General features: G+C 30.0%; 45 protein-coding genes, 1 pseudogene, 1 riboswitch and 1 other annotated feature. Of the genes and pseudogenes, 8 read left to right on the top strand and 38 right to left on the bottom strand.

Annotated elements, in window-relative coordinates; translation table 11 throughout:
* Positions 1-97: 97 nt before the first annotated feature.
* Positions 98-340 (bottom strand) — a binding site (T-box leader).
* Between the two features lie 106 nt (positions 341-446).
* The 13 genes from nt5e to HMPREF3186_RS05220 form a co-directional block, all read right to left on the bottom strand.
* Positions 447-2675: a cell surface ecto-5'-nucleotidase Nt5e gene (gene nt5e / locus HMPREF3186_RS05275; protein WP_060914249.1), complete on the bottom strand. Its 2229-nt coding sequence runs from the start codon at positions 2673-2675 to the stop codon at positions 447-449.
* A gap of 202 nt (positions 2676-2877) precedes the next feature.
* Entirely contained in the window at positions 2878-3651 is a 774-nt protein-coding gene (locus HMPREF3186_RS05270; protein ID WP_060914248.1) for an SDR family NAD(P)-dependent oxidoreductase, read from the bottom strand.
* A 15-nt stretch (positions 3652-3666) separates the two neighbouring features.
* Complete coding sequence (locus tag HMPREF3186_RS05265; protein ID WP_060914247.1) at positions 3667-4101, bottom strand: CopY/TcrY family copper transport repressor; 435 nt, start codon at positions 4099-4101, stop codon at positions 3667-3669.
* Positions 4102-4206: 105 nt separating this feature from the next.
* Positions 4207-4698 (bottom strand): GyrI-like domain-containing protein, encoded by a 492-nt coding sequence (locus HMPREF3186_RS05260; protein ID WP_231724168.1) that lies wholly within the window; start codon positions 4696-4698, stop codon positions 4207-4209.
* Positions 4699-4837: 139 nt separating this feature from the next.
* Positions 4838-4996, bottom strand: a complete 159-nt coding sequence (locus HMPREF3186_RS09020; protein WP_197415024.1) for a hypothetical protein — start codon at positions 4994-4996, stop codon at positions 4838-4840.
* Position 4997: 1 nt separating this feature from the next.
* Positions 4998-5717, bottom strand: a complete 720-nt coding sequence (locus HMPREF3186_RS05255; RefSeq protein ID WP_060914246.1) for a class I SAM-dependent DNA methyltransferase — start codon at positions 5715-5717, stop codon at positions 4998-5000.
* 1 nt (position 5718) lies between these two features.
* Positions 5719-6057, bottom strand: coding sequence for a ribosome silencing factor (gene rsfS, locus HMPREF3186_RS05250; RefSeq protein WP_004264102.1), 339 nt, complete (start codon positions 6055-6057; stop codon positions 5719-5721).
* 20 nt (positions 6058-6077) lie between these two features.
* Positions 6078-6947, bottom strand: coding sequence for a bis(5'-nucleosyl)-tetraphosphatase (symmetrical) YqeK (gene yqeK / locus HMPREF3186_RS05245; RefSeq protein ID WP_060914245.1), 870 nt, complete (start codon positions 6945-6947; stop codon positions 6078-6080).
* Positions 6922-7530, bottom strand: a complete 609-nt coding sequence (nadD, locus tag HMPREF3186_RS05240; RefSeq protein WP_060914244.1) for a nicotinate (nicotinamide) nucleotide adenylyltransferase — start codon at positions 7528-7530, stop codon at positions 6922-6924. Before nadD ends, yqeK begins: the two co-directional genes overlap by 26 nt.
* A gap of 1 nt (position 7531) precedes the next feature.
* Positions 7532-7831, bottom strand: a complete 300-nt coding sequence (yhbY, locus tag HMPREF3186_RS05235; protein ID WP_004264083.1) for a ribosome assembly RNA-binding protein YhbY — start codon at positions 7829-7831, stop codon at positions 7532-7534.
* Positions 7832-7850: 19 nt separating this feature from the next.
* The gene (gene yqeH, locus HMPREF3186_RS05230; RefSeq protein WP_060914243.1) at positions 7851-8969 is read right to left on the bottom strand and encodes a ribosome biogenesis GTPase YqeH; all 1119 of its coding nucleotides are present in this window, start codon (positions 8967-8969) and stop codon (positions 7851-7853) included.
* Positions 8962-9534, bottom strand: a complete 573-nt coding sequence (locus HMPREF3186_RS05225) for a YqeG family HAD IIIA-type phosphatase (protein ID WP_060914242.1) — start codon at positions 9532-9534, stop codon at positions 8962-8964. The genes yqeH and HMPREF3186_RS05225 overlap by 8 nt, the downstream gene beginning before the upstream one ends.
* Before the next feature lie 21 nt (positions 9535-9555).
* Complete coding sequence (locus HMPREF3186_RS05220; RefSeq protein WP_060914241.1) at positions 9556-10332, bottom strand: phosphatidylserine decarboxylase; 777 nt, start codon at positions 10330-10332, stop codon at positions 9556-9558.
* Positions 10333-10729: 397 nt separating this feature from the next.
* On the opposite strand from HMPREF3186_RS05220, the pseudogene HMPREF3186_RS09625 reads away from it, so the two are divergent.
* Both HMPREF3186_RS09625 and HMPREF3186_RS05215 read left to right on the top strand, forming a co-directional pair.
* Positions 10730-10816, top strand: a pseudogene (locus HMPREF3186_RS09625) (TetR family transcriptional regulator); the annotation flags it as partial.
* Positions 10817-10828: 12 nt separating this feature from the next.
* Positions 10829-11278, top strand: a complete 450-nt coding sequence (locus HMPREF3186_RS05215) for an LmrA/YxaF family transcription factor (RefSeq protein WP_231724167.1) — start codon at positions 10829-10831, stop codon at positions 11276-11278.
* Between the two features lie 52 nt (positions 11279-11330).
* On the opposite strand, the gene HMPREF3186_RS05210 is transcribed toward HMPREF3186_RS05215, so the two are convergent.
* The 6 genes from HMPREF3186_RS05210 to HMPREF3186_RS05185 all read right to left on the bottom strand — a co-directional run bounded on the left by HMPREF3186_RS05210 (position 11331) and on the right by HMPREF3186_RS05185 (position 16933).
* Complete coding sequence (locus HMPREF3186_RS05210) at positions 11331-11690, bottom strand: truncated hemoglobin (RefSeq protein ID WP_060914240.1); 360 nt, start codon at positions 11688-11690, stop codon at positions 11331-11333.
* A 168-nt stretch (positions 11691-11858) separates the two neighbouring features.
* A complete protein-coding gene (metK, locus tag HMPREF3186_RS05205) occupies positions 11859-13040 on the bottom strand; it encodes a methionine adenosyltransferase (protein ID WP_060914239.1) in 1182 nt (393 codons plus the stop codon).
* 112 nt (positions 13041-13152) lie between these two features.
* Positions 13153-13255, bottom strand: a riboswitch (SAM riboswitch).
* A 547-nt stretch (positions 13256-13802) separates the two neighbouring features.
* A complete protein-coding gene (locus tag HMPREF3186_RS05200) occupies positions 13803-14294 on the bottom strand; it encodes a PH domain-containing protein (protein WP_060914238.1) in 492 nt (163 codons plus the stop codon).
* On the bottom strand, positions 14287-15792 hold the full coding sequence (locus HMPREF3186_RS05195; RefSeq protein ID WP_060914237.1) for a PH domain-containing protein: 1506 nt from the start codon (positions 15790-15792) through the stop codon (positions 14287-14289). The genes HMPREF3186_RS05200 and HMPREF3186_RS05195 overlap by 8 nt, the downstream gene beginning before the upstream one ends.
* Positions 15779-16282: a YdbT family protein gene (locus tag HMPREF3186_RS05190; protein ID WP_060914236.1), complete on the bottom strand. Its 504-nt coding sequence runs from the start codon at positions 16280-16282 to the stop codon at positions 15779-15781. The genes HMPREF3186_RS05195 and HMPREF3186_RS05190 overlap by 14 nt, the downstream gene beginning before the upstream one ends.
* 21 nt (positions 16283-16303) lie before the next feature.
* Positions 16304-16933 carry an MBL fold metallo-hydrolase gene (locus HMPREF3186_RS05185; RefSeq protein WP_060914235.1) on the bottom strand — a complete coding sequence of 210 codons (630 nt, stop codon included), beginning with the start codon at positions 16931-16933 and terminating at the stop codon, positions 16304-16306.
* Positions 16934-17306: 373 nt separating this feature from the next.
* Between HMPREF3186_RS05185 and HMPREF3186_RS05180 the strand changes: the two genes are divergently transcribed.
* Positions 17307-18455 carry an MFS transporter gene (locus HMPREF3186_RS05180; protein ID WP_060914234.1) on the top strand — a complete coding sequence of 383 codons (1149 nt, stop codon included), beginning with the start codon at positions 17307-17309 and terminating at the stop codon, positions 18453-18455.
* Between the two features lie 51 nt (positions 18456-18506).
* Here HMPREF3186_RS05180 and srtB read toward each other — a convergent pair whose 3' ends face one another.
* The 13 genes from srtB to HMPREF3186_RS05115 all read right to left on the bottom strand — a co-directional run bounded on the left by srtB (position 18507) and on the right by HMPREF3186_RS05115 (position 29750).
* The gene (gene srtB, locus HMPREF3186_RS05175; protein ID WP_060914233.1) at positions 18507-19367 is read right to left on the bottom strand and encodes a class B sortase, LPKTxAVK-specific; all 861 of its coding nucleotides are present in this window, start codon (positions 19365-19367) and stop codon (positions 18507-18509) included.
* Between the two features lie 233 nt (positions 19368-19600).
* On the bottom strand, positions 19601-20752 hold the full coding sequence (locus HMPREF3186_RS05170) for a pyruvate kinase (protein WP_060914232.1): 1152 nt from the start codon (positions 20750-20752) through the stop codon (positions 19601-19603).
* 305 nt (positions 20753-21057) lie between these two features.
* Complete coding sequence (gene dusB, locus HMPREF3186_RS05165; RefSeq protein ID WP_004263927.1) at positions 21058-22065, bottom strand: tRNA dihydrouridine synthase DusB; 1008 nt, start codon at positions 22063-22065, stop codon at positions 21058-21060.
* 16 nt (positions 22066-22081) lie between these two features.
* Positions 22082-22555 (bottom strand): 2-amino-4-hydroxy-6-hydroxymethyldihydropteridine diphosphokinase, encoded by a 474-nt coding sequence (gene folK / locus HMPREF3186_RS05160; protein WP_060914231.1) that lies wholly within the window; start codon positions 22553-22555, stop codon positions 22082-22084.
* Complete coding sequence (gene folB, locus HMPREF3186_RS05155; protein ID WP_060914230.1) at positions 22555-22935, bottom strand: dihydroneopterin aldolase; 381 nt, start codon at positions 22933-22935, stop codon at positions 22555-22557. The genes folK and folB overlap by 1 nt, the downstream gene beginning before the upstream one ends.
* Positions 22936-23116: 181 nt before the next feature.
* Entirely contained in the window at positions 23117-25357 is a 2241-nt protein-coding gene (locus tag HMPREF3186_RS05150; RefSeq protein ID WP_060914229.1) for an endonuclease/exonuclease/phosphatase family protein, read from the bottom strand.
* Positions 25358-25652: 295 nt separating this feature from the next.
* Complete coding sequence (locus tag HMPREF3186_RS05145; protein WP_060914228.1) at positions 25653-26837, bottom strand: MFS transporter; 1185 nt, start codon at positions 26835-26837, stop codon at positions 25653-25655.
* The gene (locus tag HMPREF3186_RS05140) at positions 26830-27096 is read right to left on the bottom strand and encodes a DUF2087 domain-containing protein (RefSeq protein WP_060914227.1); all 267 of its coding nucleotides are present in this window, start codon (positions 27094-27096) and stop codon (positions 26830-26832) included. The genes HMPREF3186_RS05145 and HMPREF3186_RS05140 overlap by 8 nt, the downstream gene beginning before the upstream one ends.
* Before the next feature lie 144 nt (positions 27097-27240).
* Complete coding sequence (locus tag HMPREF3186_RS05135) at positions 27241-27609, bottom strand: single-stranded DNA-binding protein (protein ID WP_004263834.1); 369 nt, start codon at positions 27607-27609, stop codon at positions 27241-27243.
* 105 nt (positions 27610-27714) lie between these two features.
* Entirely contained in the window at positions 27715-27999 is a 285-nt protein-coding gene (locus HMPREF3186_RS05130; protein WP_060914226.1) for a cupin domain-containing protein, read from the bottom strand.
* Positions 28000-28304: 305 nt separating this feature from the next.
* Positions 28305-28949: a Rossmann-fold NAD(P)-binding domain-containing protein gene (locus HMPREF3186_RS05125; RefSeq protein ID WP_060914225.1), complete on the bottom strand. Its 645-nt coding sequence runs from the start codon at positions 28947-28949 to the stop codon at positions 28305-28307.
* A gap of 12 nt (positions 28950-28961) precedes the next feature.
* Positions 28962-29321: a DUF1304 domain-containing protein gene (locus tag HMPREF3186_RS05120; protein WP_060914224.1), complete on the bottom strand. Its 360-nt coding sequence runs from the start codon at positions 29319-29321 to the stop codon at positions 28962-28964.
* A gap of 15 nt (positions 29322-29336) precedes the next feature.
* Positions 29337-29750, bottom strand: a complete 414-nt coding sequence (locus HMPREF3186_RS05115) for a MarR family winged helix-turn-helix transcriptional regulator (protein ID WP_060914223.1) — start codon at positions 29748-29750, stop codon at positions 29337-29339.
* Between the two features lie 323 nt (positions 29751-30073).
* Here HMPREF3186_RS05115 and pgtP point away from each other — a divergent pair, with 323 nt between their 5' ends.
* Entirely contained in the window at positions 30074-31411 is a 1338-nt protein-coding gene (gene pgtP / locus HMPREF3186_RS05110; RefSeq protein ID WP_060914222.1) for a phosphoglycerate transporter protein PgtP, read from the top strand.
* 120 nt (positions 31412-31531) lie between these two features.
* Here pgtP and HMPREF3186_RS05105 read toward each other — a convergent pair whose 3' ends face one another.
* From HMPREF3186_RS05105 to lepB, 6 genes are all read right to left on the bottom strand, one after another.
* Complete coding sequence (locus tag HMPREF3186_RS05105) at positions 31532-32149, bottom strand: response regulator transcription factor (RefSeq protein ID WP_060914221.1); 618 nt, start codon at positions 32147-32149, stop codon at positions 31532-31534.
* Positions 32130-33515, bottom strand: a complete 1386-nt coding sequence (locus tag HMPREF3186_RS05100) for a histidine kinase (protein WP_060914220.1) — start codon at positions 33513-33515, stop codon at positions 32130-32132. The genes HMPREF3186_RS05105 and HMPREF3186_RS05100 overlap by 20 nt, the downstream gene beginning before the upstream one ends.
* 3 nt (positions 33516-33518) lie before the next feature.
* A complete protein-coding gene (phnD, locus tag HMPREF3186_RS05095) occupies positions 33519-34418 on the bottom strand; it encodes a phosphate/phosphite/phosphonate ABC transporter substrate-binding protein (RefSeq protein ID WP_060914219.1) in 900 nt (299 codons plus the stop codon).
* A 278-nt stretch (positions 34419-34696) separates the two neighbouring features.
* Positions 34697-35353 carry a DNA alkylation repair protein gene (locus HMPREF3186_RS05090; RefSeq protein WP_060914218.1) on the bottom strand — a complete coding sequence of 219 codons (657 nt, stop codon included), beginning with the start codon at positions 35351-35353 and terminating at the stop codon, positions 34697-34699.
* A 15-nt stretch (positions 35354-35368) separates the two neighbouring features.
* On the bottom strand, positions 35369-36970 hold the full coding sequence (locus HMPREF3186_RS05085) for a CTP synthase (protein WP_060914217.1): 1602 nt from the start codon (positions 36968-36970) through the stop codon (positions 35369-35371).
* Between the two features lie 162 nt (positions 36971-37132).
* Positions 37133-37684, bottom strand: a complete 552-nt coding sequence (gene lepB, locus HMPREF3186_RS05080) for a signal peptidase I (RefSeq protein WP_060914216.1) — start codon at positions 37682-37684, stop codon at positions 37133-37135.
* 411 nt (positions 37685-38095) lie between these two features.
* Between lepB and HMPREF3186_RS05075 the strand changes: the two genes are divergently transcribed.
* From HMPREF3186_RS05075 to HMPREF3186_RS05060, 4 genes are read left to right on the top strand one after another with little or no spacing between them, the layout of a single operon-like run.
* On the top strand, positions 38096-38380 hold the full coding sequence (locus HMPREF3186_RS05075) for a thiamine-binding protein (protein WP_060914215.1): 285 nt from the start codon (positions 38096-38098) through the stop codon (positions 38378-38380).
* The gene (locus tag HMPREF3186_RS05070; RefSeq protein WP_060914214.1) at positions 38352-39137 is read left to right on the top strand and encodes an ABC transporter permease; all 786 of its coding nucleotides are present in this window, start codon (positions 38352-38354) and stop codon (positions 39135-39137) included. The genes HMPREF3186_RS05075 and HMPREF3186_RS05070 overlap by 29 nt, the downstream gene beginning before the upstream one ends.
* Entirely contained in the window at positions 39118-40113 is a 996-nt protein-coding gene (locus HMPREF3186_RS05065; RefSeq protein ID WP_060914213.1) for an ABC transporter substrate-binding protein, read from the top strand. The genes HMPREF3186_RS05070 and HMPREF3186_RS05065 overlap by 20 nt, the downstream gene beginning before the upstream one ends.
* Positions 40113-40832, top strand: coding sequence for an ABC transporter ATP-binding protein (locus HMPREF3186_RS05060; RefSeq protein ID WP_060914212.1), 720 nt, complete (start codon positions 40113-40115; stop codon positions 40830-40832). The genes HMPREF3186_RS05065 and HMPREF3186_RS05060 overlap by 1 nt, the downstream gene beginning before the upstream one ends.
* Positions 40833-40888 lie beyond the last annotated feature (56 nt).

The following is a 40888-nucleotide window of genomic DNA, read 5'->3' as shown; positions in this document are numbered from 1 at the left end:
AAATCACGATTTTTGAGTCACTCCCTCTTTATCATTTCTTAAAAGGAAACAATAACATTACACAAAGAAAAAAGCCCTTGTAGAAGCTATTAACTTCCACAAGGACGTATCTATAGACGTGTTACCACCTTGATTTATAGTATTTTCACAAATACTATCTCAAAAAGTACTAAAATACTATTTTAATACTCCTAGCTGTATCGGGCTATCCCGTAGTAGTTTAACTATTCAACTACTAACACGAAAAGACCATCTTCATAGTATCAAATTTGATCTCATTTCACCTACCGAGACTCTCTAAACAAATATCAACTACTACTCTTCTTTTCAAAGTGTAATTTTTTGTTGTGATTTAAGTATATCAAGATAAGAAACCCTTGTCAATGTTTTTTTATAATTTGACATTTATATTTACTTTTAAATTTTTTATACATTAATTAGCTTAATTATTTAGAAAGTTTACGTCTAACAGCAAGACCTACTAGAGCGATTAAACTTAATCCTAGAGCAGTTGTACTAGATGAGTTCATACCTGTGTTAGGTAATTTTCTCTCATTATTTGCAACACTTGCTTTCTCTTCTGATTTAACTCCAACTTTTTCCACACCATATACGTGGGTTGTAATTCCATCTTTTTTAGATGTTGAAACTGTATTATATCCTTTAAGAACTTTCGGTTCTTTATCTCCTAATTCTACTGGCGCAAGTTCATTTCCTGAAGCATCAATATGACGTGTTACTACTAATTCTTCTTTAGATAAGACTGGCGCATCTTGAGCAGTTTCACCTTTTGGTACTTCATTTCTTGGTGTTTCAGGTTTCTCAGTTTCAAATTTATATGTTTTTGAATCTACAGAAATTGTACGTGAGTTTGGATTTACTACTGCATATTTAGTTAAATCAGTTTTTTCTAAATAATTTTTGAATGCTTCATCCATAGATGGTCCTTCTTCACGAGCTCCACCTAACATTGTATATCCATCTCCACCTGCTGCTAAGAAGTCATTTGTAGTTAGGTAGTATGTTTTATTTAAATCTAATTTATCATATGCACCTGTATCATGGTTCTTAACTTCTACACGTAATACACGTTTTCCTGATGGTAAGTTTGTATCGTAGTATACTTTAGCTCCTGATACATGTAGGAAACCACCACTTGGTTCTAATAATGGTTGTCCATTTTCATCTAAGACAGTTTTACCAGCTTTATCAACTTGTAAAATAGATCCTAGAGATTTTTCAAACATAGCTAATACGTCTTTACCTGTAACACTAATTTGAGAAATTGTATTACCGAATGGAAGAACAGCAATTACACTACCTCTTGTGATAGGTTTGTCTTTAGCGATAGTTTCACGTAAACCACCACCGTTTGTTACTGCGATATCTGCTTTATTTTTGAATCCAGTTTGTCCATATTCATAAAGTGAGTCAGCTACTACATTTCCTAAGTTTGTTTCGCGTACACGAACATTTTCACGAGTACCACTTAACTCGACAGGGCTATTTTTCACTACAACAACAGCATTTTCTGCGTCGTATTTCGCTTTAATTTGATCTACTAATTTTTTCACTTCTGCGTTAGGCGTTACATTAGTAGTTTCTGATGCTTTAATTAGACTCGGAGTTCCTAATAAACTATTTGGTTTTAATGTAACTTTACCAATGTTATTTAAATAACTTCCTGTTTGGTTATAAGTAACGTTATCTCCATATGTTTTTGATTCTACTGTGTGAGAGTGACCATCGATTACTACTACACGTTTCCCTTTTAATAAAGGACTTTTAGATAGTTCGTCAGCAAGAGTAGATCCTCTCCATTCATTAGGTGTTGTTGTATCCACTCCAAGGTGAGCTAGAACAACATATGTTTTATAGTCATCACCAGTAGCTTTTGCTTTTGCTTGGATTTCTTTAACTACATTTAGTACCTCTGGGATAGGATCTTTGAATGTTACACCTTGAACATTTTTAGGGTGTGTTTTTGTAGCAGTTTCTGGTGTTGTTACCCCAATAACAACAACCTCATCACCTTTAACACTTTTATCTTTATCAATGATTGTAGAAGCTTCAAATAAACGTGCGCCATTAACATAAGTATTTGAGCTTAATAGAGGAAATTTTAAAATTTGTTTATACTTTTTAGCTTCATCTAACCCAAAGTCAAATTCGTGGTTTCCTACAGCCATAGCATCGTAATTCATTTTATTTAAAATTTCAGCACGTGCTTCTCCTTTTGTTGAGTTAGAGATAGGTAATCCTTGGAATGCATCCCCTGCATCTACAACTACTGTTGTTTGATCTTTTTTAGCACGTTCATTTTCAATTACTGTTGCTAATTTAGCATCACCAACAACTGATGTATTTTTATCACGACCTTTTTCCTCTACGATACGTCCGTGAACATCATTAGTGTGAACTAATACTAAATCTTTTTCAGTTGTTTTTGGCACTGATGCTGTAGATGGTTCTGTAGTATCAGTTGGTTTATCTGCTGGTTTTGCATCTCCTGTTTTTGGAGCTGCTGAAACCTCAGATGGCTCTGATGATGGTGCAGCTACTGGTGAATTTGCTGGAGCTGGTGTTGACTCATCCGCGAATGCAGCTCCTCCTGAAGTTGCTATTGCTAATCCTACGATTGTAGCCGACGCTAATGTATAATTTTTTTTCTTCATAATAACTTTTTTTCTCACTTTCTTATTTGTAATTTAATATTTACATAATATCACAATAATACGTGTTTTTCAACTGAAATTTAAATATTTTTCTATGATAACGGTTTAAAAACGTACTATTTTGGAGTTTGTGTTTATTAATATTATTTTGAAAATAAAGAAAAACCGAAATTAGATATAATCCAATCTCGATTTATTATATTTATTTAAACATTCTTAAAAGCATTCTGTCACTTAATCTTGGAAATAACTGGCTAATTTTAACAGCTAAAACTAGCTTGAATGGTAAATTAACTTCACGTTTTTTCTGTTCAATACCTTTTATTATCTTACTGACAACTAGTTTAGGCGTTAATGTTTTACCACCCATTGCTTTTTGATAACTCTTGTCTTCATCAGCAATATTAAAGAAATTTGTAGCCACAGGTCCAGGATTTACAGTCATAACATGGACATTATCTTTTTTTAGTTCTAAACGTAAAGAATTAAAATATCCAATTAGAGCAAATTTAGTTGCTGAATAGACAGAACTCTTTGGTGTAGCTATTTTTCCTGCTAGAGAAGCTATAGTTACGATAGTTCCAGATTTTTTTTCTCTCATTCTTTTAGCTATTTCAGTAGTTAATTGAATAGTTCCTATAACATTCGTATCAAACATATTCACAACATCATGATCGCTAAATTCACTAAAATCCTTCATAATCCCATAGCCTGCACCATTGATAAGTATATCTATATCTTTTACAGATGAAAGTAAGTGCTCTACCTGTTCTTGTGAACCAATATCCACACTATATACTCTAGTCTTGACATTTTCAAAAGCTTCACATTTTTTAGCCACCTTTTCAAGGGCTTCTTTTCGACGAGCTACCAATATTAACTCCACATTCCCTTTTTGTGCATATTGGTGCGCTAACTCACGACCTAGACCACTAGAAGCTCCCGTTATTAGTATTTTTTGTTTGCTATTTTCCATACAATAATCCCTCTCTTATCCGTGTTTCGCTGCACAGCTACATTGCCCTTTTAGGCACTTACACGTAATTACCTCTGGGGCTGTTTTTCTTTTTTCTTTCAGCAATTCAATAATTTCATCAATGTTACTTTTACTTAAATTATCAGTTTCAATTATGTTCTTAACAATAACGTGAGTTCTTCTTTCACAAATTCTCTCTAAAAAATTTTGTGTTAATATATCTAAACATTCATCTTCAACACATTTTGCTGAATATAAAAATTTATTCCCTTGTTTTCTAGTTTCTAAAAATCCTTTTTCTACTAACCTTGATAGTAGGGTTTTAATAGTAGAAGGTGTCCAAGACTTTTCTTCGCCTAGAGTATCAATTACAAACTTACTTGTAGTTTCTCTATTACTCCAAACTACTCGCATTACTTCCCATTCCGCTTCCGAAATATTAATTTCCATTTATTATCATCCTTTTTTATCAGTTACATCTGTAACTATAATACTATTTTAATCATATAATGTCAATTCATAAAAAACTTGATTCTAGCAAGACTAGAATCAAGTTTAAGATTTTTTCCTAATTGGATGTCTAATAACTGTTTTAAGCTTCTCAGGTGCAGTTTTTCTCACATCAGAAATATAAATTTCATGGTGAAATCTCATCTTATTAATGTCCAATTCATAGCCTTCAGAAATAATATATTCATGCATCTTAGCGACAGTTTCTGGCTCTTTATCATAAGGACCAATATGCATACATTGGACACATGTTCCTTCACAATAGCTAAAAAATTCAACCTTTGAGAAATCTTCTTTTTTCTTTTCAGTTACTTGCTTGATAGCCCACTCAAATACTTCTTTTGTAACAAAATCTGGCATACGTATTAACAAAATGAACTTAAAATTTTGTTTATTACTATAATCAACACCTTCTATTCCTTCTTGCCACCAAAACCCTTCTAACGGCGGAACAACAAAATCAAAGTAATTAGGAATTTTATATTCTCCTTTTTTACTCATCTTTATAGCATAAGCTACAGGATGGGAGTGACTCAAAAATCGTGATTTCGTAGAAATCGATTTTGTCGAGTCATCCCCGCACAGTTTATTAGATATCTAAAAAGCTTTTCTAAAGCGAAATTAGATATCAATAAACCACTGCGTCTATGAGTTCTCATATGAACTTTGTCAAATTTTAAGACTTTTGGGTCAACCCCTTATACTCGCTATTGTCATCATTCGGATCTCCACTCCCCCTAACTGCAATATAATTAGCATTCTCTATATTAACAATACTTGGTTTAGTCTTAGGGACATATAAATGTTTAAGAGTTTTTTTAAAATCAACTGCCATACTACTTCTCCAAAATAAAAATTATTCTATCTGATTCAGCATATTTTTTATTATTTTTATCAAAGTCACAAAAATAATTTTTAACTTTAAATCCAATATTTTGAATTTCAGCAAGGACACTTTCTATTTCATAAGTTCTTTGCGAATGAAACTGTTCTAGTTTTTTATATAAACCATTGTTTTCTTTAATAAAGAACGACAGTTCACTTTCCACTTCTAGAGAATTTTCTGTTTCATATGTAAACCATAAATAGCTTATTTCATCATCTTCATAACCGAAAACTTGTTTTTCTAACATATCTATAACTTTTTTGGGAGTGTGGATATCAAATACAAATTTTCCACCTTTTTTTAAAGATGAGTATACTTCTTTTAATCCTAGTTTAAACTCTTCAAAATCTGACAGATAATTAAATACATCAAATGCACTTAATACAAAATCAAATTCCATATTTAACGATGAGATTTCTAATAAATCCATCACAAAATAATTACAACCAGGAACTTTTTCACTAGCTATCACTAACATTTGTTCACTGTTATCTACTGCGAATACTTCACCATATTTTTTTAGAGTTGGTAGCATTGCACCACTACCACAACCTAAATCAAGAACTAGAAGATTTTCTCTATCTTCTAATTCTTGACTAATAATATTTTTATAAGCATCGTAGTCGACATCCATTAGTTTATCATAAACAATACTTAAATTTTCGTACATATTATACACCTTTTATAGGATATTTCTCAAATAGTGCATCTAATTCATAGTATTCTCTATCATCACGAGTCATGATATTTACTACTACATCACCTAAGTCCATAAGAATCCATTTAGCTTCTCTTAGACCTTCTGTACTGTGAATTTCTCCACCATTTTCTAATACTTGTTCTCTTACTTCTTGAGCAATTGCCTCTACTTGTCTATTTGTAGGTGCGTGACAAATTACAGAATAGTCATATAATACTCCTGCTTGAGTTAAATCATACGCAACGATATCATAACCGTGTTTATCATCACATGCATCTACAACAACCTTTAATAAGTTTTCTACTTCCATTTTCATCCTCTTTCTTTATTTTATTTTTTTATAATATGGAACATTACCACATAAAGTACATCATCTTCTGGGTATCTTTTAGCTAGTTTATCGATTAATTCATCTAGAGTAACACCATAATATTTAGCATAACGTTCTGTTAAAGTATCTCTTGTTACAGGTTTAACTAAATCAACTTCTAATGTAGCGAACACTGTATCAGGATCTTCATAAGTCGTAGCTTCTAATAAATCACCTTTTTTGAAATGAGCCTCACTCTTATTTCTAATCGTTATTGTTTTTTCATCAGTTAAAATTTTATCTTTATTTTTTTCTTTAAATCCGACACGATAGTTTTTAATATTATAATAGTTATAACAATCTAATAATGATGGATAAATTCTTTCGTCATTATCAATTAAATAAACTAACGTATACTTAGCTGCAAGTCTTACCGCTTCATCTAAGTCATACTGAGATACTTCTGTAACCTCTGCTAAATGTGGGTGTTTTCTTTGTGGATCAGTATAGTCAGCTATGAAGATTATTTTTTCTAATAATGTCATGTGCTTTCTACCGAATGTGTGGTTAGCAACCGCAAGTTTAACTTCTTCATCTGCTACACCAAATTCTTCCTCAATAAAAGCACTTGCTACAGGTCCGTGAAGAACCTCTACTGGATAGTCTAATAAATTAACATCTAAATTATGTAAGATTACGTATTTTTTCATTAATACTTCATCCATTGGTTTACAAACATCATGCACTAATGCCGCTAATGCTACTTTTTCTACGTTTGCTCCATGAATTTTCGCAAGATGTTTCGCTACTTCCACAACTCTTAATGTGTGCTCGTATCTTTTTTCTGGTAATATTTCTTTCACTCTATTTTGAATTTCTTGATATTCCATATAAACCCAACTCCTCTATATATGACCTACATTCATCTGTAATCATATACTTAATACTTTTCTTATTTTTTAAATTTTTCCTAATTAAACTAGAACTTATCTCAATTACTGGTGATTTCATTATCTCGTAATTAATAGATTTATAAAAAACATCCCCTTCTGCTACTTTATATAAATCCTCTTCATCACGAGCAACAAAAATAAAAGTTACAAGTTTTGCTAGTTCTCCTATATTATACCATTTTTTTAAATCTTTGGCTCTATCTGTTCCAATAATAAAATAGATTTTTTCATTTTTATACAATTCACTAAAATATTTAACAGTATTATAACTATAACTTACACCCTCATTTGATATTTCATAGTCACTTACTTCAAACTTTAAGTTGCCTTTAGTACTTAGTTTCGTCATCTCAAATCTATTTTTATCACTAGCTTCAAGTTCTCTACCTTTTAACGGTGTAATATACGAAGGAATAAAAATAACTTTCTCTAAATCATAAGTATCTAGTGCTGTTTCGGCAGTAATTAGATGACCTATATGAATCGGATCAAAACTACCACCATAAAGCGCAATTGACATCTTATTTCACCAACTCTATTTTTCTATACTTTTCCTTAGAGCTTTGTTTGTATAATACAATAGTGTGTCCAATTACTTGAACTAATTCAGATGAAGTACGTTCAGATAGAATTTGAGCAACCTCATCTTTATCTTCTTCACAGTTTTGTAAAATACTTACTTTTAATAATTCACGTTTTTCTAACGCATCTCTAATTCCTTGAATCATATCACTATTTACACCTGATTTCCCTACTTGGAAAATTGGTGATAAATGATGAGCTAATGCTCTTAATTGTCTTTTTTGTTTTCCTTTTAACATCTTATCCTCTTTTCTTTTACTATATTATCGATTCACGTACAAATACTTCGATTTCTTCTGGTACATGAATATCAATCTTGCATCCACTATCACTATTAACAGTAATCCATCCTAATCCAGAAATCACAATATCCATCTTTCTACTGTCAATAGTGAAACTTTTCTTAACTTGATTGTTGAAGATAGAAATATTATCTTCAAACGGCGGTTTTAATAATGTTCCTAAGTGCTTTTCAAACAGTTGATCTGCATTACTTAATTTTGTACGATGGATTTCTACTAAATTAGATGCATATAATGTGAAACTTTGACGCTCACCTTCTACAAAATCCATTCGAGCCATACCACCGAAGAATAAACTTTGCTCAGCATTTAACTGGAATACGCGAGCCTTAATCTCTTTTTTAGGCATTACTAATTTTAAACTTTGCGCATCAAGATAATGAGCTATATCATAATCCAGAATAATACCTGGTGTATCATAAATACTAGTAGCACGATCTAAAGGTATCTCTATCATACCTAGCGTTGTCCCCGGGAAGTGAGAAGTTGTAATGACATTCTTATCCCCAGTTGTAAGTTCGATAAGTTTGTTAATAAATGTAGATTTACCAACATTTGTTGCCCCTACTATATAAACATCTTTACCATTTCGTAATTCATCTATACGACTTGCTGCTTCTTCAACACCCTGATTTTTTATCGCACTAATTAAAAGAATATCTTTTACTTTAATGCCTTTAGCTTTCAGCATCTTAAATAGCCATTGTTTTACTTTATTTTGTTTAACAGATTTAGGTAATAAATCTAACTTGTTAGCTACAAGTACAATATCCTTATTATTTCCTACAATATCAACTACATCTTCAATCCAACTTCCAGAAAAGTCAAAGATATCTACTACTTTTACAATTAATGCATCTTTTTTTGATAGTGTTTTGATAAGTTGATAGAAATCTTCAGCTCCAAGTTGTACATCAGATACTTCATTATAGTTTTTTAATCTAAAACATCTTTTACATACAAGATTGCCATCGATACTTTTCTCTACTACACTCTTTGGTAAATAACCTTGTTTGTTCTGATCTTCACTTTGAATCTCAACACCACAACCTATACAATAAACTTTATTACTCAATATGACCTCCATTTTCTTTCTTATGTTTTAATCTATACCCTACTTTTTTCATTTTAGGGAATTTTTTTCTTCTTGTTAAATTTTGGATTATTAACCCTTCGAAAAATCTATTAATTCTAGTTTTGAATGCATCAGTTTTAGATATAGGTTTTACTAATACACTCATAACTCCGAAACTTTTTGCGCCTAGTACATCAGTTAATACTTGATCTCCTAGGATAATTGCTTCTTCAGGTTTTCTATTTAATTTTTGTAAAGCTCTTTTAAATCCAATTGTCAAAGGTTTTTTTGCTCCAGCTACATATTGTAGATTTAATTTTTTACAGAACTCCTCAACACGTTCTTCTGTATTATTAGACACAACAATAATATCGAAACCAGCTTTTTTCATTTTCTTTAGCCATTTGTTCAATTCTTTTGTATCTTTTTTACTATCCCATGATATTAAAGTATTATCTAAATCAGAAATAATAACTTTCTTGTTGTGCATATTCATATACTCAACATCAATAAACTCATACTTTTCTATAAAATCATCTGGTGAAAAATATCTTTTTAGTACCATTTTTCCTCTATCAATAGCCTATTATAAGATAGTAGCTATTTTCTCCCCCATCTTGATTTCTTTATTCTCTAAGTTTTCCTCTAAGATTACATTATCTTTTTCAAACAGTAATACTACTGTTGAACCAAACTCAAAGTACCCTAACTCTTCTCCCTTTTTTACATAAATACTCTCATACGTCGGAATAATAGAATTAACATTTTGAGCTCCGACAGGGATTAATGTATAATTTATTTTTCCATTAAGTCTATACACTTGTCTATAGTTATAACTTAGTATATTATCTCCTAACTCTAGACCAAGATTATTAACTGGATATGAATATTTACCTAAACTATATGCATCCTTTACCTGACTATTCATAGGGAAGTGAATACGGTGATAATTCTTTGGACTTAGATATATTATAATATATGTACCATCTTTATATTTATCTGCTAGCTCACTATCACCGACTAATGTTTGAACATTATACACTTGATTTTTCACAATAAATGTACTATCTTCACTTATAGTTCCCACTTCTGAAATAACTCCATCAGTAGGACTCACTAAAGAATCCTCTTCTTGATCAATTGGTCGAGCATCAGGTCGTAGCTTTCTGATAAAAAATTCATTTAAATTTTTAAAATCATCAATTTCATCTAAAATTTCATCAGTATTAATATCATAAACCTTAGCGAAAGGTTGTATCATTAATCTACTTAAATTAGACTTAGTTAATTTTTTTAGAGCCTGTGAGCTCATATTACCATTTGTTAATTCAACACAAAGTTGAAACATTTTCTTTTTTAACATACCAGTCTCCTTATTGAATATCATGTTATATTTTACTATAAAAGTCGATTAAATACAAATATTGCAAAGGAATCAACTCAAAATTTGAAACAAATTTCACTTTACATAATCAAAGTTTTATTTTTCAATAATTATTGTATTATTTTAGTCCCTCCCTAAGATAATTCATCGTACTTGAATTACATAGTAAGACGTTACTATTATTACTAATGCAGTATTTGTATATCCAAGTGTAACAGAAAATTTTTATCATATATTATTGATTTTAGTAACATAAAATTGTATAATATAATTATAATAATAAAGCAAGGGAGTGAATGACATGACGTTAAATAATAAAGTAAAAGAAAATATTATTTTAACAACTGTCCAAAACGTTTGAACTAAGGGCTATTCTCTGACAAGTGTTCAGGATATCATTAAAAAAGCTAAGGCCCCTAAAGGAAGCGTATATTATTATTTTCCAAAAGGTAAAGATGAAATTTACCTAGAAGCTTTGGATAAAATTAACAGTAATGTTAAAAAAGAATTTAAAACAATTTCTCCGAAATTAGGGACTTTAGAGGTGTATTTAACAAATGTTTTTGATCTTTTTATTTCAAAAGGTAAAGCATGTAAACGAAGTGGTTTTTCATTAACACTACTTGCTATGGAAACTGCTGAACTTTCTCCAATTATCGCTGAAAAATGTAGTGATATATTAGAAAATTGGCGCTTACTTCTTGCTGATGGACTTTTCGATAGAAATTTACCAGAAGATGTTTGCAATCCCGTAAGTGAATGGTTATTCACTAGCATTCAAGGAGCATTAACTGCAAACAGAATACACAAGGATGAAGCATTCCTTTACAATATAAAATCTTCAATTAGATTTGTTTCTACTGCTTCTCCTGAGACACTTAGAGAAATATTCTCTAGATCGGATGAAGACGAAGTTGTCGCATAAATAATAACCTCTCTACTGATATTATTAATTTCGGTAGAGAGGTGTTTCAATTTTAAATTGTATTTATCATTTGCATAGTAAGCGAATTAATCTTTTGACTAAAGAATTTTTTTATAGCAGGATTTATCTCTAATCTATCCAAAGCTAATTCGAAATCTTCTAACCAATACTTTGCTTCTTTTATTGAAATAGGTAATTTCATATGCTTTTTTCTTAAATCTGGTGTAGCAAAGATCGAATGACCTGGTTCACCTAAAAATAATCTAAAAAATTTCTTTTGTTCAATTTTAATTTTTTCAAATCCTTCATTAAATAATAGATTAATTCGATCATCATTAGGAATAATATCATCGTACATATACATTACTAATTGATCAATCTTTTCTTCACCTATTTGCTCATACAGGTTCATAGCTACCTCCATAATTTGTTCATATTTTCTTCACTTTTTGTCCTTATTTATATTAAACTACATAAAAGATTTTTTTGCAATTAAAATACTTTCACAATGCATAAGAATCTAACTTTAGATAATTAAAAAGCGTAAATTAGGTTCACCCTACTCTACGCTTTAATAATACTATTTTAATAATTTTTTAAATGCTTCTACTTTGTCAGTTCTTTCCCAAGTGAATTCTACATCTTCACGTCCAAAATGACCGTAAGCTGCTGTTTTCTTGAAGATTGGTTTTCTTAAGTCTAAAGTTTCGATGATTCCATTTGGTGTTAAACGGAATTCTTCTTTAATAGTTTTAACGATGTCCCCTTCATCTACTTTTGATGTTCCGAATGTTTCTACAAAAATCGATACTGGGTGTGCTACTCCAATTGCATAAGCTAATTGCACTTCTGCTTTATCACAGATTCCACTAGCAACGATATTCTTAGCAATATATCTAGCCATATAAGCTCCTGATCTATCTACTTTAGTCGCATCTTTACCACTGAATGCTCCACCACCGTGACGTGAGAATCCACCGTATGTATCAACGATAATTTTACGTCCTGTAAGCCCAGCATCACCAACTGGTCCACCAATTACGAATCTTCCTGTTGGGTTGATGAAGTACTTAGTATTTTCATCTAATAAATCTTTATCTAAACATGGCTCAATTACGTATTTTTTAATATCAGCATGGATTTGTTCTTGAGTTACATCTGCATCGTGTTGTGTAGAAACTACGATAGTATCAATTCTATTGACTTTGTGGTTCATATCGTATTCGATTGTCACTTGTACTTTTCCATCTGGACCTAAGTATGTTAGAGTTCCATTTTTTCTAATTTCTGCTAATTGTTTTGAAAGTTTTTGACTTAAGTAAATTGGTAGTGGCATATATGTTGGTGTTTCGTTAGTTGCAAATCCAAACATAAGACCTTGGTCTCCTGCTCCTACTTCATTCTCTTCTTTTTGTTGTTTTGTTTCTAATGAATTATCAACTCCAAGTGCGATATCTGGAGATTGTTTATCTAAACCAACAAGTACTGAAATATGATCTCCTGAATATCCTTTGTTAGGATCAGTATATCCAATTTCATTAATTGTATCACGTACGATTTGTTGGAAGTCAACATTTGCTGTTGTTGAAACTTCTCCAACAAGTACTGCTAACCCTGTGTTTACACAAGTTTCACAAGCAACACGTCCGTATGGGTCTTGGTCTAAAATCGCATCTAAAATCGCATCTGACACTTGGTCAGCGATTTTATCTGGGTGTCCTTCTGTAACTGATTCTGATGTAAATAAATATGTTTTGCTCATTTTTTTCTCCTAAAATATTTTTGTCTGATATTAATACAAATCTTTCTAAGTCCTTAATATCTTTAAAATAAAAATTAAAAGACCTTATCTCATAGACAAGGTCTTTATGTATACCTCATCGTTCAAAGTAAACTTTGCTAAGGAAAGCACCTTAATCAATTGATTAGGTTGCTGGAGTTCATCGGGCCTTATCCCTCACTCACTCTTGATAAGTATTTATATTTCTTTTATCAGCATATTAGATTTTAATATACTTTTTCTAATTTGTCAAACGATAAAATAAAAAAATTAATATTCAATATTGTATTTACTTCTTTCTTGGAGAATTTTTCCTTTTAACTTCTCCGATTCTTCTATAAAAATCAGTTCAAATCATCTTATAAACTTGCTTCTCACTTAGCACGCAGAAAGGATATTCAAATTATTGTTCGGTTAGTCTTCTTTTATGATATAATTAACCTGTCGTTGATAATAAATCAAATCCTGCGATAGTAGGAGGTGATAATATACTTTTATGCAAATACTTACTCAAATAGTGCTCAACGTTATGACAAATATAGTTTCATATTATATTTGTAAATGGCTTGACGAAATGCACTCTAATATACAACGATAAGCCTTATTATGTTCATCATAATAAAAACACTAGCATTGTAACGGGTGCTAGTGTTTTACTTTTATGCTTTACTTACTCTTTATAACTATATTCTAAACTAATATCAGCTAATTGTCAAATAAAACTCATGAAAAGATATAGTAAAATTAATATTCAATATTGTATTTACTTCTTTCACTAAGAATTTTTTCTTTTAACTTCTCCGCTTCTTCAATAGGCAGACAATCAATCGATAATTTGCTATATATTCCAGTTACTTGTATATTAGCCAATTTAAACTTATTTAAGATAGGTCCCGTATTTACAGTAACATCTTGAATGGTGTTGTATGGTAAAGTTTTTTTACTCTTGAAAAATACTCCTTCAACTTCCGACACTCCCATATCATCTATCTCATAAGAATAATTTCTAATTACTAAAGGTGGAATAACTAAGGCCACTATTGAATATATTATTAATATCATCAATATACCTAAACCAAGAAATTTATAATTTATTTCAGTTTTAAAATAATCATATACACTTTTACCAATAACTGGTGATAAAAGAACTAGAGCATATATTCCAAAGTGTATTCTTATATATTGTACAGACCTCTGTGGTAAATTACACGATTTTTTTTCAAATATTCTACTCATAACCTACCTCCGAAACTATAAAATCTCTTTCTAATTTTTCTTTGTATCCTCTATCATAATATTTCAACTTAATATCTGAGTTTACTCCAATAGAATTTATTGATATGTGAGCAAGATTTCTTTTACTCATAAAATAGTTAGTTCTACTATTAATTGTTCCTACTTTTTTTACTTTAATAAATTCTGTTATTATTGTCAATTGTCTCATAAATGTGTTCTTAAAATAATGTCTATCATAAGAAAGTTCATTGTATTTCAACATATAGTTTTTCACTAAAATACTATACGAAACCAAGACAAGATATAGAGCAAGCGAACTCAAAAATTTATACTCTAGCTTCAAATCAATATTAGCAAAATATAATATTGCAAACACTATTATCGGTAGTGGGCTACAATTAAATAAGCTCCAACGATACAATGCAATTTTAGCTTTTCGTTGTATTTTTTCACTTTCTAAACTTTCATAGTACTCTAAATCAATACCTAGATTATTTTTTACAAAATTTTGTGCAAAATCATTTTTTACTAGTGGTAAGACATCTATCGTAGATTTTTGCTCACTTAAATCTTCTGATACGTTATTAGTCAAGGTTTCAACAGATAATTTCGTAAGCCCGAAGAAACGATAACGCAAAGGGTATATCAATTTTACACTTTGAATCCTGTCAATATCGATAACTAATGATTTTTTATTTAACAATCCATATTTACATAGTAAATTATTATCTTTTGTCGTAAGGATAAAGTTATAATATTTTACAACCGTATGAATAATTGATGCTATTACTACTAAAATCATAAATATCCCAATTATTATAAATATGGCTGTTATATTTCCCACGACTGACTTAGCATTTTTTTGAAGAAATTCATCAAAATAAGCTTCATTGTCGAAGAGATATTTGAATACATCTCGAATCTTACCATTTAATGCTAATATCAGCCCTAAAGCTGCAAAGAACCTAACCCTAAGTAATCCATAAAATACAAGATCTTTAACAGATAATCTCAGTATTTCTTTTTGAGACTCCTGTATTTTTTCTTCTTGATCTGAAGCTATATCTTCAGATGTATCTTGTTTTGATTCTCTTAGTATATCAATTAAGTTTAATGCGACTTCCTTCTTCAGAGGTTTTATCCTAATTTTACCTCCAACAAGATTAATATCCACCGAAAGCAAATTAAATACTTGGTACAATATGTTAGAACTCATGTCGATTGACTGGATATTTTCAAGATTTATATTTTTTGTTTCTTTATTTATTATTCCTTTTGTGTAAATTAGAGCCCCATCACGTACTTCATAACTTTTTAAGAAATAATCAAATATACCTATTACTATTAGTAAAAGAAATCCTGCTAAAACTAGTAAATAATATTTCAAACTCTGCTCTCTTAATGCAAGCACCATAAAAATACCAAATAATCTAAATCCAGTAATTACAGAATCCATAATAACCATAGGGTGCACTCGATTTTTTTTAATATTCTTCATCTTTATACCTCCTATAATTAAGATTGTTTTCTAGGATAGTTAATAGCAAATTTTCAAGCTGTTCTACATCTTTTTTAGAAACATAAAAGCTTAATTTTTCTGAACCAGTGTTTATACTAACCTTATAAATATTGAACTTTTTCGATAATATATTTTGCTTTATTGTATAATCTAGTATATTCCTAAGTGGTGCTACTTCCTCAAACTTAAAGAATGTATATATTAATGTTGAAGCTAGTTTAAAATGTTCATCTGTAATTTCAAAAAATGTATTGTACTCATACTTATCTCTTAACATTACAACTATTACATGATTTAAAAATACTAACCCTAATATTATCCATAGGATAATATAGATATCTACACCGAACACTTCTTCAAAACCGATAAGTTTAAAAATCACAGAAGCTACCGCAACACATGTTAAACATATTGCCCAAATATTAAAGAAAAAATAATCAACGTATATTCTTCCTATATATTTTCTCATAATATCTCCCCCTATCTGTTATTAACAACCGATAAGATTTAAAGATCTTTCTCTTTCAATCGTAGTCTCATCTCCATGACCTGGATATACTATTTTTGCACCATCAAGCTTAAATAATACATTTCCTAGTGAATTTTTCAAGGCATCATAATCTGATCCATATAAATCATAACGACCAAAACCACTTCTAAATAATGCATCTCCTACAACAATAAACTTACCAAAATCAAACGATACTCCTCCTGGAGAATGTCCTGGTGTTGGTAATACAGTGAAACTTAAACCTGCAATTTCGTATTTTTTATTTTCTTCAAATTCAAATTCTGCAGGATCAGTCATAGGTGGTCTTCTTAAACGGAATAAAGTTGAACCGTTAAAATCCGGATTTTGTAACCAGTCACGTTCATGTCCTGAAATATATACAGGTACTCCGTAGTGTTTTCTGCACTCATCTAATGACATAATGTGATCAAAGTGAGCATGTGTTAATAATATCGCTTCAATTTTTACATTTAATTCATCTACAGCTTTTTGTATTCTATCGAAACCTTCACCTGGATCTACAATAACTCCACGCCCATCTTTATATACTATATAGCAGTTTTCATCTACCATATCCATTACTATTCTTTTAATTTCTGCTTTTGCCATTTTCTCAAAACCTTTCCATAATTATTGTTATCTCTATTTTATCTTATAATTCTTCTATTAACAAGTATTGATTAGTAGTTTTCTTACTTTACTTATACTATCCCCTCTTCACTTGACCTTATTTAATATTTTTTTTATACTGGTATAGTATGATTTTCATAATAACTTAGGAGTGACTCAAAAATCGTGATTTCGGAGAAATCGATTTTATCGAGTCACCCCCACACAGTTTATTAGATATCTAAAAAGCTTTTATAAAGCGAATTTAGATATCAATAAACCACTGCGTCTATGAGTTCTCATATGAATCTTGTTGAATTTTAGGACTTTTGAGAAATCCCTATTAATTTTCTAATAAAAAAGGAGAAACAAAATGAAATTAAATTCATTCGCTAAGTTTTCATTACTTAGTATTTCAATATTATTAATGTCACATCTTGCTATCTCTCCAGTAATTCCGAACTTATATAAATTTTATCATGAGAGCAACCAAAATATAGGTCTGGCTTCTGTTGAGAGTTTAGCTACTATTCCTGCTATGATGATAACAATCTTTGTTCTTCTTAGCAATGGAGTTATTAAGTTTATTGGTAAAAAAAATACCGTTCTTCTTGGACTATTACTAATTTTTATCTTTGGTATTGTACCAGCTTTTACAACAAACTTTAAAGTTGTTTTAATTAGTAGACTTTTCCTTGGAGCTGGTATAGGGTTATTCAACTCACTTTCAATCAGCATGATTAGTGACTTCTTTGATGAAGAACACCGTGGAACTATGATTGGACTTAGAACTGCATTCTTAAATATAGGTAAGGCATTAACTACATTTATTTCTGGATACCTACTAATTTACGGGATTCAATATACATTTTTAGTTTATGCTCTAGCACTTCCTATATTTATAATTTTCCTATTATTTGTACCAAACGCAGAAAATATAAATAATAAAAAAGTTAGCATTAAATTCCATAAAGAAACTATTATCCTAACTCTTTTAACATTTTTAGTAGGAATTTCTTACATGGGAGCAACCATCAAAATCCCTACTCTACTAGCAGAAAAATATCACTACCAACCAGATGTTGCTAGAAATCTATTAACAATTCTTGCTTTAAGTGGTATTCTTTCAGGAGTTATCTTCGGTATTCTCGTTAAGAGATTTAAAAATCTAACTTTACCAATTATGTTAAGTTTCATGACAATTGGAAGTATGTTATTTACTTTAACAAACAATATTGTTATATTCTATATCGCAGCTATCTTTATAGGAATCAGCTTTGTTGGAACGATGTCATTTAACTTCTTCTATATTTCTAATAAGTTAGAAAATAAATTTATAAACTTTGCGACAAGTGTAATTTTAGTAGGTGGTAATATTGGTGTAATTCTAACTCCAGTAGTACTCACAAAAATACCTGAAACTCTACACTTAGAAAAATATACAACACCATTTTTCATAACTACTACACTTATGTTAATTTCTACATTAGTTAGTTATACAGTATTAAGAAATAAAAAATAATATAAACTAAAAGAGACATAACGTATAATTTTTACGTTGTGCCTCTTATTATTAACTATTTAATAATTCTTTATTTTTCTCTAAGAATTCTTTTAATTCTTTATCAGGAACCTGTCTAGCTAATACTAATGTTCTTAATGATACATCATCTAAACGACAAGTAGCAAATACTGTCATATTATCCTCACCAGATATTTTCGTATTCTCTAACCAGTTTCTTGCCCCGTTTTTAAATAAACTTATAAATTCATCTTTTTTATTAGCGGTTGTTGGTATTTGATACAGATTAGTATCTTCGTGAACTACTTTAACCCCTGTTACTTCATAATAGTATTTTCTTTCCGGAGTTTCCATAACTACAACTCTATGACTGTCAAAATAATTTTTTTTAGCAAACCAGTTCATATTATTGAATACTCTTGTATCCAATGTTATTTTCTTCTCCTCAATTCCCGCACGAGCATGTCCAAATACCCATTTCACATCGCTTTGATCTAAACCAGGTTTGTTTTCAAAATCCATAAAAACTGCACCGATAAATGGAGCGGGTTTATTATCAATTCCATACTCTAAATACTTAGAGTTATTTGTTGTTTGTAAAATCGGTTCTTTAAGTGAATCATTACCATCACCAGGAACGTACATATAACCAATAACCTCATTATTTGTTGCTTTTAAGTCTTTAAACTTATTAGCTAAATAATCTTTCTCAGCTTGATCTACTACATATTTATCATTTTTCTTAGGTACTTCCTTAGATTGTGTAGATTCTACTTTTTTCTCAACTCGAACTTGTGGTTCAATGGAATTTTTATTCATGTAAGAATATATTCCAAATACTCCACCAACTACAAATAAAAGCATTAAGACATACTTTACAATTTTACTTAGTAAAGATTTATTATTATTCATAAAAAATATTCCTTTCTAAAAATTTATGTTTACATATCTAAATTCCACATTAGATTATATCATAGTTTTTTTAAAAATTCTTCAATAACAAACCTTTCTTACATAATAAAATTTATAACGAATATCTAAGTATTTCTACTAAAATATAAAATTTAGAATAATCTACATAGAATACAAAAAAAAATCGAACTTTTACTTAGTTCGATCTCTTAATATTATGAAAATGTGCACTTTTAAACTTGTCTTATATTAACAAAATCTGTTGGAGGAACATTATCTTTTCCAAGATCAGGTTGTCCTGCTGTGATTAAAATATAATCTCCCTCTTTTGCTAAACCTGATTCCTTAGCAAATTTTGGTGCTAAGTTTAACATTTCTTCCATAGGAAGTGTTCTTTCTTCAATAAATGTAGTAACACCTCGCGTTAAAGCTAATTTTCTAGCATTTTGTTTTGAAGGTACCACTGCCAAAATTTGAACTTTCGGCTTATACCTTGCGATAAACTTAGCTGTGCTACCAGATTTTGTATAAGTTACAATATTATTTACATCTATAGAATCAAGCAAATATTTAGTCGACAACGAGATCGCGTGCGCAATATCCATCTTGTGGTTTTTATACTCATCTTCATTTCTATCAAATACTCTATCTTGAGTTTCAACATAACTAATAATTTTATCGACAGTTTGTAATGCTTCTTTTGGATAGCTTCCAGTTGCTGTTTCTTCTATCAACATTATTGCATCTACTCCATCAATAACTGCATTCGCTACATCCGAAACCTCTGCACGTGTAGGTCTAGGATTATAAATCATAGAGTGTAACATTTGAGTTGTTAATATTACCTCTACCGTTGCATCGTTAGCTTTTCTAATAATTTCTTTTTGAATACTTGGTAAGTTTTGATATGGTAATTCCATACCAAGTTCATCCCTATTTATCATAATAGAATCCGCAAATTGAATAATTTCATCGATGTTTTCATATGCTTCTTTACAGTCAATTTTTACTATTAATCCAATATCTTTTTTCCCTTGAACTTGCAATATGTCTTTTACTTTTCGGATTTCATCCAGATTACTAACAAATGGACAAGCAACAAAATCAACATCATTTTGACAAGCAAAATGAACATTTTCTTCTTCTATTTTAATTAATTTATATTTACTTTCCGCATAAATATGATCTAAGTCATAAATTATCGCAGTATTTTTACCTAATTTATCTCTTAATTCTTTTATTTTATTAATTCTATCGATAGACTCTTCTGTACTTCCATAATATGTATCAATTAATACAGCGTCCGCACCCCTAGCAACAATCTCCTCTAATATTCCCTCTGTACTATTTCCCAAAGTTGCTATTATTTTTGCCTTTCTAGTCATATATAACTACCTCACCTTTTAAAACGTTTTCTTTTTTCTTAATTATAACACATTGAATTATTATTTTCTAGATACTTTTTAAAGTTTGCCATTTCTCATTATTTATTTTTAATATTAATATTACATAGTATTATTATTTTGAAAATGCTATAGAACACTACAATTCTTAGTATTTCTCTCGCTTCTAAATCACTTTAAATAAGTTTTTTATATTTCTTATTAACAATAAAAAAGAGGCTATACTAACATTTGTATAACCTTTTTCAGTATTATTTTTTATTTATTGGAATTAATAATTCAATGCATTAAATGATTATTTCTTTTTTTGGAGCTACAATACCAGACTCAAGATAATCTAGGAATTCTCCGAATAGATTTTCCATCTCTGCATATGAGTTTAAAGTATTTAATTCTTTTTTAACTTTTGCTCCACCTTTAATACCCTTCATGTAGTATGCAGCGTGTTTTCTCATTTCGTGTACGGCTACTCTTTCAGGTTTAATTTCCATAAGTCTTCTTAAGTGAAGTAGACAAACATCTATTTTTTCTCTTGGGCTTGGTTCTTCTGTTAATTCACCAGTTTCTAGATACTTAACTGTACGATATAGCATCCAAGGATTTCCTAAGGCAGCACGCCCTATCATTACCGCATCACAATTAGTATCATCCAGCATCTTTTTCGCAAGTTCTGGTGAAGTTACATCTCCATTACCAATTACTGGAATCTTTAGTTCTTTTTTCACATCACGAATAACATCCCAGTTAGCTTTACCACTGTACATTTGAACTTTTGTTCTACCATGGATAGCAATAGCACTAGCACCAGCACGCTCTGCATTTCTAGCATTATCCATTATGTAAATATGCTCATCATCCCATCCCATACGCATTTTTACTGTTACAGGCTTAGAAACAGAGTCTACTAGTCTTGCAATTACTTCATATACCTTATCTGGATCAAGAAGTAATTTACTACCAGCATCAACTTTAGTAATTTTCGGTACCGGACATCCCATATTTAAGTCAATAATATCAGCTTCTGTGTTTTTATCAACATACTTCGCCGCTTCTACTAATGTTTCAATCTCCCCACCGAAGATTTGTAAACTTAGTGGACGCTCTCTTGGATCTATATATAGCATATTCATCGTTTTTTTATTATTAAATAAAATAGCTTTATCACTTACCATCTCAGCACAAACTAATCCTGCACCGAATTCTTTTGCTGTTAAACGGAATGCAGCATTACATACACCTGCCATAGGTGCTAAAACAACTCTATTTGGAATTTCTACTTCTCTAATTTTAAACATTCTTTATCCTTTCATTTTACAATTTTTCTTTATATACACTTATAGGTTCTGTTATTTTCTCTAATGATTCTTTTATATTTTTTCCAGCTATCTCTATACTATCGTACATTTCTACTAACGGAGCTAAAACAAAGTTTCTATCATGAATATATTTATGTGGAACAATTAATCTATCATCATTAAAAACTAAATCATCAAATGTGATTACATCAATATCAATTATCCTATTGCCCCAGTGTTCCTTACGAACTCGCCCTAATTCAAGTTCTATTTTTTGAATCGTATCTAGTAATTCATATGCTCCTAGCGAAGTTTCTACTTCTATACACATATTTAAGAAGTCTTGATCAGCTACACCACCCCATACAGGTGTTTCATAAATACTGCTCTCTAAAATAATCTTAAGATTATTTTCTTCTATTTTTGCTAAAGCATCTTTTAAATACTGTTCCCTTGGTTCTATATTAGTTCCTAACGCTAGTATAATCATTATAAGTTATAAAACTCCTCACGTGATAGTTTTACTTCTACACCGCATTTTTCAAAATGATATTTTATCGGTGCTCCTGGTTTATTAATTTTTAATTTTATATTTTCTATTTGAGAAAATTCAGTAAAAATATTTTTTAAAATTTCTCCAGCTAATCTTTCAAGCAAATTAAATGTATTAGTCGTAGCAGTTTTCACAACAACTTCTACAATATCAGCATAACTAGTACTATCTGTCATTTCATCACTGAACATAGCTTTCTTATAATTAAGTTCACATTCTATGTCAAAAATAAATTTCTGACCTAATTTATTCTCTTCTTCAAATAATCCATGATTAGCAAATACTTCAAGATTATCGATAAATAACACTGTTCTCATGATTAATACCTCTCAATCATTATTTTGCTTAACTATAAAATTTTATCACATTTCGACTTTTTTCTCTAATGATTATACTTACTTTAACTTATTTTTCACAAAAAATAAGATGACTCAAGAATAGTGATTTATTTAAATCAATTTTCTTGAGTCATCTCTCTAAAAATTATTCAATAATAATTTAGTTATTACGTTTTTTTCTTCCTAAGAAGAATGCCATCATTGCACTGATTCCAGCAAAGACTAATGAACTAGAAGTATCTAATCCAGTTTTTGGTAATACATTTTTCGCTGAAGTAACTTCTTTTGTTTTTGATTTAGGTGCATCGTTATTAGCATCTGTTGCAACTTCTCCTAAGTCTTGAGATGTTAAGTTATCTTTTTTATCCTCTTTGTTTGAAGTACTGCCTTGTTCTGGTTTCACCTCTGGTGATAACGGAGTTGTTGGATTTATCTCTGACAATGCTGGAGTTGTTGGATTTAACCCAGGTGATTCTGGAGCTGCTGGTTTACTAAAGTCGATTTGAACAACTACAGGATCGTGGTCAGAAGCACGTCCATGTTCTTCCATAAATGAAGCATTAATATGCACAGGAGAGAATACTACTTTATCCTTGATATTTTTAGAAATTAAAATATTGTCTAAACTTTGGTTACTTCCACGATAGAAGTATGAATATCTATCTCCTTGTTCATGTTCAGCCATTAAGTTAACAAGTTCATTTCCTACGATTGTTTTTACACTATCTGAGAATTCGAAGTCATTGAAATCCCCTGTAAGAACAAATTTTAAGTTAGGATTTTGACGTAATCCTTCTTTAATGAAAGCATTTAGAATTTTAGCCTCTTCAATACGTTTTGCTTTTGTATTCTCTACAGATGGTTGGTTAGAACCATAGATTGCATCGTCTCCTAATTTTGATTTTAAGTGGTTTGCAATTACTACTATTCTTTCACCTTTAAATTCAAATTCAGCAGCTAATGATTTTCTAACTTTCTCGAAATGAACACTTTTTGGATCAATTCTCGCTGGATTTTTCTCAAGGTGTCCATTTACAAAACGCGCAGCTTCTTCGCTTCCACCTTTTTCTTTTCCAATTAGAGTTACTCTCTTAGGATTATATAAGTAAGCTACCCTAATATTAGCACCTGGTTTACCACCATCTTTTCCATCAACTGGAGCTATTTCTGTGTATTTATAATCTGGTCCACCAAGACTCTTAATTCTTTGAGCTAATTTTTCTCCACTCTTAACTCCATCAACAGTTCCATCATTAACTCCACCATTGTTATCTTGAACTTCGATTAGAGTAATAATATCCGGACTATGAACTTCCTTGATAAATGAATTAGCAATCTTATCAACTTTTTCTTCTGGTGTTTCATCGTGACCATTGTTGTTAGCTGAGAAGTTTTCAATATTGTAAGAAGCAATTGTTAGTTTATCTTCTGAAGGATAAATTTTAGACACTTCACGTTTTAATCCTCCATCTTGAATTGCTGGTACACTAGATGGATCAATTTTATATGTTTTATTTTTATAAGTAACTACCCCAGTAATATTTTCATTAAAGTAATCTTTTGCTTTTGCTACAAATTTATTTCCTACTGTAATAGGTAGTACTTCTGTATTTTGTACACCTGGGCGTAGATTAACTCCACCGATGTTATTAAGTTTTTGACCTTTGTAGTCACCTGGCAATACATAGATATCACCTTTATATTGTGGACCAGTAACTTTTGGTTTTGTTACTTCTACACGCATTCCCTCTAGGCTTTCCCAGTAGTCTAGTGCCTCAGTTTCTGGATTATATTTAGTTGGTGTATTATCCACTATATCTTTTGGCATTTTTTCAGAAATGTTTAATGCTTTCGGTAAGTCTGCTTTTCCTAATTTTGTTATAGTAGCATTAATAATTTGAGTAACAGTTAAACTTCCAGCTGGTTTCTTAAAAGTTTGTCCTGGTCTTACAGAATATTCTTCCATATAACCTTCTTTAACAGTTCCTTGAACTTTTAATAAATCCCCTGATTCTACTTTCTCTTCTGAAGCAACATATACTGCATCAGAAGTTTTTGGATTATTATCTGATACTTTATCTTGAACATAGAATCCTGTTTTATCAGTCTTAGTTACAACAACATTGTTGATTACTACTTCTTTTCCAACTAAAGGACTTTCATGGCTTTCACCTTGTACTTCCCCTATATTTTTTACTTCTTTAGGCGCTGTTACTTGAGCTGCTGATGTAGTTGCTCCAGCCGGTATACCTTCATTTTTATCTGTTGTAGTAGCAGGCGTCACTACTTCTGTTTTAACCTCTGCCGCAGAAACTTCATTTACTTCTGCAGATAAGTAAGTAGCACCTACTCCTCCTAATACTGCACTCGCTAATAATATTGATAATTTGTATTTTTTCACAATATGAACTCCTTGTATATAAGTTTATACTAATTATTTTACTATTAATCTAATTAATAAGCAATATAAATTGTTTGCCTTTACAAAAAAAGGGGCTGACCCAAAAGTCCTAAATTTCAAAAAAATGTGTATGAAAACTCATAGACGCAGTGGTTTATTGATATCTAAATTCGCTTAATAAAAGCTTTTTAGATATCTAATAAACTTTGCGGGGGTGACTCTAAAAAAATCGCGATTTCCGAGAAATCGCGATTTTTGAGTCACTCCCTGAAGATTCTTAAAATCAATAATTAAACTATTTAATTCTTCTCTTTTTCAGTTTTACCAACATAAAAGATAAAATTATTACTCCTACCATTCCTATAAAGATTAACCATGTATTTTCTATTCCTATTTTATCAGTTAGCACTCCATTTACAGACAATAATATTGCTACAATGATAGATTCAAGAGTATAGAATATAGAAACTGTTGTCGTCCTATTCTCATCACTTTTTACCAAATATTTATGCATAAATACATTAACCTGTATGCTCATTAAAGTGAAAAATACAATAAATAGCATAAATAGTATAAACTTAGCATATACATTTTGAATAAAAATAAACATTAATAGCATTCCAAGATTTACAATTACAAAGAAATATAAAATTCGTAATTTCGATAATTTATTTGATAATTTTTCATATATAACACTTCCGAACATCCCACTAACTGATATACCAATCCAAACATAACCGATAATATCAGCATCTAATTTTTCAAATACAGCTTGCCATTGATTTGATGGACCCAGATCCAAAATAGAAGGAATAACAAACAGTATCATAAGAAATACACTACTTTTTACATAAAGTGTTTCTTTTAACGAATTTTTCACCGTAACTATTGAACCTTTTAAATTCTCTATAGATATTTTTTGTGTCTGTTCTAATTTTTGCATAAATAAATATGTAAATAAAAACGAAATAATAAAAACTGACATACTCAATATTATCGACAAACTTTTAAAATAAACATATACATACTTGGCACTTACAAATCCTATTACCGCTGAGAAAAATAGTGAATATAGCGAATTTCTAGAAAGAACTTTATCTATATCTATTTCTTCATTATTTTTATTGTTTACATTGATCAACCAACTTGTTAAAGTTCCAGATTGAAATGATTCTGCAATGGCAGATAATATTGCAGATATGTATAATAATATTAAACTATTGCTAAGCAACAATATTAATCCAACAACCCTAAAAACCACACTTAGCAGAATACTATTTTTTGCTCCGATATTATCAGTGATTGCCCCACACGGAAGCTCAGTCATAAATGAAGCCAACCAAAAAATCGATAAATATAGCCCAACTTCAGTAAAAGAAAAATCTTTCGATAACAGGTAAATATATAAAATCGGATTAAAGAATGATAGTGCTGTTATAGATAAAATACTATACAAATAATAAAACTTTGTATTATTCATCTTTTTCCCCTACTATCTTATACATTTTCCCATAATTATCTCTTTCTAAGAACTTATAATCAACAAGATATCTTCTAATTAGAGAATAATCTGGATAAATCTCCTTAATTGCTTCATTTAATTCTTTCTCAGTAAACTCTAATGATTTTTCCTTTAACATCTGTAAAACTAACTGAAGCACAGATATCTTATTCTTTTCTTTTTTAGGAATTGTCATCAATTTTCCTTCTTTAAAATATTTCACTTTGATTTCTTCCATAAAACCACTTCCTTTCTATTAATAAATTTTAATTTTTTATCTATTATTATACAATAAAAAGAAAAAAATACAAGTATGCAAATAAATCTCTAACATAGTTTAACCTACGTTAGAGATTTATGCAATCTAAATTAGTATTTATTTTTATTGACCTAAGACAAATACGTCTTCTGACTCTTTTTCTTCTTTTTTCGTTCCTTTGCTTAAAAAAGAAACTTTATTAGCAATTACAGACATTTGATAGTGTTTTACTCCATTTTTGTCAGTATAAACATTGTTATTCAAACTACCTACTATATTAAGCAAACTTCCCTTTTCACAATATTTAGCGGTATTTTCTGCAGTTTTACCAAAAGTAGTAAACTCGAAAAATTCTGTATCATAATTTCCATCCTTATTTTTAAAATCAGATTGAACAGCTAATGTTGCTTTAATATAGTTTACTTTCTTATCACTTTCTTTTAGTTCAGGCTTTTTAACTAGTCTTCCTATTAATATTACTTGATTTAACATAATATATCCTCCCTTAAAATAATAATTTAGATTGCTATAAAAACAATTGGAAGACTCTAATTTTATACAATTCTATGTGCCAAATATCTATGATAATTTTATGAATTATTTATGAATTAAAGTTACAAATACTTCTCCATCTTGTAAAAATTCAGCATTAATATAATTATCTCCATCAAAATGAAGTACTTTCCCTGGTTCAACAATATGTACTTCATCATCATTTAAGTACACCTTAACCTCTCCTTTAACACAAGTAAATACTACCAAGGCTTCTGGATGGTTATGTTTCGCTATTAGTTCACCTTGTTTCCCTACTTTTTTTACTAATTTAAATCTGTCATGTTTTTTTAACAATCCCGCTTCTTCAAAAATTATTCCTACACTCATACTAATTCTCCTTATTTTAATTTCATCCCTACAAATAATGTTTTAAAAACGTTCTCTTATCTTTATTATAAAACTTTTTACTATACAAAACAAATAATATCCGTTTAAAATTCTAATCAATTAAAAGGCAGTGACTCTAAAATCATGATTTCTTAAGAAATCACGATTTCGAATCACTACCTGCAGTAGTTTATTAGATATCTAGGAAGTTTTTATAAAGAATTAAAATATCAATAAACTGCTACGTTCTAGAAGAATTCACATATAAACTTTTTAAAAATTTAGGACTTTTAGGGCAATCTTTTCTAAAAATCATTATAAGTATATGTTCCTTCACTCTTATTCTCGCAAGCGAATCGAACAATTTCTTTACCTAATAGACTAACTTCAATTGGTCTGTATTTTTTTGTTCTTCCTTTTAATAATATCTTAAATAACGGCGAAATTTTTATAAATAATTCTTCAAGAAATCTCCCGTCTTCTCTCTTACTAATGAGTAGAGAGGGCTGAAAAATTCTAAGAACTCCTAGATTCAATTCTTTTAATGCATCCTCTAACTCGCCCTTTAATGAATTATAGAAATTTTTTGACTTACTATTCGCTCCTATAGCCGAAACCACATTAAAACTTCTAGTTTTCTCTTCACAAAGTTTAGCAAAATTCACAGTATAGTCAACGTCAATCTTTCTTTGATTTTCTTTTGTTCCTGCAATTTTTATCGTTGTTCCAAGACTAGCAAAAACATCTGCATTTTCTAATATATCCATATCAAAATCTATATTGTCAAAATCTATAATTATCTTTGCCAACCTACTATCATCAGGTAATTTACTGATAGAATTTCTTCCAAGAACATAAATTCTATCATAATATTCACCTCTTAATATCTCATTTACTATTTCTCTACCTACTGCACCAGTGGCGCCAATAATTACCGCTGTATTTTTCATGCTTATACTTCTCTAAAATAATAATGAAATTAAAGCCAAAATTGGTAATCCACCTTGCTTTAAAATGATTTTTTTATCACTTGTTAAACCACCATAAATAGCTACTAAAATAATATAAACTAATAGCATTTCTACGATTTCTTTTTGGTTTTTTGATAAAAATGTCCCATATAGTAATCCTACTCCGATTAAACCATTATATACGCCTTGATTTTTAAATAAAACATTTAAATTAGGTCTTTGAAGTTCCTCCTTATCTATATTAAACACTCTACTTGTAGCATCTGAATCTGTAGCAAAGGTCTCTAAATACATAATATAGAAAAATAGTAGTGCTACTAATACTGTTAAAATTGTTGTTATTATACTCATCTTTATACCTCTTTTTTAAATTAAATTATTATTGAACTTATTAAGTAAAATTACCAACTGTTCAAAATCATCATTGGTAAATTCTGGACCAATAAATTGTCTAACATCAGTTTCTTTAACACACTGATCCACTTTATTTTTGGAATATTGTGTAAGTTCTACAAATACTTCTCTATTATTTTGCTCATTACGACGCTTTGTTATATATTCTCCTTCTTCTAGTATTTTTATATGTCTTGTTATGGCTGCCGCATCTATTTCTAAGCTTTGTGCTATTTGCTTAGGAGTTGCAACCTCAACGTCATATAAATATTTTATGATTTGAAATCTTGTTAAACTTATTTCTAATCTTTTTTCAAAAATATTCGTGACTTTTATTTCTAAAATTTTTAAATCATGTAATAATTTTACATAGTCTTTAACATCCATATTTTTCTCCTCTATTAATTGATAAGTCAATTATTTAAAACTATTGTACTTTATAATAGTTGATTTGTCAATTGTTATATTTTGTAGGATTTATTCCTACAAAAAGTGTAAGGTATTTTCTAAAAGAAAAAAACTTTTTCTATTAGCATTTACAAACGTTTTCTAGTTTTATATAATAATTTTATAAGTTAAATAGTTTAAATAAATATGCGATTTAAAAAATATTAAATTGCTATAAAAACCTATTAAATAAAAGGGTTTATAATAAAAAAAACTATATTAATTTAATATTATATATAATTGAAGTTAAGGAGGAATTCTAAATGTTTTCATTTTTAAAAGCTTCAGCACCTAAACCGAGAATCGACAGTGCTCGTACAGATGCTGAATATAAAAGACTTCGATGGCAAGTATTCTCAGGGGTATTCATTGGATACGCAGCGTACTATCTAATCAGAAAAAACTTCTCACTTGCTATCCCTTATTTAATCGAACAATACGGTTACTCTAAAGCTGACTTAGGGAAAGTTTCACTTGCTCTATCATTAGCTTATGGTTTCAGTAAATTCATCATGGGTAACGTATCAGACAGAAGTAATCCTAAGTACTTTATTACTATTGGTTTAGTTGCTTCTGCCGCAGTCAGCTTAATTTTTGGTCTTGTTCCTGCAGTGCTATCTTCATTAACATTAATGATTTTCTTATCAGCACTTAACGGATGGTTCCAAGGTATGGGTTACCCACCTGGTGCTAAAACAATGACTAACTGGTTCTCAGCTTCTGAGCGTGGTGCTTGGTGGAGTTGGTGGAACGTTTCTCACAACCTTGGAGGTGGATTAATCGGACCTCTTGCACTTGTAGGACTTTCTGTTTTTGGTGCTTGGCAATCATTATTCTACTTACCAGCGACTATTGCTATTATCTTAGCAATTATCATGTTCTACCTAATGAAAGATACTCCAGAATCTGAAGGTTTACCACCTGTAGATGAATGGAAAGGTGAAAAAATTGTAGAAAAAGTTGAATCTGCTCACACATTATCAGCAAAAGATATCTTCTTTAAATACATTATTAACAACAAATTCCTATGGGCTATCGCTGTTGCTAACGTATTCGTATACTTCGTTCGTTACGGAATTATCGACTGGGCTCCAACATACTTAAAAGAAGTAAAACACTTCTCTGTTGACAAACAAAGCTGGGCTTACTTCTTATATGAATATGCTGGTATCTTCGGTATGCTAGCTAGTGGTTACTTAAGTGATAAAGTGTTCAAAGGACACCGTGCTCCTCCAATGTTATTATTCTTAACTGGAGTACTTGTTGCAGTATTCATTTACTGGAAAAACCCTCCAGGTAACCCACTTATCGATAACATCTGTCTAGTAGCTATCGGATTCTTAATCTACGGACCTGTTATGATGATCGGTCTTCAAGCAGCGGACTTAGTTCCACGTGTTGCTACAGGTACAGCTACTGGTCTTACTGGACTATTCGGTTACCTACTTGGATCAGCAAGTGCTGGTTATGTAATGGGTAAACTTGTTGACGTGTTCGGATGGGACGGAGGTTTCTACGCATTAATCATTTCTTGTGTATTAGCATTCGTATTCATCGCATTAACATTATTCAAGAAAACATCTAAACAATTAGAAAACTAGTGAAAAAAAATATCTCTATCAACTAAGATCATTGATCCTCCTTAAATTGATAGAGGTGTTTTTTATAAAGAAAATACGGCTGATTCCTATAATCACCCGTATTTTTCTTTATACTTATTATTATAATATTAAGTTCGACTTTAGATATTCTACTAATTCACTTCTTTTCTTCGTATTAGTTTTTTCCATAAGGCGTTTTTTATACGTATCTACAGTTTTAACACTTAAGAACAATTTTTCTCCAATATCAGTAAGTGTATATCCTTCTACAATATATCTTCCTACTTCTTTTTCTCTTTCGCTAAGTTCTATTTCCTTATCTTCCTTGAATAATTCATAGAAAATTGTCGCGTATTTCTCATTTAGGTATATATCATTTTTAAACATAACTTTATCTATAGCATGGAGTATCTCTTCATGGGCAGTACTCTTTGTTACATAACCCGAAGCACCTAATTTAAAAGCTTTTTTCATATAGGATTTATCTTCATGCATACTTAAAATAATTACTTTTGTATTTATGTTCTTCTCTTTTATTACTTCAAGTATATCATAACCAGTTCCATCAGGTAATGATATATCACATATAAATAAGTCATAAGAGTCATTAGTTATCTTTTCTAAAAATTCTTTTTTACTTGAACAATCATCTATAACACTAAATTCTTCATTATCTTCTAAAAGAACTTTGATACCTATTTTTATCAATTTATGATCATCAATTAATAATATTTTCATCATTTTTCTCCTCTTTTAACATTTCTGTTTTAAATCTGCACATGAGTATAGTAGAGTACTTATCATTTTTAAATAGTTTAAATTCACCAGAAAAATCAAAAATTCTCTCTTGTATACCATAAATTCCTAGTCGTCCTTGTTTTTTCGCTAGTTCCACTCGTTCTTTAGTTAATCCTATTCCATTATCCGCAATAGTTAAAATTATATAATCTGTATTTTCATATAATTTAATTTGGACTTCTGTAGCTCCTGAATGTCGTTTTATATTCGATAATGATTCTTGAATAATACGATAAAGAGTAATATCAAAATTATTATTTTTCCCACCCTCATAGTTGGTATAAAGCTCAACATCTATACCATACAGATTCTTGTAATCTTCTATATATTTACTAATTACTTCTCCTAAGCTAAGTTCAGCACTAGGTGGTCTCAAATTAACAGCTATATTTCTAATATTACTTAAACTATTTTCTATTTCGGACTGAATTAATAATAAGCGATCTTTTTTCTTTTGGTCACTTTCTTTATCTACTAAATTACTTATTAAAAACAGAAGGCTTGCTAAAGATTGACTAACTTCATCATGAAGTTCTCTCGACAGCATCTTTTTCTCTTCCTCTTGAATTCTAAATATTTTATTTAATAGATAGTTATTTAATTTTTTATTCTTTTTATTATTCTCGACCATTTCATTTATAGAACTGACAAGAACATGGAAATCGCGACTGTAATTCTCTTTTTCTATCTTTGTCCTATAATCGCCTTCTCGAATTATCTCATCGGTTACCGAAGTTAAATCTTGCACCGGGCGTTCTATTAATTTTGAAACGTAGTATGCAATAACCAGTAACATAACAAACACTAACATATTTAAAATAAGGATTCTTAAAAACTGACTATATGTCTTTATATAAATATTTTTCGTGTAAAATCCAACTCTAATATAACCAATATTAACATCATCTATGGGTGATACATACTCTAATATTTCCCCTCTTGAACTGTCATATTTCTTAAAGTTATTTAACTGTTCATCATTAAACGTCGCTATTTTCTGAGGAATCTCTTTCAATGTTTTCCCTAAGATATTTTTTTCATTATCAAATACAATAATGTATGCAACTTCATTATTTAATGCTGCACTATGAATTTTTTGATGAATTTCATAAGTATTTTCTGTTTTTATATTTTCTGAAATATTTCCTGACAATTGATAATAAGTTTGAGTAATTCTATCTTTAAGTGCACTTTCCAAAATATCTTTATTATTAACATACGTATAGGCTAATATTACACCTAAATATATAGTATAAATTACAACAAAAAATATAATAATCTTATTTTTTATCTTCAACTTCGCCATATGTTAATCCTCACTTATTAAATTTGGATAATCACTTGCTTTTGTTTCTTCATATTTTTCAATTTGAAGCTGTGATAATGTTCCTTTTATTGTACTATCCTTATCAATAGATAACAAGATTTGTTTAAGCTTATCTTTTTCTTCATAATTTTTATGTGTCACTACTGGCCCAGTTGCAACCTCTGGAAATGTTTGTATTATTTTTATATTATGTGCAGTATCTGGAAAATTATTATAAATATACTGTAATGCCCAGTCATCAACTATTGCTGCCTTAACAGTTCCGTTAACCACTTGATTTATCGATTCTTCATGACTATGAGTAAAATAACTGTTACTAAAAAATTTATTTACTGACATACCATTTTTTTTCAAATAGTCATTCATTGCTAAATACCCAGAATAACTGTAAGTATCTACAAATGCGAAGCTCTGGCTTTTCAAATCTTCAATACTATTTATATTGGAATCTTTTTTTGTTATAACTATGGGATGATAGTATGTTTTCCCCCTATTTGGTCTTGCTAAAAGTTCTAAAGACTCCTTATCTTCATATAACGAATATGCTCCCGTAGATAAGAATGCTACATCTATCTTGTTATTCTTTAATAATACATTTATATCTCTATAACTTTTTTTCTGTATTAATTTTACTTTTTTATTCAATTTCTCTCCGATATAATTAGCTAATTCTTTTTCTAAAATATAACTCTTATTATCACCAGTTACGGAAATCAATCCAATTCTTAAAGTTTCATCATCCTTCGCGCTATTATCAACTGTTTCTGTTACTTCAGAAAAATCTATATACTCTTCTTGTTTATTCTTCAAAACTAAAGGAAGTACAGCGAATAATAATACGGAAAGGAATATTACAAAAAAGCTTATAACTATTCTTTTCATTTTTCTCCAACCTCTAAATTATTTTCTCCAATTTCAAAGACTATATCAATAAATTATTATTTTAAATAATAGAATTAATACTATTTATCTTTTAATAATAGTATAACATTTTATTTTCAATGAAAAAAGTGAAATCATACACTTCTTTCTTATAATCACAATAACTTGATTCATTATATATGATAAACAGAACAAATTTACTATCGACTTCACTAAATTTAGTTATTCTTTAATTTGTAACCTTAAAAAAGAAAAGAGCGATTAAACATCGCTCCTTTCTAAATATACTTGCTAGCCTCTCTTATACTAAGATTAGCCATATTCTCCTTATTTTTCTTAATAAATTCTCTAACCCACTCTGGATTATATTTAGAATAATCTCGAAGTGCCCAACCTATAGCCTTATTAATGAAAAATTCACTATCACCTAGGTTGTTTACTAAAATTTCATCTAAAACTTGTTTATCTACTTTGTCTTTAAGAGACAGTTGGTATAAAATAGCTACTCGTCTTAACCAAATATTACTATCCTTACTCCACTCAAGCATTATTTGATCATACTCTTCGATACGAATAATTAAACTTCCTACAACTTTAGCAAGTAAATCAACAGTATCCCACCATGATTTTGTCACGATTAGATATTTTAACCTTGAAATATCTTCTCTTTTTAAAAATTTCTGCATTGCCTTTAAATAATAAACAACTGCATACTGAAATTCTCTCTCCTCTTTATTCCAACAATTCTCAACAAAATCCCAATCGATGGTTTTAGTCTTCCTTGCATCTGGAAAATATTTTTTATAGATTTCCGTTCTAGTTGCACCACGTACACCTAAAAATCTAAACTTATCTTGCATATACTTTGACATTGATTCTGCAAGAAGTTCATTACGATTTTCTTCAAGGTCAGTTATTAAATCTAATAATTTCATAATTTATAGAAATTCTTATCTGTTATTTTCTAAACTTGCTTTAATGAATCCAGCGAATAATGGGTGTGCTTTTTCTGGACGTGATTTAAACTCTGGGTGGAATTGACCAGCTACAAACCATGGGTGTTCAGGAATTTCCACGATTTCAACTAATTTACCATCTGGACTAACTCCTGATAATACCATTCCTTTTTGAGTTAAACGCTCACGATAGAAGTTATTGAATTCATATCTGTGACGGTGACGCTCAGTAATATTGATTTCTCCATATTCTTTGTGAGCTACAGATCCTTCTGTTAATGTACATGGGTAACTTCCTAAACGTAAAGTTCCTCCCATTTCTACAACATTTTCTTGATCTGCTAATAAGTTAATAATTGGGTATGGCGTATTTGGATCTAATTCTGATGAGTGTGCTCCAGTTAAACCACACACGTTACGTGCAAACTCAACAGCAGCAAGTTGCATACCTAAACAAATACCGAAGAATGGTACTTTGTTTTCACGTGCGTATTTAATAGTAGTAATTTTACCTTCAACTCCACGATCACCAAAGCCACCTGGTACAAGGATTCCGTCTGCATCTTTAAGATACTCATGAACATTTTCTTCTGTAATATCTTCAGATTGAATCCAATCAATTTTCACTTTAGCATTGTGTTTATATCCTGCATGTTTTAAAGATTCTACAACTGAGATGTAAGCATCGTGAAGTTCTACATATTTACCTACTAATGCGATTCTCACATCTTCTTTTAAGTTATCTACTCTATCAACTAACGCTAACCATTCAGTCATATCCGCTTCTGGTGCAGTTAATCCGAAGTGTTTTAAGACGATATCGTCGATTTTTTGAGCTTTAAGATTTACTGGTAATTGATATAAGTTGCTTACATCACGACTCTCAATAACGTTTTGTTTCGGAATATCACAGAATAATGAAATCTTCGCACGTAATTCATCGTTTAAAGCAAGTTCATTTCTAACTACGATAATATCTGGTTGAATACCTAAACCACGTAGTTCTTTAACAGATTGTTGTGTCGGTTTAGTTTTCATCTCTCCTGCTGCTTTAATGTACGGTAATAATGTACAGTGAATAAAACATACATTATCACGTCCTAAATCGCTACGGATTTGACGGATTGCTTCTAAAAATGGTAAAGATTCAATATCTCCTGTTGTTCCACCAATTTCTGTAATAACAACATCAGCATCACTAGATTCTCCAGCTAGCAATACTCGTGATTTAATTTCATTTGTTACGTGAGGAATTACTTGAACTGTTCCTCCTAAATAATCTCCACGACGTTCTTTTTCTATAATTGAAGAATAAACACGTCCCGCAGTTACGTTAGAATATTGTCCTAAGTTAACATCGATAAATCTTTCATAGTGCCCTAGGTCTAAGTCAGTCTCAGCTCCATCTTCTGTAACGAAAACTTCTCCGTGTTGGTATGGACTCATTGTTCCTGGGTCAACGTTTAAATATGGATCAAATTTTTGTAATGTTACTTTTAATCCTCTATTTTTTAATACACGACCTACTGATGCCGCTACAATACCTTTTCCTAATGATGATACTACTCCACCTGTTACAAAAATATACTTTGTCATTGTGTTCTCCTTCTATTAAAAATAATAAACCCCCTACGAAAATATCGCAGGGGGTGGTTTCTTAAATCACTCTTTAAGAGTGCCCGTATATTATTCTAGCATAACGCTAAATTTTTAGCAACTAAAATAATTCGATATATTAAATTTTTCTTTTAGTATTTATTAAAAGAATTTAAATGAACTAAATGGATAGTATCTTAAGCTTACTTTCCCAATCATTGCTTCTTTCTTAACAAATCCAAATACACGACTATCTGTACTGTGTTGTCTGTTATCTCCTAATACGAAATACGTACCTTCAGGAACAGTTTTAGATTTTGTACTACTTAAAAATTCAATATTAAAATCTGGTGTGAATGGTGCAGTTCCAGAAGCTTTAGCTTCTTTAATTTTTTGAGCTAAGTATGGCTCTTCAACTTTCTGACCATTCACATATAGTACATCGTTTCTGTATTCTATAGTGTCTCCAGGAACTCCGATTATACGTTTAATATAATCATCAGTTTCATTTGCATGGAATACAACTTCATCTCCACGCTCATAATTTTTGCTGAATTTATTAACAAAAACTTTATCGTTATCAGCAAATGTATAATCCATCGAATGTCCTTTTACAGTAAAAGGCGCGATAAGATATGTGCTTATAAGCAGATAAATAGCAATAGAAACTACTACAACTATTATCCATTCCATAATTTCTCTTAAAATTTTCACTGGTATATCCCTCTTTTATTTTATTTATGTTTAATAATTCTACCATATATTAATAGAAAAATCAAAAATATTTTCTATTAATATATTAGAAATGTAGATTTTACGTCAATTCAAATATTTTTATTAACCTTTTTGAAATGAAAATGACAATATTTATGTAGATTATTTTCATTGATTATTCATTTTCTTTAATTTTCTCATGAAAATCTTATTATGGAAATCTTATTTTTGTAAGCTCTTTTATTGTTTTTTTTTATACGTGTGATATAATTATTTATACGGGAGTCTGTGAACAGTCTGAGAGGGAATATAAATATTTCGACCGCGCCTGATCTAGGTAATGCTAGCGTAGGCACACCTAGCTTAAAGACAAACTTAGACCCCCCTTATATTGTAAGGAGGTTTTTTATTTTGATAAATTGCAGTATTGCATTACAAATTCTTCCTCTTGATAATCATGATGGAAGATTAAAGACTATAGATAAAGTTATCTATTTTCTACAAAATAAGCATTCAAATGTAATTATTACTCCATTCGAAACTGTAATTGAAGGTGAATTCAACGAACTAATGGATACACTTAAAGAATGCTTTGTCCTAGCGGGTGAGGACAGTAAAAATATTTTTGCAAATGTGAAAATTAACTATGGAGATGTTTTAACTATAAATGAGAAAATTGACAAATTTAATCAATAAATATGCAGCAACTATTTCTATGTTGTGCTTAGTGGTTATTTGGCAAGGAGCTGGTAATCTCGGTTTACTTCCAAAATATATCATACCTACACCAGTTGAAATAGTTAAAGCTTTTATAAAAAACTACGAACTATTAATATTTCACAGCAAAATCACCCTACTCGAAGCTATTATAGGTCTATTCCTAGGGATAGTTATAGCATGGCTTCTTGCTTTAATTATGGATAGCATACCAATATTTAACAAGTCTATCTATCCACTTCTTGTACTGACTCAAACCATACCAACTATTGCAATAGCGCCTATACTTGTGCTTTGGTTGGGCTATGGACTTACACCAAAAATTGTATTAATTGTTTTAACAACAACATTCCCAATTGTTGTAAGTATTCTAGATGGTTTTAGAAACTGTGATAAAGACATGATTACTTTATTACAACTAATGAATGCTAGTAAATTACAAATACTTTGGCATGTGAAAATCCCAACAAGTCTAAGCTACTTCTATGCTGGACTTAGAGTTAGTGTATCTTATGCCTTTATAGCAGCTGTGGTTGCTGAATGGCTTGGTGGATTTGAGGGGCTTGGAGTTTACATGATTAAGGCAAAAAAATTATTTGAATACGATACTATGTTTGCAATCATAATATTAGTATCTGTTATCAGTTTATTAAGTATCGAACTTGTTAAACTAAGTGAGAAAAAATTTATTAAATGGAAATACATAGGAGAAAATCATGAAAAAGATATTAACTAGCGTTTTTGCTTTTATCTTAGCAATCTCATTAACTGCATGTAGTACAGTTAATAAAAATGCAGAGAAAAAAGAACTTAAAAAAGTAGATTTCGTACTTGACTGGGCGATTAACACAAACCACACTGGTCTATATGTAGCAAAAGAAAAAGGATACTTTGCTGAAGAAGGTATTGACCTAGACATTAAACCAGCGCCTGAAGATAGTACTTCTGACCTAATTATTAATAATAAAGCACCTTTTGGTATTTATTACCAAGACTCAATGGCTAACAAACTTTCTAAAGGTGCAGGAATTACTGCTGTAGCTGCAATTATCGAACACAACACTTCTGGTATCATTTCACTTAAGAAAAACAACATTAAAGAACCAAAAGATCTTGAAGGTAAAAAGTACGGAACTTGGAATGATCCAGTAGAATTAGCAATGGTTAAATCATTAATTCAAAAACAAGGTGGAGATGCTAATAAATTAAATCTAGCTCCAAATACAGATACAAACTCTGTTACACCTCTAGAAAATGGTCTTTTCGATGCAGCTTGGATCTACTATGCATGGGATGGAAAATTAGCTGAAAACATGAAATTAGATATTAACTACTTCTATCTAAAAGATTTCAATAAAGACTTAGACTACTACTCTCCAGTAATTATTGCTAATAACGATTACTTAAAAGAAAATAAAGAAGAAGCTAAAAAAGTTCTTAGAGCTATTAAGAAAGGATATGTCTACGCTATAGAACATCCTGAAGAAGCTGCAGAGATTTTAATTAAAAATGCTCCTGAATTGAAAGATAAAAAAGATTTCATCCTTGAATCTCAAAAATATCTATCTAAACAATATGCATCAAACAAAGACCACTGGGGTGAATTCGATGCTAACAGATGGAATGCATTCTACCGTTGGATTAACGAAAATAAAATCACAAAACAACCTCTTGCAGAAAACACTGGATTCAGCAATGACTATATAAAATAATGAATATATTATCAATAAAAAACTTATCTTTCAATTATCCTAACAATAAAATACTAAAAGATATAAACATTCATGTCGATAAAGGTGAAGTCGTATCTATACTTGGTGGAAGTGGTGTTGGTAAAACTACACTTTTCAATATTATCGCAGGAATTAATCCTCTTCAAAGTGGAGAAATCTCTATAAAAGGTAACACAGACTATAAAGGTCGCGTAAGTTACATGCTTCAAAAAGACTTATTATTAGAACATAAGACTATTATTCAAAATATTATACTTCCCCTTTTAATAAGAAAAATTAATAAAAAAGAAGCAGAAGAAGAAGCAATTAAAAACCTAAAATTATTTAACCTTTACGAGTACAAAGATAAATATCCTAGTGAATTAAGTGGAGGTATGCGTCAAAGGGTTGCACTACTTCGTACATATATGTTTAAAGAAGAACTATTCTTACTAGACGAACCTTTCAGTGCACTTGATGCTATAACTAAAATATCACTACACTCTTGGTATCTTGAAATCAAGAATAAACTTGATATAACTACTCTACTAATAACCCATGATATTGACGAGGCTATAGATCTAAGCGATAGAATTTATATCATTAAAAATAAACCTGGTGAAATTGTGTCTGAAATAAAAATAAATCTTGATGAAAATAATCAAGATGAACAAAAACTAAAATATAAAAAAGAGATACTAAATATACTTGGATTATAATAATACACCCTAGCGTGAATTTTCGGTTCTTTGTCAAATTCGGTTGATTTAGAAAA

Origin of the sequence: Gemella haemolysans, from assembly GCF_001553035.1 — a bacterium.
Taxonomy (GTDB): Bacteria; Bacillota; Bacilli; order Staphylococcales; family Gemellaceae; genus Gemella; species Gemella haemolysans_B.
This window is presented reverse-complemented; position numbering and strand designations above follow the sequence as displayed.

Bases quoted from the DNA above. Each gene is read 5' to 3' on its own strand.
- pgtP (WP_060914222.1), top strand. From the start codon at position 30,074: ATGTTTTCATTTTTAAAAGCTTCAGCACCTAAACCGAGAATCGACAGT.
- HMPREF3186_RS09020 (WP_197415024.1), bottom strand. From the start codon at position 4,996: ATGGCAGTTGATTTTAAAAAAACTCTTAAACATTTATATGTCCCTAAG.
- HMPREF3186_RS05255 (WP_060914246.1), bottom strand. From the start codon at position 5,717: ATGTACGAAAATTTAAGTATTGTTTATGATAAACTAATGGATGTCGAC.
- HMPREF3186_RS05190 (WP_060914236.1), bottom strand. From the start codon at position 16,282: ATGAGAAAATATATAGGAAGAATATACGTTGATTATTTTTTCTTTAAT.
- nadD (WP_060914244.1), bottom strand. From the start codon at position 7,530: ATGTCAATTGCGCTTTATGGTGGTAGTTTTGATCCGATTCATATAGGT.
- HMPREF3186_RS05210 (WP_060914240.1), bottom strand. From the start codon at position 11,690: ATGAACCTGTATGAGCAAATAGGTGAAGAAAAGATTGATCAATTAGTA.
- HMPREF3186_RS05145 (WP_060914228.1), bottom strand. From the start codon at position 26,837: ATGAATAATACAAAGTTTTATTATTTGTATAGTATTTTATCTATAACA.
- nt5e (WP_060914249.1), bottom strand. From the start codon at position 2,675: ATGAAGAAAAAAAATTATACATTAGCGTCGGCTACAATCGTAGGATTA.
- HMPREF3186_RS05185 (WP_060914235.1), bottom strand. From the start codon at position 16,933: ATGGCAAAAGCAGAAATTAAAAGAATAGTAATGGATATGGTAGATGAA.
- phnD (WP_060914219.1), bottom strand. From the start codon at position 34,418: ATGAAAAGAATAGTTATAAGCTTTTTTGTAATATTCCTTTCCGTATTA.
- yqeK (WP_060914245.1), bottom strand. From the start codon at position 6,947: ATGGAATATCAAGAAATTCAAAATAGAGTGAAAGAAATATTACCAGAA.
- HMPREF3186_RS05100 (WP_060914220.1), bottom strand. From the start codon at position 33,515: ATGGCGAAGTTGAAGATAAAAAATAAGATTATTATATTTTTTGTTGTA.
- HMPREF3186_RS05265 (WP_060914247.1), bottom strand. From the start codon at position 4,101: ATGGAAATTAATATTTCGGAAGCGGAATGGGAAGTAATGCGAGTAGTT.
- HMPREF3186_RS05085 (WP_060914217.1), bottom strand. From the start codon at position 36,970: ATGACAAAGTATATTTTTGTAACAGGTGGAGTAGTATCATCATTAGGA.
- folK (WP_060914231.1), bottom strand. From the start codon at position 22,555: ATGATTATACTAGCGTTAGGAACTAATATAGAACCAAGGGAACAGTAT.
- HMPREF3186_RS05105 (WP_060914221.1), bottom strand. From the start codon at position 32,149: ATGAAAATATTATTAATTGATGATCATAAATTGATAAAAATAGGTATC.
- HMPREF3186_RS05060 (WP_060914212.1), top strand. From the start codon at position 40,113: ATGAATATATTATCAATAAAAAACTTATCTTTCAATTATCCTAACAAT.
- HMPREF3186_RS05225 (WP_060914242.1), bottom strand. From the start codon at position 9,534: ATGGTACTAAAAAGATATTTTTCACCAGATGATTTTATAGAAAAGTAT.
- HMPREF3186_RS05065 (WP_060914213.1), top strand. From the start codon at position 39,118: ATGAAAAAGATATTAACTAGCGTTTTTGCTTTTATCTTAGCAATCTCA.
- HMPREF3186_RS05120 (WP_060914224.1), bottom strand. From the start codon at position 29,321: ATGAGTATAATAACAACAATTTTAACAGTATTAGTAGCACTACTATTT.
- HMPREF3186_RS05115 (WP_060914223.1), bottom strand. From the start codon at position 29,750: ATGGATGTTAAAGACTATGTAAAATTATTACATGATTTAAAAATTTTA.
- rsfS (WP_004264102.1), bottom strand. From the start codon at position 6,057: ATGGAAGTAGAAAACTTATTAAAGGTTGTTGTAGATGCATGTGATGAT.
- srtB (WP_060914233.1), bottom strand. From the start codon at position 19,367: ATGAATAATAATAAATCTTTACTAAGTAAAATTGTAAAGTATGTCTTA.
- HMPREF3186_RS05140 (WP_060914227.1), bottom strand. From the start codon at position 27,096: ATGGAAGAAATCAAAGTGAAATATTTTAAAGAAGGAAAATTGATGACA.
- HMPREF3186_RS05220 (WP_060914241.1), bottom strand. From the start codon at position 10,332: ATGTTAAAAAAGAAAATGTTTCAACTTTGTGTTGAATTAACAAATGGT.
- HMPREF3186_RS05195 (WP_060914237.1), bottom strand. From the start codon at position 15,792: ATGAAGAATATTAAAAAAAATCGAGTGCACCCTATGGTTATTATGGAT.
- folB (WP_060914230.1), bottom strand. From the start codon at position 22,935: ATGAGAACAGTGTTATTTATCGATAATCTTGAAGTATTTGCTAATCAT.
- HMPREF3186_RS05070 (WP_060914214.1), top strand. From the start codon at position 38,352: ATGAGAAAATTGACAAATTTAATCAATAAATATGCAGCAACTATTTCT.
- metK (WP_060914239.1), bottom strand. From the start codon at position 13,040: ATGAGCAAAACATATTTATTTACATCAGAATCAGTTACAGAAGGACAC.
- HMPREF3186_RS05270 (WP_060914248.1), bottom strand. From the start codon at position 3,651: ATGGAAAATAGCAAACAAAAAATACTAATAACGGGAGCTTCTAGTGGT.
- HMPREF3186_RS05090 (WP_060914218.1), bottom strand. From the start codon at position 35,353: ATGAAATTATTAGATTTAATAACTGACCTTGAAGAAAATCGTAATGAA.
- HMPREF3186_RS05200 (WP_060914238.1), bottom strand. From the start codon at position 14,294: ATGAGTAGAATATTTGAAAAAAAATCGTGTAATTTACCACAGAGGTCT.
- dusB (WP_004263927.1), bottom strand. From the start codon at position 22,065: ATGTTTAAAATTAGAGAAGTAGAAATTCCAAATAGAGTTGTTTTAGCA.
- HMPREF3186_RS05170 (WP_060914232.1), bottom strand. From the start codon at position 20,752: ATGACTAGAAAGGCAAAAATAATAGCAACTTTGGGAAATAGTACAGAG.
- HMPREF3186_RS05135 (WP_004263834.1), bottom strand. From the start codon at position 27,609: ATGTTAAATCAAGTAATATTAATAGGAAGACTAGTTAAAAAGCCTGAA.
- yhbY (WP_004264083.1), bottom strand. From the start codon at position 7,831: ATGTTAAAAGGAAAACAAAAAAGACAATTAAGAGCATTAGCTCATCAT.
- HMPREF3186_RS05125 (WP_060914225.1), bottom strand. From the start codon at position 28,949: ATGAAAAATACAGCGGTAATTATTGGCGCCACTGGTGCAGTAGGTAGA.
- HMPREF3186_RS05130 (WP_060914226.1), bottom strand. From the start codon at position 27,999: ATGAGTGTAGGAATAATTTTTGAAGAAGCGGGATTGTTAAAAAAACAT.
- HMPREF3186_RS05180 (WP_060914234.1), top strand. From the start codon at position 17,307: ATGAAATTAAATTCATTCGCTAAGTTTTCATTACTTAGTATTTCAATA.